The 46,992-nt window shown below is 63.7% G+C and carries 47 protein-coding genes and 1 pseudogene; 24 read left to right on the top strand and 24 right to left on the bottom strand.

Annotation, left to right across the window (positions count from 1 at the left end):
- Positions 1-329: transposase (locus F3H98_RS22335; protein WP_149762543.1), on the top strand; the 329-nt coding region annotated here is incomplete at its 5' end.
- Between the two features lie 82 nt (positions 330-411).
- Here the strand turns inward: F3H98_RS22335 and F3H98_RS22330 are convergent.
- The gene (locus F3H98_RS22330; RefSeq protein ID WP_149762542.1) at positions 412-1,017 is read right to left on the bottom strand and encodes an LOG family protein; all 606 of its coding nucleotides are present in this window, start codon (positions 1,015-1,017) and stop codon (positions 412-414) included.
- A gap of 111 nt (positions 1,018-1,128) precedes the next feature.
- Here F3H98_RS22330 and F3H98_RS22325 point away from each other — a divergent pair, with 111 nt between their 5' ends.
- From F3H98_RS22325 to pssA, 5 genes are all read left to right on the top strand, one after another.
- Complete coding sequence (locus tag F3H98_RS22325) at positions 1,129-2,640, top strand: LysM peptidoglycan-binding domain-containing protein (RefSeq protein WP_149762541.1); 1,512 nt, start codon at positions 1,129-1,131, stop codon at positions 2,638-2,640.
- A gap of 50 nt (positions 2,641-2,690) precedes the next feature.
- Positions 2,691-3,023 carry an ArsR/SmtB family transcription factor gene (locus F3H98_RS22320; protein ID WP_149762540.1) on the top strand — a complete coding sequence of 111 codons (333 nt, stop codon included), beginning with the start codon at positions 2,691-2,693 and terminating at the stop codon, positions 3,021-3,023.
- Positions 3,024-3,054: 31 nt separating this feature from the next.
- Complete coding sequence (locus tag F3H98_RS22315; RefSeq protein WP_149762539.1) at positions 3,055-4,938, top strand: ABCB family ABC transporter ATP-binding protein/permease; 1,884 nt, start codon at positions 3,055-3,057, stop codon at positions 4,936-4,938.
- Between the two features lie 105 nt (positions 4,939-5,043).
- Entirely contained in the window at positions 5,044-5,805 is a 762-nt protein-coding gene (locus F3H98_RS22310) for a phosphatidylserine decarboxylase (protein ID WP_280178021.1), read from the top strand.
- A gap of 9 nt (positions 5,806-5,814) precedes the next feature.
- Positions 5,815-6,669, top strand: a complete 855-nt coding sequence (gene pssA / locus F3H98_RS22305; protein ID WP_149762537.1) for a CDP-diacylglycerol--serine O-phosphatidyltransferase — start codon at positions 5,815-5,817, stop codon at positions 6,667-6,669.
- Positions 6,670-6,674: 5 nt separating this feature from the next.
- On the opposite strand, the gene F3H98_RS22300 is transcribed toward pssA, so the two are convergent.
- Together F3H98_RS22300 and F3H98_RS22295 are read right to left on the bottom strand one after the other, a co-directional pair.
- Positions 6,675-8,903, bottom strand: a complete 2,229-nt coding sequence (locus F3H98_RS22300) for an AMP-binding protein (protein WP_149762536.1) — start codon at positions 8,901-8,903, stop codon at positions 6,675-6,677.
- A 756-nt stretch (positions 8,904-9,659) separates the two neighbouring features.
- Entirely contained in the window at positions 9,660-10,292 is a 633-nt protein-coding gene (locus tag F3H98_RS22295) for a hypothetical protein (protein ID WP_149762535.1), read from the bottom strand.
- 169 nt (positions 10,293-10,461) lie between these two features.
- On the opposite strand from F3H98_RS22295, the gene F3H98_RS22290 reads away from it, so the two are divergent.
- Positions 10,462-10,971, top strand: coding sequence for an OsmC family protein (locus F3H98_RS22290; protein WP_149762534.1), 510 nt, complete (start codon positions 10,462-10,464; stop codon positions 10,969-10,971).
- 38 nt (positions 10,972-11,009) lie between these two features.
- Here F3H98_RS22290 and F3H98_RS22285 read toward each other — a convergent pair whose 3' ends face one another.
- From F3H98_RS22285 to F3H98_RS22270, 3 genes are all read right to left on the bottom strand, one after another.
- Positions 11,010-11,783, bottom strand: coding sequence for an SDR family NAD(P)-dependent oxidoreductase (locus F3H98_RS22285; protein ID WP_149762533.1), 774 nt, complete (start codon positions 11,781-11,783; stop codon positions 11,010-11,012).
- A gap of 246 nt (positions 11,784-12,029) precedes the next feature.
- Positions 12,030-13,499, bottom strand: a complete 1,470-nt coding sequence (gene purF, locus F3H98_RS22275) for an amidophosphoribosyltransferase (RefSeq protein WP_149762532.1) — start codon at positions 13,497-13,499, stop codon at positions 12,030-12,032.
- A 142-nt stretch (positions 13,500-13,641) separates the two neighbouring features.
- Entirely contained in the window at positions 13,642-14,148 is a 507-nt protein-coding gene (locus F3H98_RS22270) for a DUF1993 domain-containing protein (RefSeq protein WP_149762531.1), read from the bottom strand.
- A gap of 261 nt (positions 14,149-14,409) precedes the next feature.
- On the opposite strand from F3H98_RS22270, the gene F3H98_RS22265 reads away from it, so the two are divergent.
- Entirely contained in the window at positions 14,410-14,613 is a 204-nt protein-coding gene (locus F3H98_RS22265) for a hypothetical protein (protein ID WP_149762530.1), read from the top strand.
- Between the two features lie 43 nt (positions 14,614-14,656).
- Here the strand turns inward: F3H98_RS22265 and F3H98_RS22260 are convergent, their stop codons facing one another.
- From F3H98_RS22260 to F3H98_RS22215, 10 genes are all read right to left on the bottom strand, one after another.
- Complete coding sequence (locus tag F3H98_RS22260; protein ID WP_149762529.1) at positions 14,657-15,322, bottom strand: CvpA family protein; 666 nt, start codon at positions 15,320-15,322, stop codon at positions 14,657-14,659.
- A gap of 47 nt (positions 15,323-15,369) precedes the next feature.
- Entirely contained in the window at positions 15,370-16,767 is a 1,398-nt protein-coding gene (radA, locus tag F3H98_RS22255) for a DNA repair protein RadA (protein ID WP_149762528.1), read from the bottom strand.
- A 236-nt stretch (positions 16,768-17,003) separates the two neighbouring features.
- Positions 17,004-18,494 (bottom strand): replicative DNA helicase, encoded by a 1,491-nt coding sequence (locus F3H98_RS22250; RefSeq protein WP_149762527.1) that lies wholly within the window; start codon positions 18,492-18,494, stop codon positions 17,004-17,006.
- A 232-nt stretch (positions 18,495-18,726) separates the two neighbouring features.
- Positions 18,727-19,050 carry a YnfA family protein gene (locus F3H98_RS22245; RefSeq protein ID WP_149762526.1) on the bottom strand — a complete coding sequence of 108 codons (324 nt, stop codon included), beginning with the start codon at positions 19,048-19,050 and terminating at the stop codon, positions 18,727-18,729.
- A 67-nt stretch (positions 19,051-19,117) separates the two neighbouring features.
- On the bottom strand, positions 19,118-20,404 hold the full coding sequence (locus F3H98_RS22240) for a cyclopropane fatty acid synthase (RefSeq protein WP_149762525.1): 1,287 nt from the start codon (positions 20,402-20,404) through the stop codon (positions 19,118-19,120).
- 250 nt (positions 20,405-20,654) lie between these two features.
- Entirely contained in the window at positions 20,655-21,230 is a 576-nt protein-coding gene (gene rplI, locus F3H98_RS22235; protein ID WP_149762524.1) for a 50S ribosomal protein L9, read from the bottom strand.
- Between the two features lie 217 nt (positions 21,231-21,447).
- The gene (rpsR, locus tag F3H98_RS22230; RefSeq protein ID WP_019170551.1) at positions 21,448-21,696 is read right to left on the bottom strand and encodes a 30S ribosomal protein S18; all 249 of its coding nucleotides are present in this window, start codon (positions 21,694-21,696) and stop codon (positions 21,448-21,450) included.
- Entirely contained in the window at positions 21,696-22,181 is a 486-nt protein-coding gene (rpsF, locus tag F3H98_RS22225) for a 30S ribosomal protein S6 (RefSeq protein WP_149762523.1), read from the bottom strand. The genes rpsR and rpsF overlap by 1 nt, the downstream gene beginning before the upstream one ends.
- Before the next feature lie 274 nt (positions 22,182-22,455).
- Positions 22,456-22,764 carry a hypothetical protein gene (locus F3H98_RS22220; protein WP_149762522.1) on the bottom strand — a complete coding sequence of 103 codons (309 nt, stop codon included), beginning with the start codon at positions 22,762-22,764 and terminating at the stop codon, positions 22,456-22,458.
- Positions 22,765-22,935: 171 nt separating this feature from the next.
- A complete protein-coding gene (locus tag F3H98_RS22215; RefSeq protein ID WP_244621845.1) occupies positions 22,936-24,240 on the bottom strand; it encodes a tlde1 domain-containing protein in 1,305 nt (434 codons plus the stop codon).
- A 343-nt stretch (positions 24,241-24,583) separates the two neighbouring features.
- On the opposite strand from F3H98_RS22215, the gene F3H98_RS22210 reads away from it, so the two are divergent.
- Positions 24,584-25,129: an HU family DNA-binding protein gene (locus tag F3H98_RS22210; protein ID WP_149762520.1), complete on the top strand. Its 546-nt coding sequence runs from the start codon at positions 24,584-24,586 to the stop codon at positions 25,127-25,129.
- A gap of 70 nt (positions 25,130-25,199) precedes the next feature.
- Here the strand turns inward: F3H98_RS22210 and ilvD are convergent, their stop codons facing one another.
- Entirely contained in the window at positions 25,200-27,044 is a 1,845-nt protein-coding gene (ilvD, locus tag F3H98_RS22205) for a dihydroxy-acid dehydratase (RefSeq protein WP_149762519.1), read from the bottom strand.
- 346 nt (positions 27,045-27,390) lie between these two features.
- Between ilvD and fabD the strand changes: the two genes are divergently transcribed.
- From fabD to F3H98_RS22155, 10 genes and pseudogenes are all read left to right on the top strand, one after another.
- The gene (fabD, locus tag F3H98_RS22200; RefSeq protein WP_149762518.1) at positions 27,391-28,329 is read left to right on the top strand and encodes an ACP S-malonyltransferase; all 939 of its coding nucleotides are present in this window, start codon (positions 27,391-27,393) and stop codon (positions 28,327-28,329) included.
- Between the two features lie 70 nt (positions 28,330-28,399).
- Positions 28,400-28,621: a type II toxin-antitoxin system RelB family antitoxin gene (relB, locus tag F3H98_RS22195; RefSeq protein WP_149762517.1), complete on the top strand. Its 222-nt coding sequence runs from the start codon at positions 28,400-28,402 to the stop codon at positions 28,619-28,621.
- Positions 28,605-28,871, top strand: coding sequence for a type II toxin-antitoxin system RelE family toxin (locus F3H98_RS22190; RefSeq protein WP_149762516.1), 267 nt, complete (start codon positions 28,605-28,607; stop codon positions 28,869-28,871). Before relB ends, F3H98_RS22190 begins: the two co-directional genes overlap by 17 nt.
- Positions 28,872-28,896: 25 nt before the next feature.
- The gene (gene fabG / locus F3H98_RS22185) at positions 28,897-29,634 is read left to right on the top strand and encodes a 3-oxoacyl-[acyl-carrier-protein] reductase (RefSeq protein ID WP_149762515.1); all 738 of its coding nucleotides are present in this window, start codon (positions 28,897-28,899) and stop codon (positions 29,632-29,634) included.
- Between the two features lie 189 nt (positions 29,635-29,823).
- Positions 29,824-30,060 carry an acyl carrier protein gene (locus F3H98_RS22180; protein WP_019170544.1) on the top strand — a complete coding sequence of 79 codons (237 nt, stop codon included), beginning with the start codon at positions 29,824-29,826 and terminating at the stop codon, positions 30,058-30,060.
- A 37-nt stretch (positions 30,061-30,097) separates the two neighbouring features.
- The gene (gene fabF, locus F3H98_RS22175; protein ID WP_149762514.1) at positions 30,098-31,360 is read left to right on the top strand and encodes a beta-ketoacyl-ACP synthase II; all 1,263 of its coding nucleotides are present in this window, start codon (positions 30,098-30,100) and stop codon (positions 31,358-31,360) included.
- 92 nt (positions 31,361-31,452) lie between these two features.
- On the top strand, positions 31,453-32,646 hold the full coding sequence (gene mltG, locus F3H98_RS22170) for an endolytic transglycosylase MltG (RefSeq protein ID WP_149762513.1): 1,194 nt from the start codon (positions 31,453-31,455) through the stop codon (positions 32,644-32,646).
- 32 nt (positions 32,647-32,678) lie between these two features.
- Complete coding sequence (locus F3H98_RS22165) at positions 32,679-33,566, top strand: YicC/YloC family endoribonuclease (RefSeq protein ID WP_149762512.1); 888 nt, start codon at positions 32,679-32,681, stop codon at positions 33,564-33,566.
- A 3-nt stretch (positions 33,567-33,569) separates the two neighbouring features.
- Positions 33,570-34,229: a guanylate kinase gene (gmk, locus tag F3H98_RS22160; RefSeq protein ID WP_149762511.1), complete on the top strand. Its 660-nt coding sequence runs from the start codon at positions 33,570-33,572 to the stop codon at positions 34,227-34,229.
- A 34-nt stretch (positions 34,230-34,263) separates the two neighbouring features.
- Positions 34,264-35,012, top strand: a pseudogene (locus F3H98_RS22155) (sulfite exporter TauE/SafE family protein).
- Between the two features lie 3 nt (positions 35,013-35,015).
- Here F3H98_RS22155 and F3H98_RS22150 read toward each other — a convergent pair.
- Positions 35,016-35,549 (bottom strand): GNAT family N-acetyltransferase, encoded by a 534-nt coding sequence (locus tag F3H98_RS22150; RefSeq protein ID WP_149762510.1) that lies wholly within the window; start codon positions 35,547-35,549, stop codon positions 35,016-35,018.
- 133 nt (positions 35,550-35,682) lie between these two features.
- Between F3H98_RS22150 and F3H98_RS22145 the strand changes: the two genes are divergently transcribed.
- Together F3H98_RS22145 and F3H98_RS22140 are read left to right on the top strand one after the other, a co-directional pair.
- Positions 35,683-35,937: a type II toxin-antitoxin system Phd/YefM family antitoxin gene (locus F3H98_RS22145; protein WP_149762509.1), complete on the top strand. Its 255-nt coding sequence runs from the start codon at positions 35,683-35,685 to the stop codon at positions 35,935-35,937.
- The gene (locus F3H98_RS22140) at positions 35,937-36,368 is read left to right on the top strand and encodes a type II toxin-antitoxin system VapC family toxin (RefSeq protein WP_149762508.1); all 432 of its coding nucleotides are present in this window, start codon (positions 35,937-35,939) and stop codon (positions 36,366-36,368) included. Before F3H98_RS22145 ends, F3H98_RS22140 begins: the two co-directional genes overlap by 1 nt.
- A 21-nt stretch (positions 36,369-36,389) precedes the next feature.
- Here F3H98_RS22140 and rsmA read toward each other — a convergent pair whose 3' ends face one another.
- From rsmA to lptF, 6 genes are all read right to left on the bottom strand, one after another.
- Complete coding sequence (gene rsmA, locus F3H98_RS22135; RefSeq protein WP_149762507.1) at positions 36,390-37,214, bottom strand: 16S rRNA (adenine(1518)-N(6)/adenine(1519)-N(6))-dimethyltransferase RsmA; 825 nt, start codon at positions 37,212-37,214, stop codon at positions 36,390-36,392.
- Complete coding sequence (gene pdxA, locus F3H98_RS22130; RefSeq protein ID WP_149762506.1) at positions 37,211-38,221, bottom strand: 4-hydroxythreonine-4-phosphate dehydrogenase PdxA; 1,011 nt, start codon at positions 38,219-38,221, stop codon at positions 37,211-37,213. The genes rsmA and pdxA overlap by 4 nt, the downstream gene beginning before the upstream one ends.
- Before the next feature lie 13 nt (positions 38,222-38,234).
- Positions 38,235-39,161 (bottom strand): SurA N-terminal domain-containing protein, encoded by a 927-nt coding sequence (locus F3H98_RS22125; protein ID WP_149762505.1) that lies wholly within the window; start codon positions 39,159-39,161, stop codon positions 38,235-38,237.
- An 86-nt stretch (positions 39,162-39,247) separates the two neighbouring features.
- Positions 39,248-41,608 carry an LPS-assembly protein LptD gene (locus F3H98_RS22120; RefSeq protein ID WP_149762504.1) on the bottom strand — a complete coding sequence of 787 codons (2,361 nt, stop codon included), beginning with the start codon at positions 41,606-41,608 and terminating at the stop codon, positions 39,248-39,250.
- A 65-nt stretch (positions 41,609-41,673) separates the two neighbouring features.
- Positions 41,674-42,759, bottom strand: coding sequence for an LPS export ABC transporter permease LptG (gene lptG / locus F3H98_RS22115; RefSeq protein WP_188130520.1), 1,086 nt, complete (start codon positions 42,757-42,759; stop codon positions 41,674-41,676).
- The gene (gene lptF, locus F3H98_RS22110) at positions 42,756-43,961 is read right to left on the bottom strand and encodes an LPS export ABC transporter permease LptF (protein WP_149762545.1); all 1,206 of its coding nucleotides are present in this window, start codon (positions 43,959-43,961) and stop codon (positions 42,756-42,758) included. Before lptF ends, lptG begins: the two co-directional genes overlap by 4 nt.
- Positions 43,962-44,340: 379 nt before the next feature.
- On the opposite strand from lptF, the gene F3H98_RS22105 reads away from it, so the two are divergent.
- Genes F3H98_RS22105 through F3H98_RS22095 form a run of 3 tightly spaced genes read left to right on the top strand, consistent with a single transcriptional unit; the run spans position 44,341 to position 46,887 of the window.
- Entirely contained in the window at positions 44,341-45,834 is a 1,494-nt protein-coding gene (locus F3H98_RS22105) for a leucyl aminopeptidase (RefSeq protein ID WP_149762502.1), read from the top strand.
- 25 nt (positions 45,835-45,859) lie between these two features.
- Entirely contained in the window at positions 45,860-46,309 is a 450-nt protein-coding gene (locus F3H98_RS22100) for a DNA polymerase III subunit chi (protein WP_149762501.1), read from the top strand.
- Positions 46,310-46,335: 26 nt separating this feature from the next.
- The gene (locus F3H98_RS22095) at positions 46,336-46,887 is read left to right on the top strand and encodes an AAA family ATPase (RefSeq protein WP_149762500.1); all 552 of its coding nucleotides are present in this window, start codon (positions 46,336-46,338) and stop codon (positions 46,885-46,887) included.
- The last annotated feature ends 105 nt before the right edge of the window (positions 46,888-46,992 follow it).

The raw sequence follows: 46,992 nt of genomic DNA, 5'->3' as shown, positions 1-46,992 counted from the left end.
GCTTCCGCGCCTATGTCGAGCAGCAGCTCGTACCGGTGCTCAGGCCCGGCGACATCGTCGTGATGGACAATCTCGGCTCCCACAAGTCGGCAGCCGTCCGGCAAATGATCCGCGCCGCCGACGCCAGGCTTTGGTACCTGCCGCCCTACTCGCCAGACCTCAACCCGATCGAACAGGCTTTCGCCAAGATCAAGCATTGGATGCGCCTCGCACAGAAGCGAACCATTGAGGATACCTGGCGAGATGTCGGCAACCTCGCCGCAAACATCGAGCCCCACGAATGCTCCAATTACTTCGCAAACGCCGGATACGCTTCTGTCAAAACCTGAAATGCTCTAAGTGGTTGTTTTGCCGCATTTATGCGGACGCCAAATGATTCCATTTGGCTGCAAAATGCTCTGATTGCTGCAATCACATCTTGTCGATGACGGCGGCATCACCGGTGCGTGCGGTATCGGCCGTGGTTTCAAGCACGATTTCGATTGCCGCCCTGGCGCTGTCGACCACCAGCGGCTTCACCAGATGCGAGGTGTGGATGAAGCCTTCAGACTGCATGTGATCGAGCAGGGCCACCATCGGATCCCAGAAGCCGTTGATGTTGCAGAAGACCACCGGCTTGCGGTGGTGGCCGAGCTGCGCCCAGGTCATGATCTCGACGATTTCCTCGACGGTGCCGATGCCGCCCGGAAGCGCCACAAAGGCGTCGGATTTCTCGAACATGATATGCTTGCGCTGGTGCATGTTGTCGGTGACGATCAGATCGTCGAGTTCGCTGAGCGCTTGTTCGGTTGCTTCCTTGTTCATCAGGAAGCGTGGGATGATCCCGGTCACCTGGCCACCCGCTCCAGAGGCTCCTTGGGCTACGGCGCCCATGATGCCTTTGGTGCCGCCGCCGTATACGAGGCGCAGGCCGGCGCTGCCGATGGCGCGTCCGAGTTCCAGCCCGGCAGCCATGTAAAGATCACCGCGGCCTGGAGACGAGCCGCAATAAACGCAAATGGATCGAATCGTGCTCATGCAACTGATTGATGTGCAGGGCCGTATCACGTCAAGGGCAAACGGGCTTTTTCTTGTCGCTGTTTGCAAAACAGGATAGACCGGTTTTAGGCGGCTAAAGGGTAGGGAATCATGGTTGTAAACCCGTTGAAGGCGTTCTTGTTCATTGCAGGCGGTGCAACCGCCGCAGTGGGGACTGCCTATGTCTCGGGTGCGCTCGATCCCTATCTCGTCGGACAAAGGGCGGCCGCTGTTGCTGCGTTGCCCGAAACGGCCGCACCGATCAAGCCCGCGGCGCCCAAGGGTGAACGGTTGCCGCAGCAGGCAACTCCTCCTGGAACGGCGACACCCGCTCCGGATGCCGCGGCGCCGGCGGTCATCGCGCCCTCTTTCGATCTCGTGCGCGCCGAATCGGATGGCTCTATCGTCGTTGCCGGCAAGGCTGCTCCCGAATCGATGGTGGAAATTGTCGCCGGCGCGCAAGTGCTGGGCAGCACCAAGGCCGGGGCCGCTGGCGATTTCGCCATCGTGCTCAACGAGCCGTTGAAGCCTGGCGGTCACGAACTGGTGCTGCGCTCGACCACTGCGGACAAGGTGGTGGCGACGTCGCCCGAAACGGCGGTGGTGTCCATCCCTGACCAGGAGGACGGCCAGGTTCTGGCGCTGGTCGAAAAGCCCGGCGAGCCGAGCAAGCTGATCACCGTGCCTGAAGCAACAAAACCGGCGGAACAGGCCGGCGCCGCGGCCACGCCCGAGAAAGCTCCGGCGGTCGCCGCAGCGCCTTCCGAAGCCCCTCCCGCCGACGACAAGGTTGCAGCCGCGACGCTGGAACAGCCGGCACCCGGCCCACAGCCTGCCGCTCCGGCTGCCGATACGGCAAAGCCCGCTGAGCCTGCGGCATCGGCGAAGCCGGCGGAACCCGCTGGCGAGCCCAAGATCGCGGTCGACGCGGTGGAGATCGAGGGACGCAAGGTCTTCGTTGCAGGTGCGGCCGACGCTGGACGGCGGGTCAGGGTGTATGCCAACGACATTTTGCTCGGCGAGGCGGTGGCATCACCCGGTGGCCGCTTCCTGATCGAAACCGAGCGCGACCTGCCGGTCGGCGACTACATCGTCCGCGCTGATGCGCTCGATCCTGATGACGCCAAGGTGGTGGCGCGCGCAGCCGTACCGTTCCAGCGTGAACCGGGCGAGGCGGTAGCCGCTGTGGCGCCGGATTCGCAGGACACTGCCCCCGCGACCGCCGCACAGCCGGCCACCCAACCGACGTCGGAGGCGCCGCCTGCCGCGCAGCAACCCGCGGGGGAAACGGCTGGCGAGAGTCAGCCGGATGCGGCGATCGCGCCCGAGCAGCAAGCGGCGACCGGCGAAGCTGACGCGACCGCGCCGAAGCTGCAGCATGTCGACGGGTCCGTCATAATTCGCCGCGGCGATACGTTGTGGCGGATTTCGCGCCGCGTTTACGGCCATGGCGTCCGTTACTCGACCATCTACCTCGCCAACCAGGACCAGATCGCCGATCCGGACCGTATCTGGCCGGGGCAGGTCTTCAACGTTCCGGAAAAGACGCCGGAGGGTGACGCAGCCGACATGACCGCGGTCAAGGAACAGGTGCCTCCACCAGCGCCGAAAAAGCCGCTCTAGATTCCAAAAAGGTTGCGTTGGAAGCGTTCATCGTCTAACGACGATGAACGATGAACGACGACCCCAAACAGTTAGGGTGCGACGGCGAGGTCTCGCAGGCGGCAAGGCTGGCTGCGAAGTTGACGGCCCTCTCGCACCCGGCGCGCATCGAGATCCTGCAATATCTCGCAGGCAACGGATGTTGCTGCTGCAAGGATGTTGTCGGCCGGTTCGATCTCGCCCAGTCAACGGTTTCACAGCATCTCAAGATCCTCGTCGATGCCGGGCTGGTGCGGTTTTCGCCGGAAAAGCAGCGCTCGCGCTACGAGATCGACCGCGAGGCGCTCGCCGGCCTTTCCGTCTCGGTCTCCACACTTATCGATTCCTGCTGCGCGGTTCCCTGAACCGGCCGGAAAACAGTACGAAAGCAAGCCTTTGGCCAGCAAAACCGTTTCCGCCGAATCCGGCTCGACCCTCAATACGCTGCGCAACCTGTGGCCCTACATGTGGCCGGCAGAGCGCCCGGACCTGAAGCTGCGCGTCGTCTGGGCAACCGTCTTCCTGGTGGTTGCCAAGGTAGTCCTGATCGGCGTGCCGTATTTCTTCAAATGGTCGACTGACGCACTGGCAAACGATTTCAAGTCGCCGCCGCCGCTACCGCTGTTCCTGCTGGCGCCGGTGATGCTGGTGGTCGCCTACAACGTGCTGCGCATCGTGCAATGGGGCTTCAACCAGTTGCGCGACGCATTGTTCGCGCAGGTCGGCCAGCATGCGGTGCGCCAACTCGCCTACAGGACTTTCGTGCACATGCACAATCTATCGCTGCGCTTCCATCTGGAGCGGCGCACCGGCGGGCTGTCGCGCATCATCGAGCGCGGCACCAAGGGCATCGAAACGATCGTCCGCTTCACCATTCTCAACACCTTGCCGACCGTCCTTGAATTCGGCCTGACGGCAGTGATCTTTGCCGTCGCCTATGGCTGGCTCTACGTCGTCGTCGTCGCCGTGACGGTGTGGCTCTACACCTGGTTCACGGTGCGAGCGAGCGACTGGCGCATCTCGATCCGCCGCGAGATGAACGACAGCGACACCGATGCCAACACAAAGGCGATCGACTCCCTGCTCAACTTCGAGACGGTCAAATATTTCAACAATGAGCGCATGGAGGCCGAGCGGTTCGACCGCTCGATGGCCCGTTACGAAATCGCGGCGACCAAGACGTGGACCTCGCTCGGCTGGCTGAATTTCGGCCAAGGCCTGATCTTCGGCGTCGGCATGACGATTGCCATGGTGATGTCGGCGCGCGAGGTGATGGCCGGCACCCAGACGATCGGCGATTTCGTCTTCATCAACGCCATGCTGATGCAGCTTTCGGTGCCGCTGAACTTTATCGGCTTCATCTACCGCGAAATCCGCCAGGGACTGACCGACATCGAGCAGATGTTCGACCTGCTGGACGTACCGCAGGAGGTCGTCGATCGGCCAGGCGCCGAGCCGTTGAAGGTGGAGGAGGGAACGGTCGAGTTCCGCGACGTGCATTTCGCCTACGATCCCGACCGGCAGATACTGAAGGGCATCAGCTTCAAGGTTGCTGCCGGCAAGACGGTGGCGATCGTCGGCCCCTCGGGGGCGGGCAAGTCGACGATTTCGCGGCTTCTGTTCCGCTTTTACGACATCCAGCAGGGCGCGATCCTGGTCGACGGGCAGGACATTCGCGACGTGGCGCAGGAGAGCCTGCGCGCCGCCATCGGCATGGTGCCGCAGGACACGGTGCTGTTCAACGACACCATTGCCTACAACATCCGCTATGGCCGCACCGATGCGACGGAGGCGGAGGTCCAGAAGGCCGCCGAACTGGCGCAGATCGGCAGCTTCATCGAGGCGCTGCCGGCCGGCTACAAATCGATGGTCGGCGAGCGCGGCCTGAAACTTTCGGGCGGTGAAAAGCAGCGTGTGGCGATTGCCCGCACCATTCTCAAGGCGCCGCCGATCCTCATGCTGGACGAGGCGACATCGGCGCTGGATACCCACACCGAGCAGGAGATCCAGGCGGCACTCGATCTGGTCAGCCGTGGCCGCACGACCATTGTCATTGCACATCGCCTGTCGACGGTGATTTCGGCCGACGAGATCATCGTCCTGAAGGATGGGCGGATTGCCGAGCGCGGCACCCATGTCGACCTGTTGCGCGAGCGTGGTCTCTATGCCGCGATGTGGGACCGCCAGCGCGAGGCGACCGAAGCCGAGGAGCGGTTGCGCATCGCCCGGGAGGCGGACGAACTCGGCGTCGTGGTGCGTCGCCGCACTGCGGAGGTTTAGTAGCACCGGCCGAATGTCGAACCGCCTGCAGGTCATCCTGCCCTTGTTCGATGCGCGTTCGTCGGTTGACTGTAGCGGGGCCATGCGCGGGCGTGGATTGTTGCGTTGCGGGCAGGGGCGGTTTCCGATAAGCAGGCCCGACCTGCAACGGAGCCTGATCTCTGCCCGATGAGCCTCGTCGATACAGTCCGCAACACATTCGTGCCGATCCACCGCGAAGGCTGGCCGTTCATTGCTGCTTTTGCCGGCGTGACGCTGATTCTTGGCCTGTTTTCGACCTTCCTGTTCTGGATCGGGCTGATCCTGACCGGCTGGTGCACCTATTTCTTCCGCGACCCCGAGCGGGTGACGCCGGTCGACGACCGGCTGGTGATCAGCCCGGCGGATGGCGTCGTGTCGTCTGTCGGGCCGGCGATCCCGCCGCGTGAGCTCGGCCTCGGCCTCGATGAGATGACCCGCATCTCGGTGTTCATGAACGTCTTTTCCTGCCACGTGAACCGCTCGCCGGTGCGCGGCAAGATCACCCGCATCGAGCATCGGCCGGGCAAGTTTCTAAATGCCGATCTCGACAAGGCAAGCAGCGAGAACGAACGCAACGGGCTGGTCGTCGACAGCCCCAACGGCACGATCGGCGTGGTCCAGGTGGCGGGCCTCGTGGCGCGCCGTATCGTCTGTTTCGTCGAGGCCAATTCGAACATCGGCACCGGCGAGCGCATCGGGCTGATCCGTTTCGGCTCGCGGGTCGATGTGTACCTGCCCAGACAGGCGACGCCCAGGGTGGCGATCGGCCAGACGGCGGTGGGCGGCGAGACGGTGATCGCCGAGTTTGGCGGCAATGCCGCGACGCCGCTCGTACGGATCTCGTAGGCGGCTCCGATGGCCGGTATTTTTCACAAATTCGAACCGCATGGCAGGGGCGGGCCGCGCCTCCAGGAAATTCCGCTGCGCATGCTCATCCCCAACCTGATCACCGTGCTGGCGATATGTGCTGGCCTGTCGGGCATCCGGCTGGCCTTTGAGCACCGTTTCGAGATCGCGGTGGCGATGGTGCTTTTTGCCGCCTTCCTCGACGGCATCGACGGGCGTATCGCGCGGCGTCTGAAGGCGCAGTCGAAATTCGGCGCGCAGATGGATTCGCTGGCCGACATCGTCAACTTCGGCGTCGCGCCGGCACTGGTGCTCTACGCCTACCTGCTCGATCGCGCCGGATCGATCGGCTGGATCGCGGCATTGCTCTTCGCGATCGCCTGCGGGCTGAGGCTGGCGCGTTTCAACGTGCTCGACGAAGACACCGAGCGCCCCGCCTGGCAGGCCGACTATTTTGTCGGCGTGCCGGCGCCGGCCGGCGCCGTATTGGTGATGTTGCCGGTCTATCTCGGCTTCCTCGACATGCCGCTGAACATCCTGTCGGCCTATCTGAGTTCCGCCTTCACCGTGTTTGTCGGCCTGCTGCTGGTCTCCAGGCTGCCGGTCTATTCCGGCAAGACCGCGGGAAAGAAGATCCGCGGCGACATGGTGATGCCGCTGATCCTCGGCGTCGTCTTCTATGTGCTGCTTCTGGCGGCCTACACCTGGCAGACGCTCGCCGCCTCGGCGATCGCCTATTTCTGCTTCCTGCCGTTGAGCTTCACCGCCTATGCGCGTCGCGCGCGGCAAGCGGAAGCCGAGGAGGAGGCAGCTTCCGCCGCTGTCGCCCAGGAGGAACAGAAGCCGTCAGGCGACGTCGACTGACGGGCTCAGGCAGCGGCCTCAAGCCCGAGCCTTTCGACGGCGATGCGGCGCACTGCCGTGTAGTCGGTCTTGCCGGAACCCAGAACCGGCATTTCCTCGATCTTGACGATATCGTCGGGGATGGCCAGTTCGGAGGTCCCGCTCTGGCGGCCATATTGCCGCAATGCCTTGGTGTCGGCGCTGTCGCAGGTGGTGACCAGCACGATGCGCTCGCCCTTGCGTTTGTCGGGTACGGTGACCGCCGCATGGTGTTCTTCCGGCCATAGCGACTGCACGAGCATCTCGACGGCGCCCAACGACACCATCTCGCCGCCGATCTTGGCAAAGCGCTTGGCGCGGCCGCGAATGGAAATGTAGCCCTCGCGGTCGACCGAAACGATATCGCCGGTGTCGTGCCAGCCGTCGACGAGCGGCTGCAGTTCGCCCGGCCTGTCGGCGGTCATGTAGCCCATCATCACGTTGGGCCCGGAGATCACAAGGCGTCCACCCTCGGCAATTCCCTCGACGGGCTCGAGCTTCATGCGCATGCCGGGCATCAGGCGCCCGACCGTGCCATCGCGTCCGTGGATGGCGGTGTTTACCGCGACGACCGGGGATGCCTCGGTGAGGCCGAAACCTTCGACGATCTCGGCGCCGAACCGTTCGCGCCAGACCCGGCGGGTCTCCGCCTTCACCGCTTCGGCGCCGGCGACGACCAGCCGCAGGCTGGCAAAATCGCTGTCCTTGGCGGTGCGCGCATAGCCGTTGAGGAAGGTGTCGGTGCCGACGAGAATGGTGGGCTTCACCTTGGCGGCGACTTCCGGAATGAGCTTGTAGTGCAGTGGCGACGGGTAGAGGAACAGCCGCACGCCGATCAGAAACGGCAGGACGGTGCCGGCCATCAGGCCGAAGGAGTGGAAGACCGGCAGCACGTTGAGCAGCGTATCCTGAGGGGTCAGCGTCAGCCGCGCTTCCGCCTGCATGGCGTTGGCGATCAGGTTCCTGTGCGACAGCACCACGCCCTTGGGCAGCCCTTCGGAGCCGGAGGTGAACAAAACCACGGCGGGTTTGGCCGGATCGCGGTCGACGACGGGGAAACGCCACAACAGCGCGCCGATTGCCTTCTCAAAAATGGAGACGCTGTCGCGCACATCCTCCAGCCAGACGAATTTCGCGCCGGCCTGCTCGATTGTTTCGACCACGGCGCCGAGATCCGCCTTCTGGACGAAGGTCCGCGAGCAGATGACGGTGCGGATGGTGGCGGTGCGGATCGCCGCGGAAATGCTGGCGGTGCCCGCCGTATAGTTGATCATTGCCGGCACGCGGCCCGCCGACTGCAGGCCGAGGAAGGCAATGGCGACGCCGTTGGCATTGGGCAGCATCAGGCCGACGGCTTCCCCCGGCTGATCGACATGCGAAAACCGGCCGGCCAGCACGCGCGTGGCAATCATCATCTTCCGGTAGGTCATCGAGCCGGTGACGACGTCCTCGACAATCGTTCGCGAAGGGCCGAACCGGAGAGCCGCGTCCCGGATCGCGGTGAACACGGTATCGGCAGGGTCGGATGCGGCGACATGCGCCTCGGCGACGCGGTCGAAGAGGGCAGTGGCCGCCATCGACTGCTGCGGGCCGGCGCGCTCCATCAGCGCGGCGATGGTCATCGGCTCAAGGACGCTGAGGCGAAGTTCCGGAAACCAGCGGCGCGGCGCATGTTCGGCCGGCGTCGAAGACATCGGCAGGTGGCGGGCCCCGCCGACGACGATGGGCACGATCTTCGCGTCCGCCTTCAACGCGATGCGGGCGACCGCGCGAAACAGCCGGAAAGCCTTCATGTCAGGCTCGGCCGCGGCAGGAAAATAGACGGCGAGACGGCCCCTTCCGCGCAAATGGCGCACCAGGCGCCGGCTGACGAACACATGCTCCGCGTTGAAGGCGATGGTGCGGGCGAGCTCGCGCCACGGTTCGAGCCACATCGATGTGGCCGAATAGTCGTCGAGGATATGCAAGGTCTGCTCGGGCAGCAGCGACAGCATCAGCGCCGGGTCGAGCTTCGACTGGTGCGAGATTGCATAGATGACCGGCGTTTCGGCGTCCCGGGCTATGCCGAGGCGCGTATCGTCCACCCGCCAGGCGAGCTTCAGCGGCGCGTAGAGAAGCGCTTGCGTGAAGGAAAGGCCGAGCTGGACCTTGAGTACGATCGCCACGGCGACAAGCGCCAGAACGACCGCAAGAAGCATCGCACCGGTAAGGACCACGCCGCACCTCCCAGCAGTTTTCGGTCGCGTCTCTGATCGTCCGCTTGCCTTCAAGGGTAGCGCATGTGTGGGGAAGGTCAATCATCGACGAGGGGCACCGTTGCGTGAGGGGGCGTCGGCGTCGCCAGCCCCTCTTCCTGGCCCTTGCTCAGGGGCGGCGGTGCTCGCAAGGCCCCCTCTCCGGTTTGCTGCGCAAACCACCTCTCCCCCATGTATGGGGGCGAGGAACCCAAGCTGGAGAGGCGCTGGCATCGCGGCAGCGGTTCCTCGCCCCCTGCGAAGCGGGGGAGAGGTGTCGAGGCGAAGCCGAGACGGAGAGGGGGTCTTTTCATCAGCACAAGCGTCTCCGTCGCCACGCCCTGCAAAGCAGTCTGGCCATTGGAAGAAAGGTGGTCGGGAAGCGGGGCGCTGGTTGGGCGAGACGCGAGGGAGAAGCCGGTTTCCGGAGAACTCGAGTTTCTTCACGCCCCCCTCTGGCCTCCCGGCTCCGGCCCTTCGCTATGGCTTCGGGCGTTCGTCGTTCGAAAAGCCAAATCGTTGGCTTTTCGTTGCCTTTGGCAACCACTCCTCACTCCCCCACAGGTGGGGAGATTGGCAGTTTCAGCGACGGAGCTTCGCTCCTGCTCCGCCCGAGGATGACGAATAGAAGGATGTCGCCGCCAATCGCAGACGTTGGCGATTTGCCGTCAACCTCTCAACGACGTGCAAAAAGCCACGGGCTGGAGTGAGCCCGTGGCTGCCGGAGGCGTTAAAAAATCAGTCGGCGGCGAAGCAGTAAAGCAGCCCGTCGCCGCCGGTGCCCGTCAACGCATCCTGGCTGCAGCCGCCACGCGAGGGGTGCGCGGCGTTCCAGGATTTCGCCGTCGCCAGCGTGTCCGGCCCCATGCGGTCGTGATGGCCGACCATGGCGCTTCCCTCCGCGCCGCTCAGGGTCCAGTCGCCGCAGGTCTGGTCGGCGGCCTTGGTGCCGTCCGCCATCGTACCGGTCAGGATGTCGTGGCGGTTGGGCTCGTCGCCGCGGCCGCTGATGACATTGCCCTTTTCGTCGAGCGCGGTCTGCTTGGTGATGTTGTTGGCGTCGCTGTGCAGCGAGGCGACATCGTCGGCGATCTTCTCACCCTTGGCGTTGTACCACGGCCCGGCGCCGATGCGATCCTTGGCGTTCACTTCGCTGGTGGAGAGATAGGCGCGCCAGGTCTTCGGACCGGTTACGCCGGCGGCTTCGGCGAGCTTCTGGCAAATCGCGTCGGCGCCTTCAAGGCCGCCCAGATTGGCGCCGTTGCCGGAACCGGCGCTGGTGATGAAGAAGCTCATCGTCGTATCCTGCGCCTTGGCGGCGCCGAACGCGACGAGAAGTACCGCGGCTGACAAGAGCAATGATTTTCGCATGAAATGTCCTCCCATTCTGCTGTGGATTCTTTCAACATTTGTATGAACTGTAAAAGACGGAGTTTTCGTCCGCCGATCACGACTTTGTGCATTGGGAGAACGGGCCGAAACCCCGACGGTTCCTTCCGGCATGCCATCGGTTAGGATGACCGAAACTTGGAGAAGCACGATGGATGCCGCGGAACTGAAGGCGATGCAGACGCCGCTGAAGGAAGCTTATCGCGAGGACGCGGGCCAGGCGCTGATCACGCTCAGGGCAAAGGGGTCAATCGACGAACAGTCGATTGCCTGCAAGGTGGAGACGGGCAGGGCGCTTGCGGTTGCCGGCCTGCATCCGGCGACCGGCGGCAGCGGCCTGGAGCTGTGTTCGGGCGACATGCTGCTCGAGGCGCTGGTGGCCTGCGCCGGAGTGACGATGAAGGCGGTTGCGACGGCGCTGGAATTCCGGCTCGGCGGGGCCACGGTGAGTGCCGAGGGCGACCTCGATTTTCGCGGCACGCTGGGCGTGGCGAAGGATGCGCCGGTGGGCTTCAGGGCAATCAGGCTCGGCTTCGAGCTCGACACTGACGAGCCGCAGGAGCGTATCGATACGCTCTTGAAGCTGACCGAGCGCTATTGCGTGGTGTTCCAGACGATCAACACCAAGCCGGAGCTTTCGGTGACGGCCAAGGCCGTCTGACGGTTTTTCAGCTGGCGTTGCCGCCAAATGCCGGGCGGTCAGCCGGCCGCCGCGACCTCGGCCGGCTGCTGGTATTCCATCCAGCGGTCGAACTTCGCCTGGTAGATCTGGCCGGTGCGGGTGAGGGCGGGGCTGGCCATGCCAAGGATGCGCGAGGCGATCTCGGAAGGATGCGGCAGCGTCTCCGGGTTCTCGCCGGGAAAGGCCTGGGCGCGCATCGCGGTGCGGGTGCCCCCGGGATCGGCGGCGTTGACGCGCAGGGCCATGTTTTTCGTTTCGTCGGCCCAGGAACGCATCAGCGTTTCCACCGCCGCTTTGGAGGCGGCGTAGGGCGCCCAGAAAGCACGCGCCGAATGCGCGGCGTTGGAGGACAGCACGATGGCGCGGCCGGCATCCGAAGCGCGCAGCAGCGGGTCGACCGAGCGGATCAGCCGCCAGGTGCCGGTGACGTTGACCGCCATCACCTTGTCGAACACTTTTGCCTCGACATGGCCGATGGGCGAGATGACGCCGAGCACGGCGGCGTTGGCGACCAGCACGTCGAGCTTTTTCCAGCGCTCGTTGATGGCGCCGCCGAGCCGGTCGATGCCTTGCATGTCGGTGAGATCGAGCGGCACTAGGGTCGCTTCGCCCTTGCCAGTCTTGGCGCGCTCGGCCTTGATCTCGTCGTCGAGCTCTTCCAGGCCGCCGACAGTGCGGGCGACCGCGATCACATGCGCGCCCGCCGCCGCCATCTGCCTGGCGATGTGATAGCCGATGCCGCGCGAGGCGCCGGTGACCAGCGCGATGCGGCCGGTGAGATCGGGGGTCATTGGGCAAGTTCTCCGGTTAGTGCCCTACGTTGCCCCCCTCTGTCCTGCCGGACATCTCCCCCACAAGGGGGGAGATTGGCCGACCGCATGGTTGGCGCTCGTCTTGACACATAGAAGATTGGCGAAGGCGGAAATGAAAGCTGATCTCCCCCCTCGTGGGGGAGATGGCCGGCAGGCCAGAGGGGGGCGCGACAAAGCACGCGCGAAGAAGACTGTAAGCCGGCCAGACTCATGCGTTGATGTCGGCTACTGCCCGCCAGTCGCCAGCAGCGACAGGGTGCGGACATTGTCGGCGCCTTCATGGTCGAGCAGGCGGGTCGGATACTGGTCGGTGAAGCAGGCGTCGCAGAACTGCGGCTGCTCTTCGTTGCGGCCGGCCTCGCCGACGGCGCGGTAGAGCCCGTCGATGGTGAGGAAGCCGAGCGAATCGACGCGAATGAAGTCGGCCATCTCCTCGATCGACATGCGCGAGGCCAGAAGCTTGGCCTTTTCCGGCGTGTCGACGCCGTAGAAGCAGGAGGCGCGGGTAGGCGGCGAGGCGATGCGCATATGCACCTCCTTGGCGCCGGCGTCGCGCACCATCTGCACGATCTTCTGGCTGGTGGTGCCGCGCACGATGGAATCGTCGACCAGCACCACGCGCTTGCCCTCGATCATGCGGCGGTTGGCGTTGTGCTTCAGCTTGACGCCCATGTGGCGGATGGAATCGCCCGGCGAAATGAAGGTGCGGCCGACATAATGGTTGCGGATGATGCCAAGCTCGAACGGGATGCCGGCTTCCTGGGAAAAGCCGATCGCTGCCGGCGTGCCCGAGTCCGGCACGGGCACCACGATATCGGCCTCGACCGGGCTTTCCCTGGCGAGTTCGGCGCCGATGTTCTTGCGGATGTCGTAGACATTGCGGCCTTCCACGGAGGAATCCGGCCGCGCGAAATAGACGTATTCGAAGATGCAGAAGCGCGACTTCTGCGGCTCGAACGGGAAGTGGCTCTCGATGCCCTTGGACGTGACGACGACCATCTCGCCGGGCTTCAGGTCGCGCACGAAACGGGCGCCGATGATGTCGAGCGCGCAGGTTTCGGAAGCGAGGATCCACGACCCGTCGAGGTCGCCCAGAACCAGCGGCCGGATGCCCAAGGGATCGCGCACGCCGATCATCTTCTTCGAGGTCAGCGCGACCAGCGAGAAGGCGCCTTCGAGCTGGCGGATCGCCTCGATGAAGCGCGAGTTGATGTCGCGCTCCTTCGAGGTGGCGACGAGATGCAGAATGGTCTCGGTGTCTGAAGTCGACGAGAAGATCGAACCCTGCTTCTGCAGCGTGCGCTGCACGGTAAGGGCGTTGGTGATGTTGCCATTGTGGGCGACGGCGAGCCCGCCGGTCGAAAGCTCGGCGAAGAAGGGCTGCACATTGCGCAGGCCGGCGCCGCCGGTGGTGGCGTAACGCGTATGGCCGATGGCGCGGGTGCCTTGCAGGCGGTCGATCACCGACTGCTTGGTGAATGTGTCGCCGATCAGCCCTACGTGTCGTTCGACATGGAACTGGGAGCCGTCATAGGAGACGATGCCGGCGGCCTCCTGGCCGCGATGCTGCAGGGCGTGCAGGCCGAGCGTGACGATCGCGGCGGCATCCTGCCGGCCAAAAATGCCGAACACGCCGCATTCGTCGTGGAAATGATCGTCGGCCTCTGTGGAGAGGGAAGCTGCTGCGTCAACCATCGGGTCACGAGTCTCGCGTCGGAAAACCGTCATATAAGGCAACAGGGCCGGCAATGCCACCGGCAATTCACGGGCCGCATTGTCGCGGATGAAGCGGCCCGGCCATTGGCGATCGCGTCGGCTGCCGCCAATGGCCGTCTGCTCAACTGCGGCCGAGGTAATCCAGCTTGCCGAGCGGCACGCCCTTGTGCCTCAGGATGTCGTAGGCGGTGGTGATGTGGAAGAAGAAGTTGGGGATGGCAAAGGCGAGCACATAATCCCTCGCGGTGAACGTCCGCTCGGTACCGCCGGCCTTCAGCACGACGGTCGCCTCTTCGCGTCCGTCCATCGCATCGGCGGGGATCGATTTCAGCAAGGCGACGGTCGCCGCGATGCGCGCCTGCAATTCGTCGAAACTGGCCTCGGTGTCTGCCATCGGAACATTGTCGATCTGGCCGACGCGAACGGCGACGAATTTGGACGAGTCGCTGGCGCGCTGGATCTGGCCGGTGAGAGGCGCCATGTCGGGATAAAGCCGCGCCTCCAGAAGCTCGCTGTGCGGGATCTTGTTTTCGTCCGCGAAGGCGCGGCCCTTTTCGAGGATCGCCGACAGGTTGGCGAAGGCCCGGATGAACACCGGCACAGTGATATCGTAAAGCGACAGGGACATTGGGTTTCCTCGACCTTTCGTGGCGCGGGGCGCTGTTCATGGCGGGCGATCCGATCAGGATGGCTCCGCCCCGCCATTTAAGTATTCGCCGTGGCGGCGCAAGCCTCAGCCGCATCGCGCTTCATTTTTCAGCGAAATCTCGGCAGGCTTTCGGCTAATTTCGCCGACCCATCGTTCCCGTCTCGTGGCGAAAGCTGCAGGCGAGCTCACACTTGCCGCATGACCCGGGCCTTTCCGGCAGGGTAATCGAAGGAGCTGACCATGATCGAGCTGGTGATAGCGGCTTGTCTCGCGACGGGCGAATGCCAGGAGAGCCGCATGACGTATGCTGCCAGCGACGTGTCGCTGATGACATGCATGATCGCGGGCCAGGCGGAAATTGCGCGCTGGCAGCAGCAGCATCCAGGCTGGCGGATCAAACGCTGGCGCTGCGATATCGCCCGGCGGTATGGCCAGTTGCTGTGACGGGTAAGCTGCAACTGCCGCCCTCCGCCGGGTCGGCCGCAAATCAGTTGTTGGCGGGGGGCGCGTCCTCGGCGGGCGCCTCCGCAGGGGCGTCGGCGGGTGCATCGGCCGGCGCGTCGGTGGCGGGCGGCGTGGCGCCGCCTTCGGCGGGCGGTGTCGCAGTGCCGCCCTCGGGTGCAGCTTCCGGAGCTTCGCCGCCGCCCGGCTGCAGCTTCTTCAGGATCGACTTTTCCGGATCGTCGGGCAGCAGCGCCTGCAGGCGGGCGCCGATATCGGCGAGCAGCGGCCGCGACTTGGCATCGGCGATCCAGGCCGGCGGATTGGAGCCGACAAGCCAGGTGAAGAACAGCAGGCCGACGGCCACGACCAGGATGCCGCGCGCCGCGCCGTAGAGGAAGCCCAGCGTGCGGTCCAGTGCGCCGACGCGGCTATCGATGATGAAATCGGCGATCTTCATGGTGATGACCGTCACCACGATCAGCGCGATGACAAAGACGATGCCAGCCGCCGCCGCCATGGCGAGCTGCTCGTTGTCGACATAGGGCTGCACGTAGGGCAGCACCGCCGGATAGAAGAAATAGGCCGCAGCGGCCGCCGCCACCCAGGAGGCGATGGAAAGGATCTCGCGGGAGAAGCCGCGGACCATGGCCAGCATCGCGGATACCAGAGTGAAGCCGACGAGAATTCCGTCAAGCAGCGTAATCGGCATTTGTTTCCCACTCCATCATAGCGGACTTTTCCGCTTGCCCGGACCGGTCAGTCTTCTTCTCGCCGTCTCAGCGAGCCGGCGATGCGCACCACAAGGTCGGTCAACGTCGCTGGCTGGAACGAACCGACACCGATTCCTCCCGTCAGTTCCTCGCTGCCCGGCGGCAGGACTGCCTGTCCGAATCCCAGTTTTTCGGCCTCCTTGAGACGCTGTTGCGCATGCGCGACAGGCCTGATGGCGCCCGATAGGCTGATTTCGCCGAAATAGACGCAATCTGCAGGAAGGGCAAGGCCGGTGAGCGAGGAGAGGAGGGCAGCCGCCACGGCAAGGTCGGCCGCCGGCTCGGAAATGCGGTAGCCACCGGCGACGTTGAGATAGACGTCGTGGGTAGCAAAACGCACGCCGCAATGCGCCTCGAGCACCGCCAGGATCATGGCAAGCCGCGGGCTGTCCCAGCCTACGACTGCACGGCGGGGCGTGCCGAGCGGCGAGGGGGCGACGAGCGCCTGGATCTCGACCAGCACCGGCCGCGTGCCTTCCATGCCGGCAAACACCGCCGCACCCGGCGACTTGGCGTGGCGCTCGCCCAGGAACAGCTCCGATGGATTGGAAACTTCCCGCAACCCCTTGTCCGACATCTCGAAAACGCCGATCTCGTCGGTCGGGCCGAAGCGGTTCTTCACGGTGCGCAGGATGCGGTAGTGGTGGCCGCCTTCGCCTTCGAAATAGAGCACGGCGTCGACCATGTGCTCGACGACGCGCGGTCCGGCGATCTGGCCCTCCTTGGTGACGTGGCCGACCAGCACGACCGCAGCACCCGTCGACTTGGCGTAGCGGATGATCGCCTGCGCGGCCGCGCGCACCTGGGTGACGGTGCCCGGCGCCGAATCGGCCATGTCGGTCCATAGCGTCTGGATGGAATCGAGGATCATCAGGTCCGGCCGCTTGCCTTCGGCGATGGTGGCCAGGATGTCCTCGACATTGGTTTCGGCGGCAAGCTCGACGGCGGAGTTGGCGACGCCGAGTCGCTGTGCACGCAGCCGGATCTGGGCGACCGCTTCTTCGCCGGAGACATAGACGATGCGGTGGCCGCGCGCTGCGAGCGCGGCCGCGGCCTGCGTCAAAAGCGTCGACTTGCCGATGCCAGGATCGCCGCCCACCAGAAGCGCGGAACCGCGCACGAAACCGCCGCCGGTGGCGCGGTCAAGCTCGCCGATGCCCGACGCGATGCGCGGCGCATCCTCGATCTCGCCGGAAAGCGTCGTCAGCGCGACCGGCCGGCCCTTGCGCGGCGAGCGCATGCCCGTCGGGCCGCCGCCGATGCCGCCCGACGTGCCTTCCTCGACCAGCGTGTTCCACTCGCCGCAGGCATCGCACTTGCCGGCCCAGCGCGTGTGCACGGTGCCGCAATTCTGGCAGACGAACTGGATGCGGGTTTTAGCCATGGGCCTGCCGGACAAATTTTGAGATGTTCGTGGGACAGCGCCCCCCTCTGTCCTGCCGGACATCTCCCCCACAAGGGGGGAGATTGGCTTTCATTGACGCTTTCGCCAATCTCCAGTCCTTTAAGAGGTGCGCGGACCGCGAAGCTGCCGATCTCCCCCCTTGTGGGGGAGATGTCCGGCAGGACAGAGGGGGGCAACGTAAAGTGCTCACCTCGACAGGCGCTGCGAACAACACCCTACTCATACCGCTCCGGCAGGTGATGCTCTTCCGCCAGGTCGGAGAAGCGGGTGAATTCGCCGGTAAAGGCCAGCGAAACCGTGCCGGTGGGGCCGTGGCGCTGCTTGGCGATGATGACTTCGGCCTTGCCTCGCGCCTCGTTCATTTCGGCTTCCCACTTGAAATATTCCTCGGTGCCGGGCTTCGGCTCCTTGTTCTTGAGATAATATTCCTCGCGGTAGACGAAGATGACGACGTCGGCGTCCTGCTCGATCGAGCCGGATTCGCGAAGGTCGGAGAGCTGCGGGCGCTTGTCGTCGCGGCTTTCGACCTGACGCGACAGCTGCGACAGCGCGATGATCGGCACGCCGAGTTCCTTGGCCAGCGCCTTGAGGCCGGTGGTGATTTCGGTGATTTCCTGCACGCGGTTCTGCGACGATTTCGCGGAAGAGCCCTGCATCAGCTGGATATAGTCGATGACGATGACGTCGAGACCGCGCTGGCGCTTCAGGCGGCGGGCGCGCGCCGCGAGCTGGGCGATCGAGATGCCGCCTGTCGAATCGATGAACAGCGGGATCTTCTGCATCGTCTGCGAGCAGGCGACCAGTTTTTCGAAATCGAATTCGGTGATTTCGCCGCGCCTGATCTTCGAGGACGGGATTTCCGTCTGTTCGGAAATGATACGGGTGGCGAGCTGCTCCGACGACATTTCGAGCGAAAAGAAGCCGATGACGCCGCCATTGGCCGCCTTGAACGAACCGTCGGCCTGCTGCGCAGGTTCATAGGCGTGTGCGATGTTGAAGGCGATGTTGGTGACCAGCGAGGTCTTGCCCATGCCGGGACGGCCGGCCAGCACGATCAAGTCGGAGGGCTGCAGGCCGCCCATGCGCTTGTCGAGGTCGCGCAGGCCGGTCGAGATGCCGGAAAGATGGCCGTCGCGCATGAAGGCGGCGTTGGCCATGTCGACGGCGAGCTTCACCGCGTCGGTGAAGCTTTCGAAGCCGCCGTCGTAGCGGCCGGTCTCGGCCAGTTCGAACAGACGCCGTTCGGCATCCTCGATCTGCTCGGAGGGCGACATGTCGACGGGTGCGTCGTAGGCGATGTTGACCATGTCCTCGCCGACGGTGATCAGCGCGCGGCGCGTGGCGAGATCATAGACGGCGCGGCCGTAGTCGGCGGCGTTGATGATGGTGACGGCTTCGGCGGCGAGGCGGGCAAGATAATGCGCGACCGTCATGTCGCCGACCTTCTCGTCGGCGGGCAGGAAGGTTTTCAGGGTGACCGGATTGGCCATCTTGCCCATGCGGATGAGTTCCGCGGCCACCTCGAAGATCTTGCGGTGCAGGGGCTCGTAGAAATGTGCCGATTTCAGGAAATCGGAAACACGGTAAAAGGCGTCGTTGTTGACGAGGATGGCGCCGAGCAGTGCCTGCTCGGCCTCGATGTTGTTCGGCGCCTCCCGATAGAGCGGTTGCTCCGCGACGCCGATCTTGCGGATTGCTTCAGCCATCTTGTCCCCGATTCTCGATGCCGGCTTCTGGGTTAGCAGACCCTTGCAGCCGGGAGTCGCCGCATACTCGGCGAATTGTTCACTACGCCCACGATTCACAGAGTCGCGAAATCATCCACAGGACTGTATTCCCGTGGCCCGATTCTGGTTGACTAAGCAAGCTGCCGATTCTACTCGACCGTCAAGAACAAAGCAAGAACGATACTGGTGCTTGATGTGGCGTTTGGCGATTTCACACGTCGCGCGGCGCCAGCAGGATGATCGAAGCGCCGGCCACGCAGATCGCGGCGCCCGTCAGGTCCCAGCGGTCGGGCGCGACACCTTCGGCAAGCCACAGCCAGAGCAGCGAGGCGGCTATGTAGATGCCGCCATAGGCCGCGTAGGCGCGGCCGGCAGCATCTGTGTCGCTGAGCGTCAGAAGCCAGGCAAACAGCATGAGCGAGGCGATGCCCGGCACCAGCCACAGCGGCGATTTGTCGAGCCGCCACCAGGCCCAAAAAGCGAAACAGCCGGCGATCTCGGCAAGCGCCGCGGCAGCGAATATCGGATAGGTCATCGGGCCTCGCACAGGTTACGAAGCCCTTTTCGTCCGCCGCTGGCGCGGTTACAAGCCCCGCCGCGCTTCAGCCGGCGATCTTGCGGGTGCGTGGTCTAGCCGGCTTCGAGGCCGGCTGCCGGTGCGCCGTCTCGTGGATCGCCAGCGCCTTTTCGCATTGGCCGATGTAGTCGCGGGTCAGCGGCAGCGTATCGTTGCGGTGGGCGAGCTGGATCTGGAACACCATAAGGTCCTGCCAGCGGAAGGCTGCTTCCGACGCGGCCAGATAAACCTCCCACATGCGGCAGAAGCGTTCGTCATAGATCGCCTTGGCGCGTTCGCGGTTGGCCATGAAGCGTTCGCGCCAGTGTTTCAGCGTCTCGGCATAATGCAGCCGCAGGATTTCGACATCGGTGACCATCAGGCCGCTTCTTTCGATCGCCGGCAGCACCTCGGAGAGCGCAGGGATATAGCCGCCCGGGAAAATGTGCTTGCGAATGAACGGGTTGGTGGTGGTCGGCGGTCCTGTGCGGCCGATTGAATGCAGCACCATGACGCCGTCCGGCTTGAGCAGCGTCGCAGCCTTGTCGAAGAAGGCGCGGTAATAGTTGACGCCGACATGCTCGAACATGCCGACCGAGACGATGCGGTCGAAGCGCTCGGAGAGATCGCGATAGTCGCGCAGTTCGAAATGCACCTGGCCGTCCAGGCCTGCCTGGCGGGCGCGTTCGGTCGAAACCAGGTGCTGTTCGGTCGATAGTGTGACGCCGAGCACGTCCGCCTCGAACGACCGGGCGAGGTAGAGCCCGAGCCCGCCCCAGCCGGAACCGATGTCGAGCACCGTGTGGCCGGGCTTCGGCCGCAGCTTTGCGGCGATATGGCGTTTCTTGGCGGTCTGCGCCTCGTCGAGCGTCATGTCGGGGCGTTCAAAATAGGCACAGGAATACTGCATGTCCTCATCGAGGAAGAGCCGGTAGAGCTCGCCCGACAGGTCGTAGTGGTGGGCGACGTTCTTCTTCGCGCGGCCGGCCGTGTTGACCTGCTGCAACCGCCTGAGCGCCAGCCGCACCGCGTCGACCGCCCTTGTCCAGGCAGCGTCGATGTTGCCGGACTTGTCCATGTTCTGGAAGACGATGCGCAGGAGGCCGAACATGTCGCCTTCGACGACGTCGAGCTCTTCATCCATGAAGGCTTCAGGCAAGGCGAGTGTCGGGTCGAGCGTGATGGCGCGCTCGGCGCGCCTGGTCTTGACGACGATGTGGACGGGTTCGCCGCTGCCGTCGCCGAAGGTGTGGGAGACGCCGGAAGGGCCGGTGACTGTGAGGTTGCCTGTGCGGACGAGCCGCTCGACGACCGTTTTCAGGAATACGTTCATGCCAGAACCACTCCGCTCGCTGATGACAGTCCACAAGGACATGTGGTCAGGTCGCGCGATTTTTTAAATCGCGGGGCGAGGGAAAAGTTCCGTGGCACAACCAAAAGCCCGGACGTGGCCGCCCGGGCTTCTGGATTTTTCACACGCCGGCCATTCCGATCGGAATGGGGCCCTATCTACTCGTTCCGAGCATGATCTCTGTCCCCGTAAACCGCTACGCGCCCTACGGAATCATGCTTAAGGCCTGGGATCAGGCTTCGGCTTCGGCTTCTTCGTTGGGATCGAAGAAGTTGTCCGGGCGGGCGTTCTCGTTGATGTCGTCGCCGTAGATGGCTTCGGCCGTGGTCAGCGTCTCGCCCTTCGCCTGACGCTCGGCCTCGTCGGCGGTGCGGGCGATGTTGAGGGTGATGGTGACCTCGACTTCCGGGTGCAGCGCGACGGCCACGTTGGTCAGGCCGATCGCCTTGATCGGGTGGTTGAGCTCGATCTGGTTGCGGCTGACAGTGAAGCCTTCCGCGATCAGCAGGTCGGCGATGTCGCGGGTCGAGACCGAACCGTAGAGCTGGCCGGTTTCGCCGGCCGAACGGACGGCCACGAAGCTCTTGCCGTCGAGCTTGTCGGCGATCTGCTGGGCTTCCGACTTGCGCTCCAGGTTGCGGGCTTCGAGCTGCGCGCGCTGGCCTTCGAACTTCTTCTTGTTGGCTTCGTTGGCGCGCAGCGCCTTGCCCTTCGGCAGCAGGAAGTTGCGGGCGAAGCCGTCCTTGACCTTGACGGTGTCGCCCATCTGGCCGAGGCGGGAAATGCGTTCGAGAAGAATGACTTCCATCTCTTTGTTCCTTTCGTTGGCGGCGCTGGCCGCGAGAAAATCTGGAACAGGTCGGGAAGTGAAAGCGACGCTTTGGCGCCTGGTTTCGCTGTCCTGCCTGTCCGGGCAGTTAGGGGCCGCGGCCCCAACTCGGGTCTTAGATGCTCGCCCGGCCGCGCCCGTCCGCGGAGGGAGGTTCCGGTCCGGAGGGATAACCGCCCGGACCGGGTATCGAAAATTACTTCACCACGTAGGGCAGCAGGCCGAGGAAACGGGCGCGCTTGATCGCCTTGGCGAGTTCGCGCTGCTTCTTCTGGCTGACGGCGGTGATGCGCGACGGCACGATCTTGCCGCGCTCGGAAATGTAGCGCTGCAAAAGACGCACGTCCTTGTAGTCGATCTTCGGAGCGTTGGCGCCGGAGAACGGGCAGGTCTTGCGGCGGCGGTGGAACGGGCGCCGGGTCGGGATCTGATTGATGTCGACCATTATTCTGCACCCCCTTCAACTGCTTCGCGCGGACGGCGCGGGCCACGGTCTTCGCGGTCGCCGAACGAACGCGGGCCGCGATCGCCACGGTCGCGGTCGCCAAACGAGCGCGGGCCGCGATCACGGTCGCCGAAACCGCGATCGCCGCGGTCGGAACGCTCTTCGCGCTTCTGCATCATCGCGGACGCGCCTTCCTCGTGCTTCTCGACCTTGACGGTCATGAAGCGCAGCACGTCTTCCGAGAGGCCCATCTGGCGTTCCATCTCGTTGAGCGCTGCCGGCGGGCAGGTGAGGTCCATCAGCGTGTAGTAAGCCTTCCGGTTCTTGTTGACCCGGTAGGTGAGGGACTTCAGTCCCCAGTTCTCGACCCGGCCGACCGACCCGCCATTCGCTTCGATGACACCCTTGTACTGTTCGACAAGCGCGTCAACCTGCTGCTGCGAGAGGTCCTGACGGGCAAGAAACACATGTTCGTATAGAGCCATTGTCTTGCCTTTCTTCGTTTCTCTCCCGGTTCCCGGCGGCTAAAGCCTCTGCAACTTCTCTGATCCTTCGAGGGCCAAACAGCCTTCTCAGGAGAAGAAAGGAGCACGACGAGACGGTCGAGAGCGGAGACACGGGAGGCGGAAGCCTTCTTCGGCTTCGCGACGGCGGTTTTCCCAAGAGAAAACCTCCGGCCCTCCGTTCAGCCCCCAGCTGGGACCGGCAGATTGCGGCGGCTCTTACAGGGGAATGCGGGATATGGCAAGGGTGGCAGGCTCAAATACCCGATCCGTAGAGTTCCTCGGCATCGTCGCCCTCCCACGGCGCCGGCATTTCGGAGGCCTGGCCGGCATTTGGCTTGGGCAACGGCATCCAGCACCGCAGCTCCGGTTCGGCATAGCCTATGATGTGGCCCGGATGGGAATCGGCGGCGCGCCAGCCTTCTATGCCGAACTGGTCGGCGCGCGACCAGTAGGCCACGTCGATCTCCGCCGGGCCCTGTTCCGAAGAGCGCACCGTCACCAGGATGCGGCTGCCGTCCCTCGGTGCATTCTTCATGTGGCGCCACGGATTGGCTTCGTCCATTTCCAGACTCTCCCCTTACAATTCGGCATTGCGTCGGCCATCGCCAGCGCATGGTTTGCCTCGAAGTTAGGACAAGTCGGACGCCGGCGCCATGGCCGGCGTTCCCAATGCGGAGATAATGGTGGGGAGGTGTCTCCGGCCTTTCCAGGCCGGGCGCGCCGCGATGAAAAATCAGATGCGCTTGCCGTTCGATGCGATGCGCACCCGGTCGCCGCCATTGCCCGGCACCACGACCAGCTGCGTGACCTTGCCCTTCTTGAAGGCGTTGAGGAAGCGATTGTAATCCTTGAAGGCGACGCAGCCATGCGATTCCGCCCGGCCGCCGCGCAACAGGTAGCTGTGGGTCAGGAAACCGTCGCGGCCATGCTTGTTCTTGCCGTCGACCGGAAGCATGCGGATGGCCTCGACGCCATGGAAACGCTTTTCACGCATCTTGAGATTATAGGTGTGCGGCGGCGTCGGGCCGTTCATCTTGACGTGGGTATAGCGCGGGTTGTCCGCCATCTTGCCGATGCCGGAATGCGCTTCGAGCACGCTGCCGTCGGGCATGTAGACCTTGGCCGCGCTGATATCGTAGACGGCGACGCCGTTGCGGGCCTTCGGGCGGTTGAACAGGTTCCTGAAAGTCTGGCCAAACCCGCTGCCCGACTTTTCCTGCACGGGATCGTTGGGCCGCGCATAGGCGAGCTTCTGTTCTTTCTGGACGGGGCGAGGCGTGTTCTGGGCGGGCTTTGCCGCGGGCGCCTCCGGCTCATCCACTTCGGGAGCGGGCGCGGCGGTCTGCCCGAGACGCGGGCGCGGCGCCGGCAAAGGCACGCTGAACGGGGTGGTGTCCTCGGCATCCGGAAGGGCGATCATCTCGTCCGGGGATTCATCCGTGGCGGTCGCGCCTGCGCCCATCGGGGCAACCGCGGACAGCGCGTTCAGTGCGCTGGCCGTGCCGCTCGACGACGGGTCGGCATAGGCAAGGAGAACCGGTGGCAGTTCGCTGACCAGGTTCTGCGAGGCAAAACGTTCCGGCACAGGCACCACCGGCTCCTTGCGGGACGCCCGTGCGGATTTCGCCGTGGCCGGCTTGGTTGCGAACAGGCTTGCAAGCTTTGCCGGCGTCAACGCGGCCTGCTCGACCACCTTGTCGAAGCGTCCGTCGAGGGACGCATTCATTGCAGGCGCGGCGCTGGCGGCGATGTCGGATGGACGCGCGGTTCTTCCAGCCTTCGCGGCGGCGCCAGAGTCCGGATTCGGCTGCTGCTGTACTGCGGCGAGCCTCGGCGCCTTCGCCGGGTTCTGGCTTTCCGTAGCCAGCTGCCGGTTCGGCCGGTAGGCGGCGGCGACTAGGTGACGCCTCGATTTGTCAAAGGACAGGGACCTGGCATCAGTGGTCAGCGATGTGCCGGCATTGAGTATACTGTGACTGGCCCACACGGCTCCGCAAACAAAGGCGATGCAGAAGCCGGAGACCGAGAGCACAGACACAAGTCTGCCAAACGATTTTGAATGAATGCTACTCAGCACGCAGGCACCAATCATACGAATTCGGGCCAAGTCAGCCGGCAAGCCGCCAGGTGATTTCCTCAGTCTCCGAATTGTCCCCACTTGAACGTCGATGGGCAAAGAATGGGCAAATATGGTTAAATTTTGCTTTGCAGTCACCACTTGCGGCGCGGCGCGGCGTTCACGATGTCCTACAACTGGTCTTTGAGACGTGAATGCATCGTCGCCGGAGCAATCGTTACGGTGGCGCTTGGGGTAAAATTCTTGACCGAAACAACTCCCGCCAGCATTCTGCCCTGATCGGTTGCTCCCCGAGGATCATGCAATGCTGACTGCTGTAGTCGCTTTCCTCAACAAGGCGCTCGGGGTGGGGAGCGACAAGGACCCTTCGCAGATCAAGGCAATGCTTGCCGGCGTGGCCGGGGACGACTGGCTTGCCTTGAAGCGCCAGCAGGAGACGCTGCGGTTCGCCTATGTTTCCGCGGCGGAATCGCGCCCAACAAGCGGTCCTCAAAAGAATGGAAAGGACGGGCCGGACTGGGTTCAGTTCGATTGGCCCGACGAACACAGCGCCGAAGGGCGGGCCTGGCACAGCGTGAACTGGCGGTTCTATGCGAATGGGCTAATTACCGTTGCCGCCGATCTCAGTATTCCCGAGAGAAGCCTCGATTTTCACGACCTGCTTGGGCATCGCATCGAACTGCGTGACAAGACGGGCTTCCTGCTGGGCGTATGGCTGGCGGCCTTCGAAGTGCGCCATCGCGCCGGGCGCATGGCTTTCCAAAGCGCAATCGTCGACGATTTCGCGCCGCTGAAGCTGCACTTCGCGGAGATTGCCAAGGCCCAGACCGGGCAGTGGTTCAGGATCTGATAGCGCCGCTGGCGCTAGCCGACTGTTCCAGCAGCATTTTTCTGCGCTAGGTGACCCGTCTGCAATGCCCCTATTCGCGCTCGCCGAGGTCGCGCACCGCGCCGCGATCCGCCGAGGTGGCGAAGGCGGCGTAGGCCTTGAGTGCGGTCGTCACCTTGCGCTTGCGCTGCTCGGCCGGCTTCCAGCCCCTGGCGTCCTGCTCGGCGCGGCGGGCGGCGATTTCGGCTTCCTCGACGCGCAGCGAGATCGTCCGGTTGGGGATGTCGATGTCGATCATGTCGCCTTCGCGCACGATGCCGATGAGGCCGCCATTGGCGGCTTCCGGCGAGACGTGGCCGATTGAGAGACCCGAGGTGCCGCCGGAGAAGCGGCCGTCGGTGATGAGCGCGCAGGCTTTGCCCAGGCCCTTAGATTTCAGGTAGCTGGTCGGATAGAGCATTTCCTGCATGCCTGGGCCGCCCTTCGGCCCCTCATAGCGGATGACAACGACGTCGCCAGCCTTGATCTCGTTGGCAAGGATCGCCTTGACCGAGGAATCCTGGCTTTCGAAGACGCGGGCAGGGCCGGAGAATTTCAGGATCGATTCATCGACGCCGGCCGTCTTCACGATGCAGCCGTCGAGCGCGATGTTGCCCTTGAGGACGGCCAGGCCGCCATCCTTCGAGAAGGGGTGCTGCGCGTCGCGGATGACGCCCTTTTCGCGGTCGAGATCGAGTTCCTTCCAGCGCGCGCTCTGGCTGAACGCGACCTGCGTCGGCACGCCGCCGGGAGCCGCGCTGAACAGTTCGAGAGCTGCCGGGTTGTCGGTGACGGCGATATCCCATTTCGACAATGCCTCGCCAAGCGTGGCGGAATGCACGGTCGGCAGATCGACCCTCAGCAGGCCGGCGCGGTTCAGTTCGCCCAGAATGGCCATGATGCCGCCGGCCCGGTGCACGTCTTCCATGTGTACGTCCGATTTGGCGGGGGCGACCTTGGAAAGGCACGGAACCTTGCGCGACAGGCGGTCGATGTCGTCCATGGTGAAGTCGATTTCGCCTTCGTGCGCGGCGGCGAGGATATGGAGCACCGTGTTGGTCGAGCCGCCCATGGCGATATCGAGCGCCATGGCGTTTTCGAAAGCGCCCTTCGAGGCGATGGTGCGCGGCAAGGCCGTGGCGTCTTCGGCCTCATAGTAGCGCTTGGCCAGGCCGACGATGCGGCGGCCGGCTTCGAGGAACAGCTTTTCGCGATCCGAATGCGTTGCCAGGGTCGAGCCGTTGCCCGGCAGCGAGAGGCCGAGCGCTTCGGTGAGGCAGTTCATGGAGTTGGCGGTGAACATACCGGAGCAGGAGCCACAGGTCGGGCAGGCGGAGCGCTCGATCACCTTGACGTCCTCGTCCGACATCTTGTCGTCGGCGGCCGCCACCATGGCGTCGACCAGGTCGAGCGCGTGGGTCTTGCCGTCGGAGAGCACGACCTTGCCGGCTTCCATTGGGCCGCCCGAAACGAAGATCGTCGGGATGTTGAGGCGCAGCGACGCCATCAGCATGCCGGGGGTGATCTTGTCGCAGTTGGAAATGCAGACCATCGCGTCGGCGCAGTGCGCGTTGACCATGTATTCGACGCTGTCGGCGATCAGTTCGCGCGACGGCAGCGAATAGAGCATGCCGTCATGGCCCATGGCGATGCCGTCATCGACGGCAATCGTGTTGAATTCCTTGGCGACGCCGCCGTTCGCCTCGATCTCGCGGGCAACCAGCTGGCCGAGATCTTTCAGGTGAACGTGGCCCGGAACGAACTGGGTGAACGAGTTCACCACCGCGATGATGGGCTTGCCGAAGTCGCTGTCCTTCATGCCCGTGGCGCGCCAGAGGCCGCGCGCGCCCGCCATGTTGCGGCCGTGGGTGGTGGTGCGGGAGCGATAGGCGGGCATGGCTGTTCCTGTTGAAGCGGCGGCTGTCACGAGATGGCTGTCGTGCCATCTAAAGCATTTTGCAGCCAGGTGAAATCACCTGGCGTCGCACAAATGCGGCTAAACAAGCGGATAGAGCGGAATGCCCGGTTCAATCGGATCGCATTCCGCTCTGATCGCATTCCGCTCTAAAGGAAAAGAGCGCGCGCGTCACGCCCCGGGGAATGGGCCAGTTGCCAACCGCCTCTGTGCAGTTCCGGCCGGTCTGCGTTTCGTCCGGGCTGACGGGCCGGCGCCATCGCCCTTGACACATCTCCCTTGCTTGCCGCACAGGCTTGCCCAATCAGAAGCGGCGGAGATGTCGAAAATGTCGATCGCATTCACCTTTCCGGGGCAGGGCAGCCAGGCCGTCGGCATGGGCAAGGATCTGGCGGACGCGTTTCCCGAAGCGCGCGCCGTCTTCCAGGAGGTCGACGATGCGCTTGGCGAAAACCTGTCGCAGGTCATGTGGGAGGGGCCCGAGGAAACGCTGACACTCACCGCCAACGCGCAGCCGGCGCTGATGGCGGTATCGCTGGCAGCCTTGCGGGCGCTCGAAGCGCGCGGTTTCTCTCTGAGGGACAAGGTTTCTTATGTGGCCGGCCATTCGCTCGGCGAATATTCCGCCCTTGCGGCGGCCGGAACGTTTTCGATCGCCGATACCGCGCGGCTGCTGCGCATCCGCGGCAACGCCATGCAGGCTGCGGTGCCGGTCGGCGAAGGCGCCATGGCGGCCGTCATCGGCCTCGAACAGGCGGATGTGGAGGCGGCCTGCGCGGAAGCCGCGCAGCAATCGCCCTGCCAGATCGCCAATGACAATGGCGGCGGGCAACTGGTGATTTCGGGCGCCAAGGCGGGCGTCGAACTGGCGGGGCAATTGTGCACGGCCAAGGGCGCCAAGCGGGTGATCATGCTGCCGGTTTCGGCGCCGTTCCATTCGGCGCTCATGGCGCCGGCGGCGGAGGCCATGCGCAAGGCGCTGGCGGAGGTAACGAAAAACCCGCCGATCGTGCCGGTGGTCGCCAACGTGGTCGTGCAGCCGCTGACCGACGTCGAGGAGATCACCGCGCGCCTGGTCGAGCAGGTGACCGGCCGCGTGCGCTGGCGCGAGACGGTGGAGTGGTTGGGCCAGAACGGCGTTACGACGCTCTATGAAGTGGGCTCCGGCAAGGTTCTGTCGGGCCTGGCGCGGCGCATCAACCGAGACATCGCGACGGTTTCGGTGAACTTGCCGGCGGATGTCGAGGCAGCCCTGGCGGCGCTGTGATCTGCGTCGGTTGCGGAAACCGGAGCTGTGCGATACATTGAATACACGTATCGCATCGAGGATTTTTGAGATGCCTACATCCATTCGTCTGTCGCAAGAAACCGAAACGCGTCTGAACACGCTCGCGCAACGCACCGGCCGCACCAAGGCCTATTATCTGCGCGAACTGGTCGAGCGCGGCCTGGAAGACCTCGAGGATTATTACCTCGCCGTGGAAGTCATGGAGCGCATACGCCGTGGCGAGGAGGATGTGCTGACTTCCGAGGAAGCTTGGCGTGGCCTGGACGATTGAGTACTCGCGAACCGCCCGCAAATTCTTCGAGAAAACGGATTCACGGACGCGCCGGCAAATCAGGGATTTCTGCGAGGTGCGCCTGGCGGCACTTGACGACCCGCGTGGCCTTGGAAAGGCATTGAAAGGTCAACTGGGCAATTTCTGGGGCTATCGGTCGGGTGATATGCGCATCATCTGCGATATCCAGGACAAAAAGCTCGTCATTCTTGTTGTCGCGATTGGAAATCGGCGGGACGTATACAGATAGCCGATTGAAGGAAAAGGTTTCACAGATGTTCGATTTGACTGGAAAGAAGGCGCTTGTAACCGGGGCCTCGGGCGGCATCGGCGAGGCGATCGCGCGCATCCTGCATGCACAGGGCGCGGTGGTCGGGTTGCATGGCACGCGGGTGGAGAAGCTCGAGGCGCTGGCAGGCGAACTCGGCGACCGGGTGAAGCTGTTCCCCGCGAACCTGGCCAATCGCGACGAGGTCAAGGCGCTGGGCCAGAAGGCCGAAGCCGATCTCGAAGGCGTCGATATCCTGGTCAACAATGCCGGCATCACCAAGGATGGCCTGTTCGTGCGCATGTCCGACGACGACTGGGACCAGGTGATCGAGGTCAACCTGACGGCGGTGTTCCGCCTTACCCGCGAGTTGACGCACCCGATGATGCGCCGCCGCTATGGCCGCATCGTCAACATCACCTCGGTGGTCGGCGTCACGGGCAATCCGGGCCAGGCCAACTATTGCGCGTCGAAGGCCGGCATGATCGGCTTTTCCAAGTCGCTGGCGCAGGAAATCGCCACACGCAACGTCACCGTCAACTGTGTGGCGCCGGGCTTCATCGAATCGGCGATGACCGGCAAGCTGAACGACAAGCAGAAAGAGGCCATCATGGGCGCCATCCCGATGAAGCGGATGGGCACGGGCGACGAAGTGGCTTCCGCGGTGGCTTATCTCGCCTCCAATGAAGCCGGCTACGTGACCGGCCAGACCATTCATGTGAACGGCGGCATGGCAATGATCTGAAATGAGGCGGGAAAAGCCGGCGTTTCGCCTTGGACGCAACGGTTTTTTCGTGTAATGCGGCCCGCAAGCTGGTGTTTCGGGGCCATGATGGCCGCGCAACACCGATCCGCGTTCGCGGAAATCTTTCAGCTTGATTAGCGGCAATCGGGCCGCTAACGAAGACAAATTAACAGAGACGAGGGTTCCCCCATGAGCGATACCGCAGAACGCGTCAAGAAAATCGTTGTCGAGCATCTTGGCGTGGAAGCCGACAAGGTCACCGAAGCTGCGAGCTTCATCGATGACCTTGGCGCAGATAGCTTGGACACGGTCGAGCTCGTGATGGCGTTCGAAGAAGAGTTCGGCGTCGAAATCCCGGATGACGCGGCCGAGACCATCCTCACCGTCGGCGACGCGGTGAAGTACATCGACAAGGCTTCGGCCTGACGCTTTCCCGCATTCATCCGGCATTCGAGAACCTGCGATGAGGCGTGTAGTCGTCACCGGCATGGGTTTGCTCTCCCCGTTTGGGGTGGGTGTCGAGCACGGATGGAAGAGCATCCTGTCGGGCAGAAGTGCTGCCCGGCGGGTTACCGAATTCGAAGTCGACGACCTGCCGTGCAAGATCGCGCACGTCATCCCGCGCGGCGACGGCAGCAACAATACCTTCAATCCCGAAGCGGTCCTTCAACCCAAGGAACTGCGCAAGATCGGCGATTTCATCCTCTACGGCATTGCCGCGGCCGACGAGGCGCTGGCCGATTCCGGTTGGAAGCCGCAGACTGAGGAAGATCGTTGCGCCACCGGCGTGATGATCGGCTCCGGAATCGGCGGCATCGAGGGCATTTCCCAGCAGGCGCTGATCCTGCACGAGCGCGGCCCGCGCCGCGTCAGCCCCTTCTTCATTCCAGGCAACATCATCAACCTGGTGTCGGGCCAGGTGTCGATCCGGCACGGCCTGAAAGGCCCGAATCACGCCGTGGTGACGGCCTGTTCGACCGGCGCCCATGCCATCGGCGACGCGGCCCGGCTGATCATCTTCGGCGATGCCGACGTGATGGTGGCCGGCGGCGCGGAATCGCCGGTGACGCGGCTGTCGCTTGCCGGCTTTGCCGCCTGCCGCGCGCTGTCGACCGACCGAAACGACACGCCCGAGCAGGCGTCGCGCCCCTACGACCGCGACCGCGACGGCTTCGTCATGGGCGAGGGCGCCGGCGTCGTGGTTCTGGAAGAACTCGAGCACGCCAAGGCGCGCGGCGCCAAGATTTATGCCGAAGTCACCGGCTATGGCCTGACCGGCGATGCCTATCACATTACCGCACCGGCGGAGGACGGCGACGGCGCCTACCGCTGCATGGTGGCGGCGCTGAAGCGTGCCAAACTGGCGCCCGCCGATGTCGACTACATCAACGCGCATGGCACCTCGACCATGGCCGACACGATCGAACTGGGCGCCGTCGAGCGGCTGGTCGGCAACGCGGCGTCGAAAATCTCGATGTCGTCGACCAAATCCGCCATCGGCCACCTGCTCGGTGCGGCGGGTGCGGCGGAAGCGATCTTTTCCATCCTCGCCATCCGCGACAACATCGCGCCGCCGACGATCAACCTGGACAATCCCGCCGTCGAGACGGCGATCGACCTCGTGCCGCACAAGCCGCGCCAGCGCCAGGTCGATGTCGCGCTGTCCAATTCCTTCGGATTCGGCGGCACCAATGCCTCGCTGGTCTTCCAGCGCTATAACGGCTGAGCCGCGCCGCAAGGCGCCTTTGCCGTGAATTTTGCCAAATTCGCCTATAGTCTCTCGGCGGGACTCATCGAAAGAGAAAGTGCTGTGGGAAGATGAACACCACTCCGGCAAACCAGGGCGATTTAGGCCCGCGCACCACGCCTCCGCCTCCGATCGTCCCCAAATCGGCCAGCGAGGCGCTGCGGCCGGAAACCGGAACGCCACCGCCGGCCAAGGCCAGGCGCTCCAAGCAATCGCGCAACCAGTTCGTGGTCTTCCTCAACTTCCTGATGTCGGCGATCATGCTGGTGACGCTGGCCGCCGCCGTCACCGTCTATTTCGGCAAGCGCTCGTTCGAGGCTGCCGGCCCGACGGCGACCAACACGACTTTCGAGGTCAAGCCGAGCACCGGCGTTGCGGAAATCGGCGAGCAGCTGGAGCGGCGCGGCCTGATCACTGACGCGCGCGTGTTCCAGGTGGGCGTTCGCGCCTATGGCAACAACGCGTCTTTGAAGGCCGGTGAATACGAAATCAAGGCCGGCGCCTCCATGCATGACATCATGGAAATACTGAAGAGCGGCAAGTCGATCCTCTATTCGCTGACCGTGCCGGAAGGGCTGACGGTCGCGCAGGCCTGGCAGCGTATTGCCGAAAATGACGCGCTGAGCGGCGAGATGCCGGCGACGATGCCGACGGAAGGCACGCTTGCCGCCGATACGATGCGCTTCACGCGCGGCACGCCGCGCCAGCAGGTGGTCGACAAGATGCTGGCCGACCAGAAAAAGCTGGTTCAGGAGATCTGGGACCGTCGCGTCGACGGCCTGCCGCTCGCCAGCGTCGACGAATTCGTCACTCTGGCCTCGATCGTCGAGAAGGAAACCGGCCGCGGCGACGAGCGCTCGCGGGTTGCCGCCGTCTTCATCAACCGGCTGAACAAGAAGATGCGGCTGCAGTCCGACCCAACCATCATCTACGGGCTGTTCGGCGGGCAGGGCAAACCCTCGGACCGCCCGATCCTACAGTCCGACATCGACAAGCCGACGCCTTACAACACCTATGTCATCAACGGCTTGCCGCCGACGCCGATCGCCAATCCGGGCAAGGCCGCATTGGAGGCGGTTGCCAACCCGTCGCAGACGAACGACCTTTACTTCGTCGCGGATGGCACGGGCGGACATGTTTTCGCCGCGACGCTGGACGAGCACAACGCCAATGTGGCGCGCTACCGCGCCTTCGAGAAGAAACAGGCTGAGGAAGCCGCCAAGCCCGCCGGTGGCAACGGGGAGCCGGCACCCGCGCAGCAATAGCGGCGGGTCAGCGAGCGGGGGGAACATCGACCATGGCTTTGCAGAGCATGACCGGCTTTGCACGGTCGTCCGCCAGCGAGGCGGGCGCCGTGATTGCGTGGGAAATCAAATCGGTGAACGGCAAGGGTGTCGAGGCGCGGCTGCGTCTGCCGCCCGGTTTCGAGCGGATCGAGGCGCCGGCCCGGCAGGCAATCCAGAAGCGTTTTTCCCGAGGCAACATCCAGGCGGCGCTGACCGTCGTCAAAGTCGGCCTGCAGATGCAGCCGGTCGTGAACGAAGTTTTCCTCAAGGACCTGGCGGGGCTGGCCAAGCGCCTGGAGGAACAGTTCGGCGTGACGCCGCCGAGCGCGGACGGGCTGCTCGCCCTGCGCGGGGTCCTCGAACTGCCTGAAACGATCGAGGATGAAGAGACGCGTGCGGCCACAGACACCGTTGTCTTTGCCGCGCTCGAGAGCGCGCTGACCGACCTGGAGCAGGCGCGGTTGGCCGAGGGAGCCGCCCTCGGCGACTTGCTTTCCGGCCACCTCGATACGATCGAACTGCTCACACACCGCGCCGAGATCGACCCCTCGCGCGAACCGGCGATGATCCGCGAACGCATCGCCGAGCAGGTGCGCCTCCTGATGGACGCCAGCGCCAATCTGGACGAACAGCGGCTGCACATGGAAGCCGCGTTCCTGGCTACCAAGGCCGATATCCGCGAGGAGATCGACCGGCTGAAAACGCATATCGCTTCGGCGCGCAAGCTGCTTGCAGGCGGCGGCCCGATCGGCCGCAAGCTCGATTTTCTCTCGCAGGAATTCAACCGCGAATCGAATACGCTGTGTTCGAAGTCGAATGCCGCCGCCGTCACCGCCGCCGGGTTGGAATTGAAGGCTGTCGTCGACCAGTTTCGCGAGCAGGTCCAGAATCTGGAGTGACGAATGACCGCCCAAGACGCATCCGCCGCCATCCGCCGCCGCGGCCTGATGCTGGTTCTCTCGTCGCCGTCCGGTGCCGGTAAATCGACCATCGCGCGCAATCTTCTGGAAGAGAAGGAACTCGGCCTCGCCCTTTCGGTGAGCGTGACGACACGTGCGCGTCGGCCGAGCGAGATCGACGGCATCCACTACCACTTCGTGTCGACCAAGGAGTTCGAGCGGCTGCGCGACACGGATGCCTTGCTCGAATGGGCCGAAGTGCATGGCAATTTATACGCCACGCCGCGCGAGCCGGTGGAGAAGGCGATGGCCGAAGGCCGCGACATGCTGTTCGACATCGACTGGCAGGGAGCCCTGCAGTTGAAGGAAAAGATGCGGGCCGACATCGTCTCGATCTTCATCCTGCCGCCGTCGATGAAAGAGCTGAAAGCGCGGCTGAAGCGGCGTGCGGAAGACCAGGAAGCAGTCATCGCGACGCGGCTGAACAATGCGCGCGTCGAGATCGAGCACTGGCGCGACTACGATTTCATCATCGTCAACGACGATCTCGACCGTGCCTATAGCGAGGTGCGCGCCATGGTGACGGCGGAGCGGCTGCGTCGCGACCGCCGGCCGGGCCTGTTCGATTTCGTCTCCGGCCTGCTCGACGAGAAGGTGGTTTAAGGGCAGGGAATGCGCGGGCGGGCGGAAAACAGGTATGGCCGACTTTTCCGCTGAATATCTCGCTGTCGTTGCGCTGATCTTCTTCCTGGCAGGAATCGTCAAGGGCGTCACCGGCATGGGCCTGCCGACCGTTTCGATGGGCCTGCTCGGGGCTTTCATGCCGGCCGTCACGGCAGCTTCGCTGCTGATCGTTCCCTCATTCATCACCAATGTCTGGCAACTGTTTTCCGGACCGAGTTTCGGCCGCCTGATCAAACGGCTTTGGCCGATGATGCTTTGCATCGTTGCAGGAACGATCGCCGGCGCATCGCTGCTCACTTCGGGCAACCAGCAATTGGCGACAACCGGGCTCGGCGCCGCACTCGTCGTTTATGCTGCTTCAGTCTTCTAGCGCGTCAACTCTCGGTTCCGGCGCGACTGGAACGCTTCATATCCCCGCTGGTTGGGGCGGCGACCGGAGTGGTGACCGGCGCAACCGGCGTTTTCGTCATTCCAGCCGTGCCTTATCTTCAGGCCCTCGGGCTCGCCAAGGACGATCTGGTGCAGGCGCTTGGCCTTTCCTTCACTGTTTCGACGGTCGCGCTGGCCATCGGCCTGGCCAAGGGCGGTGCACTCCATGCCGGCGGTCTCGGCTTGTCTCTGCTGGCAGTTTTGCCGGCGCTGCTCGGCGTTTGGGCTGGGCAACGCCTGCGTCACCGCATCAGCCCGACAAGCTTTCGCCGCTGGTTCCTGATCTGCCTGTTCCTGCTCGGTCTCGAACTCGCCTTGCGATCAGTCTGGTGAGCATCAGGCGCGGCCGGCAGCGGTGATTTCGTAGGCGACGTTGCGACGCAGCGGGTGACCCTCAGGCAGACCGGGATTGTCGAATTCGCCGATCCTCTTCATGCCGAGGCGCTCCATCAGGCCCCAGGAGGCGCTGTTGGACACCACCGTGAAGCTGACCACGCGGTTCAAGCCGAGCCTGCCGAAAGCATCGTCCAGGACTGTCTGGGCGGCCTCACGGGCAAGCCCTTGACCTTGCCAGGCAGACGACAAGCGCCAGCCGATCTCGACCGCCGGGGTGAAGAATGCTTCGAAGGGAACGTGCATCATCCCGCACAAGCCGATCAGAGCGCCGCTCCGGCGTTCCTCCAGCGCCCAGTAGCCAAAACCATGTTCGGCAAAATGCGCCTCGATACGGCCGAGCATGGCGTCGGAGCCCGCCCGTGTGATGGGCGCGAGGTAGCGCTGGACCGTGGGCTCCACATTGATGGCCGCAAACGGCGCGCGGTCTTCAGGCCGCCATTGGCGCAGGCGCAGGCGTGGGCTGGAGAGTTCCATAGGTTTCCTTTGTTTCTTAAGTTTGCGGCGATGTTGTATCCAGCCATGGGCCTACGTTCGTTCATCTGCCATCACTTGAAAAACGTCGAGAAAGTAGTACTTTCTCTGAAAAAGATGCTACATGGATATGACGATGCGTATGTCCTTCATGACCAGCGCTGCCTTCAATCAAAATCCGAGCAAGGCAAAAAAGCAGGCGGACGAGCGGCCACTGGTTATAACTGACCATGGCGAGGCGAGCTATGTTCTCGTCAGTTACAGCGAGTTCGAGGCCAATTGGCGCAAGCCGAAGACGCTCTACGATGCATTGCGCGATCCTGCGGCTACCGACGGCAAAAGTTTCGAGCCGCCGCGTGTCAGCTTCGACGATCGGACGTTCGAGTTCTGATGGCGTTCCTGCTGGATACGAATGTCATCTCTGCCGCCCGAAGACCGGAAAAGCAGGACATGGCGTTTCAGGATTTCATGCGCAAGTTCGATGTGGAAGAGGGGTTCCTCTCGTCCATTTCGATCATGGAACTGCGTTTTGGCATCCAGCGCGAGATGCGCCGAGATGCAGAATTCGCTCGCGATTTGACGAGATGGCTGAAAGAGATCGTCCTGTCGGAGTTCGCCGATCGTGTCCTGTCCTTCGATATCGCAATTGCCTTGCGCGCCGGAAGCTTACCAACCTCGGAGAAACGGCCAACCGCGGACGCCATGATCGCCGCCACGGCTCTGGAGCACAATTTGCAGGTGGTTACGCGAAACGTCGCCCATTTCGAAATGCTCGGTGCTTCTTGCCTCGATCCTTGGCGGTATGACCCAGGCGGGAAGTAATCGCGAGATTTGAGGTTGCCCTTACACCACGTTGGCCAGCCGCACGAATTCCGCGATGCTCAGCGTCTCGGCGCGGCGCGTGGCGTCGATGCCGACCGTCTCCAGCAGGCGTTCGCCGCCGAGGCTCTTCAGGCTCTGGCGCAGCATCTTGCGGCGCTGCCCGAATGCCGCCTCGGTGACGCGGCCAAGCTTGCGCACGTCGGCGGGCAGCGGTTCGGCGCGGGGAACCAGATGGACCACCGACGACGTGACCTTTGGGGGTGGCGTGAAAGCCTGCGGCGGTACATCGAAGGCGATTTTCGCCTCGGTCCGCCAGCCGGCGAGGATGCCGAGCCGCCCATAGGCGTCGCTGCCGACGGTGGCGACGATGCGCTGGGCCACCTCGCGCTGGAACATCAGGGTCATCGATTCATAGAACGGCGGCCAGCCGGCCGCCGTCAGCCAGCGGATCAAAAGTTCGGTGCCGATATTGTAGGGCAGGTTGGCGACGATCTTCGCCGGCCCGTCCGGCACCAGCGCGGTGAAGTCGGTCTTCATCGCATCGCCCGAGATGATTTCGAGCCGGCCGGGATAATGCGCAGAGATTTCAGCCAGTGCCGCTAGGCAACGCTCGTCGCGCTCAATGGCTACGACTTTCCTGGCGCCGTGCAGAAGCAGGGCGCGGGTAAGGCCGCCCGGGCCTGGGCCGACCTCGATCACCGTATGCTGCGTCAGGTCGCCAGCGGCGCGGGCGATCTTGCCGGTGAGGTTGAGGTCGAGCAGGAAATTCTGGCCGAGCGATTTCTTGGCCGCGAGCCCATGTTGCTCGATGACTTCACGCAGCGGCGGCAGGCCGTCGGCGCTCATGCCGTGACCGCCGCGCGGCTGGACAGGCGGTGCGCCATCTTCAGCGCGGCAATCAGGCTGTCGGGGCGTGCGATGCCCTTGCCGGCGATGTCGAATGCGGTGCCGTGATCGGGCGAAGTGCGCACGAAGGGCAGGCCGAGCGTCACGTTGACAGTTTCGTCGAAGGCGAGCGCCTTGGCCGGGATCAGCGCCTGGTCGTGATACATGCAGATCGCGGCGTCGTAGCCTGCGCGCGCCCGAGCGTGGAACATCGTGTCGGCGGGGCGAGGACCATTGGCATCGATGCCTTCGGCGCGCAGCGTATCGACAGCCGGGCGCACGATCTCCTCATCCTCGCTTCCCATCGCGCCGCCTTCGCCTGCATGCGGGTTGAGCCCGGCGACGGCAAGGCGCGGCCGCGCGATGCCGAAGCGGCTGACGAGGTCGCTTGCGGTGATGTGGGCGGTCGTGACGATGGCGTCGGTGGTAAGCGCCGCCGGCACGTCGGCCAGCGCGATGTGGATGGTTACCGGCACCGCGCGCAAGGTCGGACCGGCCAGCATCATCACCGGGGTGACCGTCTTTCCGGTCTTTTCGGCGGCCAGGTGCGCGAGATATTCGGTGTGGCCGGGAAATCTGAAACCCGCTTCGTATAGCGGCTTCTTGGCGACCGGGCAGGTAACAATGGCGCTCGCGGCGCCCGAAAAGACGTCGGCGACGGCGCGGTCGATCGATTCGACGATGCCGGCGGCATTGGTGCTGTCCGGCCTGCCCAATGTGTTGCCGAAGCGCTCGGTCAGCGGGACGACCGGCAGGGCGTCGGCGAAGACGGCATCGGCGCCCGAGGGCGTCACTTCCCGGATTTTCAGCTCAAGGCCGGTGTTGCGGGCGCGGGCCGCCAGGAGCGCCGGATCAGTCAAGAGATAGAAGGGCGGAACATTCGCCGCGTCGCGCATGCGCCATGCGGCGATGGCGATTTCGGGGGCAATTCCGGACGGATCGCCGGCCGTCAATGCGAGAGGCGGCACGGCTGTCTGGAACCTAGCGCTCGACGATGCGGGCTTTTTTCCGCAGCTCTTCGGTATAGGTCTTGCTGAGCTCGTCCACCTTCTGGTCGCCGCTCTTGTCGTCGCCGTTCAGCACAAGCTGGGCGACACGATCGTCCGAAACTTCGCGGGCGCTGCAAATGCCGATGAATTCCAGACCGCGCTCGGTCTGCCGGACAGGAGTGGCCGAGCCCGTATTGGTTTTCTTGATCGAATCCGCCCATTCAGGCGGCAGCTCCGGCGCAAGCTTGCGGCCGAGGTCACGAACGGTCACGTCGATCAGGCCTTTTGCGAACTGTCGGGTGGAGTCGCAGCCGTTGAAGCGTGAGCGCATGGCTTCCGCTTCCTGCTTGCGTTTGCCGGCGGAGCCCTTGTCCTTCTGCGGGATGACGAAGATGACCTGCTGCAGCATGTATTCCGTAGCCGACGGCTTGGCACCGCCCTGCTGCAGCATCTTGCGCACCACTTCCTGTTCGGTCATGCGTCCGCCGCCGCCGCGGGCGCGCTGGCTCAGAGCCTGGTTCCAGCTCATCTGGGCGCGGATGAAGTCCTTGAAGTGCTGCTTTGTCACCCCGGCCTGCTCAAGGATGCCGTCAAGCCGCTGCAATGGCATCTTGTTGTTGCTGGCGAAGCGAGCGTAGGCGTCGTCAACCTGCTGGTCTGTGACCTTGATGCCGAGGCGCCTCACTTCCGACATGCGCAGCGTCTGTTCGATCATCTGCTCGGAAGCGCTGCCCTTGCCGCGCTGAAGCTTGATGAATGCAGCGCGTCGCTGGATATCGTAGCTGGTGATCGGGACGTCGTTGACCACGTATTTGATTTCGCTGGCGGCGGCCGGAAGAGGCGCGAATACAGGCGCTGCCGTCGCTGCGACGAGCAAAGCAAAGCCAATCGAAACCAGATGTTTCCTGATCAGTTTCATTCCAAATTATCCCCGAGTTCCGCACATCGATGGAACATTGCTCCATGCTCCGCCTATACGGCGAAACGATGTCCTGCGTTTCATCATCAGTTTGAACTGAAAGAACTCGAATCCGTTCCAAAGTCACCGAGAGTGCGGAACGAGATGTTGAACCCGATACTCTGCGATGTATCGCGCGTGAAACGGTCGCGCGTCTCGGACATGGTCAGCGAGAACAGGAAGCACACACCGTCGTCGTAAGTGAAACCTACTGAATCGCGCACCACGGTATCGGCCTCGAAATCATAGGTCGCCGATCCGAATGTCTTCCAGTTTTCGTTGATCTTGGCCGTGGCGCCGAGCGTCATCTCACGCCGGTCGTCAGGGAAGCCGTAAAGCGGCTGCGCTTGGATGAAGGCATATTTCGCGTTCACCGAAAACCGGTCGATGGAGTAGCCAGCCTTCGCTTCGGCGCGCCTGATCTCGAAAGTCTGCTCGTCGAAACGGCCGGAGATCGAAGCGGACAAGCCGCTTGGGCTGGAGAAGCCGGCGAGGCCGACATAGTCGGACGTGTCGGTTTCCAGGCCGGAATAAGCGCCGACATTGACCAGATCGGGCTGCGCGAACGAGTTTTCGCCGGCGAGGTGATAGGACTGGCCAAAAAGCGCGTTGGTCGTCCAGCCGCTCGAATAGCTGCCGGAGTAACGGAAGCCGATATTGGCGCGGGTGCCGCCTTCGATGCGGTCATAGCCGGAGAACTTGTCGCGCTCGAACAGCGAACTGGCGTCGAAGACGAAGCTCTGCGCGTCTTCGTTCGGGATGCCGAGCGAACCGGCGTAGCGCTCGTCCGGGCGGGCGAACAGCTGGGCCATCGGCTCCAGCACGTGGCTGGAACTGGTCGACGAGAACAGCACGGGCCAGCGCAGTTCGAGACCGGCAGTCGCCATGAAGCGGTTGTAGGCGGAGCGAATGTCGGCGGCGACGCCGCTGTAGGCCGGGCCGCCGTGACTGTAGTCGATGCCGTTCAGGGTTCCGGCCATGTTGTTGATGGCCGCGACCGATTCCGACGAGATGTTGCTATGCGCGGCGTCGCCGCGCACGTCGAACATCGGCGTGATGACGATGCCGCCCTCGGTGATGATCGACTTCTTCCACTCGGCCTCCGCCGTCAGGCGGCTGTTGGTGCCCTCGAGGCCGCGCACCGCTGGGGTGCTGGGTATGCTGTCGAGACGCGAGCGGTTGATGACGCGGGCATTGACGTCGAAATTGAGTTCGCCGCCGAACACCGGTTCATCCGGCGTATAGGAGTAGTCGAGCGTCGGCAGCACCCAGGGCTGCTTGTCGTCGCGCGCGGAGGCGCTCTCGTCGAAATATTCTTCCTGGACCTGGAAGCGCATGGCGCGCAGGTCGAAATAGTTCCGCTCATGCAGGCCGGTCAGGTAGACCTGCGACTGCTGCACGAAGTTGGAATAGCCGGGAATGCCATAGGTGTAGGAAAAGTTCTTGTCGGACTGCGCCACGATATCCCAGCCGAAACTCCAGCGGGGATTGATGACGAAGTCGCCCTTCGAACCGATCATGCCGCGAAGCTTGTTGGGATCGGTCGCCGTGCCGGCGTCGACCGTGCCGAACTGGAAGCCGCCCGGATCCTGCTGCGAGATGCCGGCGATGCGCAGATTGTACTGGCCGTTGTTGAAGCGCTGCCGCCACTCCGCCATGCCGAGGAAGCCCTGCTTCGTGTAGTAACGGCCGTGCAACGTCAGGTCGTAGGTGGGCGCCAGCGCGATGTAGAACGGAATGTTGAACCCGACCCCGAGGTCCGACTTGTAGGCGATGCCGGGAATCAGGAAGCCGGTCTTGCGCTTGACCGTCGGATCCGGAACCTCGAGGGCAGGGAAGTAGGCGATGGGATAGCCGAACATTTCGAAGCGCGACTGCTCGAAACGGACCGTCTTGGCCTGGCCGTTCCAGATGATCTTCTTGGCCTTCAGACGCCAGATCGGCGCCTTGTTTGGCTCTTCCTCGCAGGGTGCGCAGGCGGTGTAGACGCCGTTGTTGAAGGTGGTGAGCATGCCGCGTTCGCGCTTGGCGCTCTCGGCGGCGAAATAGGTCTTGTCGACGGTTTCGACGCGCAGCGCGTTGACGAAGCCGTCGGCGAAATCGTCGGTGATGTCGATCTCCTGCGAGAACACCTTGGTGCCTTCGCTGTCGACGAGCGCGACGTCGCCACTGGCGATGAGGCGGCCGGATTTGCGGTCATAGGTGACGCGTTTGGCCACCAGCTTGTTGCCGCCATAGTCGATCTGCACGCCGCCGGCAGCCGTCACCGTATTGGCGTCGTTGTCGTAGACCAGCGTGTCTGCCTCGAGCAGCATCTGAGAATTTGCCGGAATCGACGGAGCTGCAAGCTGGACGTCCTGCGCAGGGGCGGGAGCCGGCGCGAACACGTAAGAAAACACGCATGCCATTGCAGTCGCGCCGAACAGGCGCGCCAGCCGAGCCGACGAGCAAAAATGAGCCCGGGCCACCAACACTAACCGTCCTCCTTGTGGAGCAGGAACGTCACCCCAAAGAACAATGCCACGATCACAGGGAACCAGGCCGCTACAACCGGTGGCACGAATCCCGCAGTTCCGAATGCCTTGACCAGAACCGAGACGACATAAAGCAGAAAGCCCGCGACGACGCCACCCAGAATCATCGTAGCCGACTGTCCCATGCGCGCAAATCTCATCGAAACCGTTGCCGCGATCAAGGTCATGGCGACCAGCAATGGCGGCAGCGCAACGAGCGAATGAAACTGCATGGCGAACGCATTTGCCCTCAATCCAAACGAGCGCGCTATTTCGATCTTAGCGGGTAGTTGGAAAAAGGGAATGGTCTCCGGACGGGCAAGCCGTTCCTGGACGATTTCAGGGCGCAGATTGGTCTTGATTCGCACCGACGGAAGTTTTGTCTCGGTGCTGTCCTTCAGCTCGTTGACCTCGACCAGTTCCCAATAGCCATCGCGCAGGAATGCGCGTTTTGCGTCGAGCCTTCGCGCGATCTCGCCCTCGGCGTCGAACTGGAAGAACACCGCGTCGGAAAGCTCCAGTCCCTGGTTGAGAATGGCGCGGGCACCGATGATGGCGTCGCCCTCGTCGGTCTTCTGGCGGATCCATGGAGCGCCGAATGCGGAGACGGTGTTCGACTGGCCCGAACGGAGCGCGGTTTCTATGTTCTCGGCCCGCGAAAAACCGTAGGCGGCGATTGGATTGAGGATCGCTATGGTGGCGAGGCCGAAGAGCAGGGCGCCGATGCAGGCCGGCAAGAGGAATTGCCATGCCGAGATGCCGGCGGCGCGTGCGATCACCAGCTCATACCTGCGGTTGAGCGAGACCAGTGTCGCCATGGCCGCGAACAGGCCGACGAAGGGCACCACCTGCTGCATCACCATCGGCACCCTGAGCGCCGAGACGGCCAGCGCCAGCTGGACGGTGAAACCGGGCAAGCCGGCCGTGCTGCTCGAAAACTCGGTGAAGTCGATGATGAAGACCAGCGCGAAAATGCCGACGAAGAACCAAAGCGTGATGGTCACGTAGCGGAAGAAGAAATAGCGGCCGAGCGTCCAACCCATCAGAGACGCCCTCGCGTCGAAGGGACGGGGTGCCCGAGCAGGCGATGGCGCAACAGGATCACCCTGTCGCCTATCCTGCGGAAGAGGGCGATCAGGTTCTCAGCCCACGAAATCGGCAGTTCCATCGTGCGCTGCTTATAGATGAACCACACCGATATCGCGGCGAAGAAGATTGGCACGCCATAGACGGCAATGGCGAAAGACGGCGTGTTTTGCGTTTCGTTGGAAACGAAGAAGCCCAGCCAGCGCGCCACCAGCGCGATAACGAGCGACGTCACCAGGGGATGGATGCGCGCTTCCCGGTGGGAGCGGGCGTCACCGGCGACGGCGAGCGCGATGAGTGCGAAAACAAGCGGGTAGATCCATTCGGTAAGGCGCCGGTGCAATTCGGCGCGGAACTGCTGCGGTACTTTCGCATACAGCGGATCGTTGGGATCGGGGTTCAAAAGGAAGCCCAGCGTGCGATCCTTGGCGAACAGAACAACTTGCTGTGCTTCTGATGAAAATGCCGACAGATCAAACGCATAGGAATGGAAGCGGATGATCGACACTTCGGCGCCGACGGCCTTGCGATGGACCACGCCGTCATTCATCAAAAGCACATTCTTGCCGTCGCGCGAAATCACCGCGCCATCCTTGGCGTAGTAAATGAAATCGATGTTCTTATCGCGGGAATCGGCAACAAATATGCTGCCCAGCCGCCCATCCGGCCGCCGCTCGCCGATCTGCACGAAAAGGCCCTCGTCGACCTTGCGGAAGCTGCCTTCCTGCACGACGGTCGAGAGGAAATCGGCCCGCGCCTCCGATACCAGCTCGCGTGCCCGCTGCCGCGCATAAGGGTCGACGCCATTGTCGACGGCAAACGACAGGATGCTGGCGCCGAGCGCCAAAAGCAGGATCGGCCGGATGGTTGTCATGCGCGAACTGCCTGCCGCGCTGATCACCACCAACTCCGAATCGGTGTTCATCATCGACAGCGTCTGGGCAACGGCGATGCTGACGGCGAACGGTACCACCACCGGGATGACGGAAGGCAGGATCAGCGTCGCCAGCTCGAAGAAGGCCATCGCCGACTGGCCACTGGTGGTGACGAAATCGATGCGGCTAAGCACCTGCGTCGTCCAGACGATCGCAAGCGTCCAGAACAAGGCTCCGGCGAAGACCGCGAACGCCCGTCGCAGGATATAGCGCTCGACGACCTTCATCACCTACAAGGTTCCGTAATCACAAATGGTTATGCGCCGCAGTGACGCCAAAAGATAAATTTATCCGCCCAACGGCGGGCGCACAACTGATTCACTTCCGCCCCGGCGAGAAAGGCGCTGGGGTGTCGGTAAAAGTCTCCCCATCATTGGCTAAAAAACGGCCAACAAACGACGTTAACAAACCGTCACCGGCGGCGTTCATCCACATGCGACGGATTTGGCAGCGGCGCTGGATTCCCGCAAATCACGTTTCGGAGAGCGCCAAAGCGTTACTTTAGGGCAGGCCGATTCGGTCTTGCCGTGGCTGCAAAGCCTTGTCATAGCAGTGGAAACGGCCAAACGCCGAGAAACCGGAACCCGCCCGCCCAAGGAATCCTGCATGAGCGCCCGTCCCACGATAAGCTTTGCCAAACTCGCTGCGCCAAAAAAAGGCAGCGTCCTTGTCCTGTCCGCCGAGGGCGCGGGACTGAGCGACACCGGCAAGGCATGCGACCCGGGCAAGGTGCTGGAAAAGGCTTTCGCCATCACCGAATTCACAGGCAAGTCCGGCACATCTGTCGAGATGATCGCGCCGGAAGGCGCCGGTTTTGACCGCCTGGTTGCGCTGGGCGTCGGCGAGGCCTCGTCGATCGACGAATATGGCTGGCTGAAGCTTGGCGGCTCGGTGTTCGCCCAGGTCCGCAAGCCGAACGAGGTCAGCGTCGTGCTTGATATTGCCGGCATCTCGGTAAGCGCAGCCGATGCCGCCAATGTCGCGGCAGGCATTCTGCTGCGCGCCTACGGGTTCGACAAATACAAGACCAAGAAGGACGATGCCGACGCGAAACCGGAGAAGAAGCCGGCGAAATTCACCATTCTCTGCGCTGACCCGACCGCGGCCAAAAAGGCCTTTGCCGAAGTGGAAGGCGTGGTGAACGGCGTCGTGCTTGCCCGCGACCTGGTCAACGAGCCCGCCAACATTCTGGGACCGGTCGAATTGGCGGCCCGTGCGTCCGAGTTGGAAGAGCTTGGCCTCAAGGTCGAGGTGCTGAACGAGAAGGACATGAAGAAGCTCGGCATGGGCGCATTGCTGGGCGTTGCCCAGGGTTCTCCCCGTCCGCCGCGCCTCGTCGTTATGTCGTGGAACGGCGGCAAGGCCAAGGAAAAGCCCGTCGCCTTCATCGGCAAGGGCGTGGTGTTCGACACCGGCGGCAATTCGATCAAGCCGGCCGCCGGCATGGAGGACATGAAAGGCGACATGGGCGGCGCTGCCGCCGTCACCGGCCTGATGCACGCGCTGGCTGCCCGCAAGGCCAAGGTCAACGCGATCGGCATCATCGGCTGCGTTGAAAACAGCGTCGACGGCAATGCGCAGCGGCCGGGCGATATCGTCACCTCGATGTCGGGCCAGACCATCGAAGTGCTGAATACCGACGCCGAAGGTCGCCTCGTGCTCGCCGACGCGCTCTGGTATTGCAATGACAGGTTCCAGCCGAAGTTCATGATCAACCTGGCAACGTTGACCGGTGCGATCATGGTGGCGCTTGGCCAGCATCACGCCGGCCTGTTCTCCAACAATGACGAACTGTCGGAGCGGCTGACTGCCGCGGGTCTGGCGACGCAAGAGCGCCTGTGGCGCATGCCGCTTGGCCCGGATTACGACAAGCTGATCGATTCCAAGAACGCCGACATGAAGAACATCGGCGGCCGTTATGGCGGCTCCATTACGGCGGCTCAGTTCCTCAAGCGCTTCGTTAAGGATACGCCTTGGGCGCATCTCGACATCGCCGGCACAGCGATGGGCTCGCCGTCAAACGAGATCAACCAGTCCTGGGCTTCGGGTTTCGGCGTCCGCCTGCTCGACAGGCTGGTGCGCGACCACTACGAAGGCTGATCCTCGACACGGCGGAACGAGGCGGATGGCCGAAGTCCTGTTCTATCACCTGACCGAATCGACGCTGGAAGATGCGCTGCCGGGGCTGCTGGAGCGCAGCCTGCAGCGCGGCTGGAAGGCCGTGGTGCAGACCGGCACCGAGGAGCGCCGCGACGCGCTCGACGCGCATCTGTGGACGTTTCGCGACGACGCATTCCTGGCCCACGCGACCGACCGCGAGGCGTGGCCGCAGGAGCAGCCGGTGCTTTTGACCACCGAGCCGGAAAACCAGAACGCCGCCGAAATTCGCTTTCTCGTCGATGGCGCCGAGCCGCCGGAGCTTTCCGCCTATGCCCGCGCGGTGTTCATGTTCGACGGTCACGACGCGGCCCAACTGGAGGGCGCGCGCCGGCACTGGAAGGACATGAAGGCGGCCGGTCACGCGGTGACCTATTGGCAGCAGACCCCGGACAAGCGCTGGGAACGCAAGGCCTGAGGGCCTGCGAACATCGAAAGCTCCGAATGCCCGCTGACCTGAGTTTTCCGCGGATCATTGTGATTACAGGCGGCATGGCCGCCGGAAAATCGACCGTTGTCCAGGCGCTTGCCGAGCGTTTGCCGAAAAGCGTCCACCTGCGTGGCGACATCTTTCGCAAGATGGTTGTGGGCGGCCGCAAGGAAATGTCTCCGGACGCGTCGCCGGAAGCCTTGCGGCAACTGGAGTTGCGCTACGATCTGGCTTGCCATACCGCTTTGCAATACGCTGCCGCCGGTTTCCATGTCGTCTATCAGGACGTCATTTTGGGAAAATATCTCGCCCGCGTGGTCGATCGGCTGAAGCCATGCACGACCGGCGTCGTCGTGCTCGACCCCTCGTCGACGGCGCTGGCCAGCCGGGATGCCGCGCGGGCCAAAACCGCGTATGGCGCCTGGACGTCCGAGGCGATGCGCGACCTGCTGCATGCGCAGACGCCAAGGATCGGTTTTTGGGTCGACACGTCGTCACAGACGGTCGGCGAGACGGTCGATGCGATTCTCGCCAATCCCGAAAGCATGCGAGAGCTGGATTTATAACCCCGCAGGTGACCGCGCACCGCTGCCAACCGCGATGGCCCAGGACGGGATGGACCGATTGGACAAGCAGCGGCGTCGCATGGCAGAGAGGGCGGGACGAGACAG

The sequence above is a fragment of the Neomesorhizobium albiziae genome, from assembly GCF_900114255.1.
Lineage (GTDB): Bacteria > Pseudomonadota > Alphaproteobacteria > Rhizobiales > Rhizobiaceae > Neomesorhizobium > Neomesorhizobium albiziae.
Note: the sequence above shows the minus strand (reverse complement) of the source record. Positions and strands in the feature narration are given on the sequence as shown.

Bases quoted from the DNA above. Each gene is read 5' to 3' on its own strand.
- F3H98_RS22140 (WP_149762508.1), top strand. From the start codon at position 35,937: ATGGCGTTCCTGCTGGATACGAATGTCATCTCTGCCGCCCGAAGACCG.
- F3H98_RS22220 (WP_149762522.1), bottom strand. From the start codon at position 22,764: ATGGACGAAGCCAATCCGTGGCGCCACATGAAGAATGCACCGAGGGAC.
- F3H98_RS22145 (WP_149762509.1), top strand. From the start codon at position 35,683: ATGCGTATGTCCTTCATGACCAGCGCTGCCTTCAATCAAAATCCGAGC.
- F3H98_RS22100 (WP_149762501.1), top strand. From the start codon at position 45,860: ATGGCCGAAGTCCTGTTCTATCACCTGACCGAATCGACGCTGGAAGAT.
- F3H98_RS22265 (WP_149762530.1), top strand. From the start codon at position 14,410: ATGATCGAGCTGGTGATAGCGGCTTGTCTCGCGACGGGCGAATGCCAG.
- gmk (WP_149762511.1), top strand. From the start codon at position 33,570: ATGACCGCCCAAGACGCATCCGCCGCCATCCGCCGCCGCGGCCTGATG.
- F3H98_RS22180 (WP_019170544.1), top strand. From the start codon at position 29,824: ATGAGCGATACCGCAGAACGCGTCAAGAAAATCGTTGTCGAGCATCTT.
- F3H98_RS22150 (WP_149762510.1), bottom strand. From the start codon at position 35,549: ATGGAACTCTCCAGCCCACGCCTGCGCCTGCGCCAATGGCGGCCTGAA.
- F3H98_RS22125 (WP_149762505.1), bottom strand. From the start codon at position 39,161: ATGAAACTGATCAGGAAACATCTGGTTTCGATTGGCTTTGCTTTGCTC.
- lptF (WP_149762545.1), bottom strand. From the start codon at position 43,961: ATGAAGGTCGTCGAGCGCTATATCCTGCGACGGGCGTTCGCGGTCTTC.
- F3H98_RS22210 (WP_149762520.1), top strand. From the start codon at position 24,584: ATGCTGACTGCTGTAGTCGCTTTCCTCAACAAGGCGCTCGGGGTGGGG.
- F3H98_RS22245 (WP_149762526.1), bottom strand. From the start codon at position 19,050: ATGACCTATCCGATATTCGCTGCCGCGGCGCTTGCCGAGATCGCCGGC.
- F3H98_RS22330 (WP_149762542.1), bottom strand. From the start codon at position 1,017: ATGAGCACGATTCGATCCATTTGCGTTTATTGCGGCTCGTCTCCAGGC.
- F3H98_RS22105 (WP_149762502.1), top strand. From the start codon at position 44,341: ATGAGCGCCCGTCCCACGATAAGCTTTGCCAAACTCGCTGCGCCAAAA.
- F3H98_RS22250 (WP_149762527.1), bottom strand. From the start codon at position 18,494: ATGGCTGAAGCAATCCGCAAGATCGGCGTCGCGGAGCAACCGCTCTAT.
- F3H98_RS22325 (WP_149762541.1), top strand. From the start codon at position 1,129: ATGGTTGTAAACCCGTTGAAGGCGTTCTTGTTCATTGCAGGCGGTGCA.
- fabF (WP_149762514.1), top strand. From the start codon at position 30,098: ATGAGGCGTGTAGTCGTCACCGGCATGGGTTTGCTCTCCCCGTTTGGG.
- rsmA (WP_149762507.1), bottom strand. From the start codon at position 37,214: ATGAGCGCCGACGGCCTGCCGCCGCTGCGTGAAGTCATCGAGCAACAT.
- fabD (WP_149762518.1), top strand. From the start codon at position 27,391: ATGTCGATCGCATTCACCTTTCCGGGGCAGGGCAGCCAGGCCGTCGGC.
- F3H98_RS22285 (WP_149762533.1), bottom strand. From the start codon at position 11,783: ATGACCCCCGATCTCACCGGCCGCATCGCGCTGGTCACCGGCGCCTCG.
- fabG (WP_149762515.1), top strand. From the start codon at position 28,897: ATGTTCGATTTGACTGGAAAGAAGGCGCTTGTAACCGGGGCCTCGGGC.
- F3H98_RS22290 (WP_149762534.1), top strand. From the start codon at position 10,462: ATGGATGCCGCGGAACTGAAGGCGATGCAGACGCCGCTGAAGGAAGCT.
- F3H98_RS22320 (WP_149762540.1), top strand. From the start codon at position 2,691: ATGAACGACGACCCCAAACAGTTAGGGTGCGACGGCGAGGTCTCGCAG.
- relB (WP_149762517.1), top strand. From the start codon at position 28,400: ATGCCTACATCCATTCGTCTGTCGCAAGAAACCGAAACGCGTCTGAAC.
- F3H98_RS22165 (WP_149762512.1), top strand. From the start codon at position 32,679: ATGGCTTTGCAGAGCATGACCGGCTTTGCACGGTCGTCCGCCAGCGAG.
- F3H98_RS22295 (WP_149762535.1), bottom strand. From the start codon at position 10,292: ATGCGAAAATCATTGCTCTTGTCAGCCGCGGTACTTCTCGTCGCGTTC.
- F3H98_RS22260 (WP_149762529.1), bottom strand. From the start codon at position 15,322: ATGCCGATTACGCTGCTTGACGGAATTCTCGTCGGCTTCACTCTGGTA.
- radA (WP_149762528.1), bottom strand. From the start codon at position 16,767: ATGGCTAAAACCCGCATCCAGTTCGTCTGCCAGAATTGCGGCACCGTG.
- purF (WP_149762532.1), bottom strand. From the start codon at position 13,499: ATGGTTGACGCAGCAGCTTCCCTCTCCACAGAGGCCGACGATCATTTC.
- rpsF (WP_149762523.1), bottom strand. From the start codon at position 22,181: ATGGCTCTATACGAACATGTGTTTCTTGCCCGTCAGGACCTCTCGCAG.
- F3H98_RS22095 (WP_149762500.1), top strand. From the start codon at position 46,336: ATGCCCGCTGACCTGAGTTTTCCGCGGATCATTGTGATTACAGGCGGC.
- F3H98_RS22120 (WP_149762504.1), bottom strand. From the start codon at position 41,608: ATGGCATGCGTGTTTTCTTACGTGTTCGCGCCGGCTCCCGCCCCTGCG.
- mltG (WP_149762513.1), top strand. From the start codon at position 31,453: ATGAACACCACTCCGGCAAACCAGGGCGATTTAGGCCCGCGCACCACG.
- rpsR (WP_019170551.1), bottom strand. From the start codon at position 21,696: ATGGTCGACATCAATCAGATCCCGACCCGGCGCCCGTTCCACCGCCGC.
- F3H98_RS22270 (WP_149762531.1), bottom strand. From the start codon at position 14,148: ATGTCCCTGTCGCTTTACGATATCACTGTGCCGGTGTTCATCCGGGCC.
- F3H98_RS22240 (WP_149762525.1), bottom strand. From the start codon at position 20,404: ATGAACGTATTCCTGAAAACGGTCGTCGAGCGGCTCGTCCGCACAGGC.
- rplI (WP_149762524.1), bottom strand. From the start codon at position 21,230: ATGGAAGTCATTCTTCTCGAACGCATTTCCCGCCTCGGCCAGATGGGC.
- ilvD (WP_149762519.1), bottom strand. From the start codon at position 27,044: ATGCCCGCCTATCGCTCCCGCACCACCACCCACGGCCGCAACATGGCG.
- pssA (WP_149762537.1), top strand. From the start codon at position 5,815: ATGGCCGGTATTTTTCACAAATTCGAACCGCATGGCAGGGGCGGGCCG.